Annotated in this window: 50 protein-coding genes, 5 tRNA genes and 1 riboswitch (2 of these 56 only partly in view); of the genes, 18 read left to right on the forward strand and 37 right to left on the reverse strand. The window is 39.0% G+C overall.

The genetic code is table 11. The features are described 5' to 3' along the window. Positions 1 to 1,222: the 5' portion of a histidine--tRNA ligase gene (hisS, locus tag AC1EK3_RS01705; protein WP_480033488.1), read on the reverse strand. The gene continues 179 nt to the left of window position 1, outside the view; only the first 1,222 of its 1,401 coding nucleotides appear in the window; its start codon is at positions 1,220 to 1,222; the stop codon falls past the left edge of the window. A gap of 96 nt (positions 1,223 to 1,318) precedes the next feature. On the opposite strand from hisS, the gene AC1EK3_RS01710 reads away from it, so the two are divergent. Next, on the forward strand, positions 1,319 to 2,689 hold the full coding sequence (locus tag AC1EK3_RS01710) for a DUF349 domain-containing protein (protein ID WP_480033450.1): 1,371 nt from the start codon (positions 1,319 to 1,321) through the stop codon (positions 2,687 to 2,689). 90 nt (positions 2,690 to 2,779) lie between these two features. On the opposite strand, the gene AC1EK3_RS01715 is transcribed toward AC1EK3_RS01710, so the two are convergent. The 21 genes from AC1EK3_RS01715 to AC1EK3_RS01815 all read right to left on the reverse strand — a co-directional run bounded on the left by AC1EK3_RS01715 (position 2,780) and on the right by AC1EK3_RS01815 (position 23,906). Then, on the reverse strand, positions 2,780 to 3,907 hold the full coding sequence (locus AC1EK3_RS01715; RefSeq protein ID WP_119526615.1) for an Mrp/NBP35 family ATP-binding protein: 1,128 nt from the start codon (positions 3,905 to 3,907) through the stop codon (positions 2,780 to 2,782). A gap of 3 nt (positions 3,908 to 3,910) precedes the next feature. Further along, the gene (ligA, locus tag AC1EK3_RS01720; RefSeq protein WP_480033449.1) at positions 3,911 to 6,679 is read right to left on the reverse strand and encodes an NAD-dependent DNA ligase LigA; all 2,769 of its coding nucleotides are present in this window, start codon (positions 6,677 to 6,679) and stop codon (positions 3,911 to 3,913) included. Between the two features lie 58 nt (positions 6,680 to 6,737). Then, positions 6,738 to 9,980: a tetratricopeptide repeat protein gene (locus AC1EK3_RS01725; protein ID WP_480033448.1), complete on the reverse strand. Its 3,243-nt coding sequence runs from the start codon at positions 9,978 to 9,980 to the stop codon at positions 6,738 to 6,740. A 174-nt stretch (positions 9,981 to 10,154) separates the two neighbouring features. After that, positions 10,155 to 10,230 (reverse strand) — tRNA-Gly (locus tag AC1EK3_RS01730). 143 nt (positions 10,231 to 10,373) lie between these two features. Continuing rightward, entirely contained in the window at positions 10,374 to 11,141 is a 768-nt protein-coding gene (locus AC1EK3_RS01735; protein WP_004108959.1) for a thiazole synthase, read from the reverse strand. Continuing rightward, positions 11,131 to 11,754, reverse strand: a complete 624-nt coding sequence (thiF, locus tag AC1EK3_RS01740) for a sulfur carrier protein ThiS adenylyltransferase ThiF (protein WP_480033447.1) — start codon at positions 11,752 to 11,754, stop codon at positions 11,131 to 11,133. The genes AC1EK3_RS01735 and thiF overlap by 11 nt, the downstream gene beginning before the upstream one ends. After that, a complete protein-coding gene (thiS, locus tag AC1EK3_RS01745; RefSeq protein WP_004106666.1) occupies positions 11,755 to 11,952 on the reverse strand; it encodes a sulfur carrier protein ThiS in 198 nt (65 codons plus the stop codon). A gap of 73 nt (positions 11,953 to 12,025) precedes the next feature. Beyond that, positions 12,026 to 13,402, reverse strand: coding sequence for an allantoinase AllB (gene allB, locus AC1EK3_RS01750; RefSeq protein WP_415685196.1), 1,377 nt, complete (start codon positions 13,400 to 13,402; stop codon positions 12,026 to 12,028). Position 13,403: 1 nt separating this feature from the next. Further along, positions 13,404 to 14,888 carry an allantoin permease gene (allW, locus tag AC1EK3_RS01755; protein WP_419399376.1) on the reverse strand — a complete coding sequence of 495 codons (1,485 nt, stop codon included), beginning with the start codon at positions 14,886 to 14,888 and terminating at the stop codon, positions 13,404 to 13,406. Positions 14,889 to 15,210: 322 nt separating this feature from the next. Further along, a complete protein-coding gene (locus AC1EK3_RS01760) occupies positions 15,211 to 16,452 on the reverse strand; it encodes a hydantoinase/carbamoylase family amidase (protein WP_119522786.1) in 1,242 nt (413 codons plus the stop codon). A 199-nt stretch (positions 16,453 to 16,651) separates the two neighbouring features. Next, positions 16,652 to 16,741, reverse strand: a riboswitch (TPP riboswitch). A 266-nt stretch (positions 16,742 to 17,007) separates the two neighbouring features. Continuing rightward, a tRNA-Val gene (locus tag AC1EK3_RS01765) sits at positions 17,008 to 17,080 on the reverse strand. A gap of 39 nt (positions 17,081 to 17,119) precedes the next feature. After that, positions 17,120 to 17,191 (reverse strand) — tRNA-Val (locus tag AC1EK3_RS01770). 30 nt (positions 17,192 to 17,221) lie between these two features. After that, positions 17,222 to 17,292 (reverse strand) — tRNA-Cys (locus AC1EK3_RS01775). A 28-nt stretch (positions 17,293 to 17,320) separates the two neighbouring features. After that, a tRNA-Gly gene (locus AC1EK3_RS01780) sits at positions 17,321 to 17,393 on the reverse strand. Between the two features lie 409 nt (positions 17,394 to 17,802). Further along, positions 17,803 to 18,090 carry a hypothetical protein gene (locus AC1EK3_RS01785; protein ID WP_480033446.1) on the reverse strand — a complete coding sequence of 96 codons (288 nt, stop codon included), beginning with the start codon at positions 18,088 to 18,090 and terminating at the stop codon, positions 17,803 to 17,805. Between the two features lie 387 nt (positions 18,091 to 18,477). Next, positions 18,478 to 19,251 (reverse strand): helix-turn-helix domain-containing protein, encoded by a 774-nt coding sequence (locus AC1EK3_RS01790; RefSeq protein ID WP_480033445.1) that lies wholly within the window; start codon positions 19,249 to 19,251, stop codon positions 18,478 to 18,480. Between the two features lie 64 nt (positions 19,252 to 19,315). Beyond that, on the reverse strand, positions 19,316 to 20,464 hold the full coding sequence (locus AC1EK3_RS01795) for an AAA family ATPase (protein WP_480033444.1): 1,149 nt from the start codon (positions 20,462 to 20,464) through the stop codon (positions 19,316 to 19,318). A 13-nt stretch (positions 20,465 to 20,477) separates the two neighbouring features. Then, positions 20,478 to 22,112 carry an ATP-dependent nuclease gene (locus tag AC1EK3_RS01800; RefSeq protein WP_480033443.1) on the reverse strand — a complete coding sequence of 545 codons (1,635 nt, stop codon included), beginning with the start codon at positions 22,110 to 22,112 and terminating at the stop codon, positions 20,478 to 20,480. A 64-nt stretch (positions 22,113 to 22,176) separates the two neighbouring features. After that, entirely contained in the window at positions 22,177 to 23,139 is a 963-nt protein-coding gene (locus tag AC1EK3_RS01805) for a hypothetical protein (RefSeq protein ID WP_415689742.1), read from the reverse strand. A gap of 25 nt (positions 23,140 to 23,164) precedes the next feature. Further along, complete coding sequence (locus tag AC1EK3_RS01810; protein WP_480033442.1) at positions 23,165 to 23,491, reverse strand: TIR domain-containing protein; 327 nt, start codon at positions 23,489 to 23,491, stop codon at positions 23,165 to 23,167. A 277-nt stretch (positions 23,492 to 23,768) separates the two neighbouring features. After that, positions 23,769 to 23,906, reverse strand: coding sequence for a hypothetical protein (locus AC1EK3_RS01815; RefSeq protein ID WP_162860811.1), 138 nt, complete (start codon positions 23,904 to 23,906; stop codon positions 23,769 to 23,771). A gap of 226 nt (positions 23,907 to 24,132) precedes the next feature. On the opposite strand from AC1EK3_RS01815, the gene AC1EK3_RS01820 reads away from it, so the two are divergent. Genes AC1EK3_RS01820 through AC1EK3_RS01845 form a run of 6 tightly spaced genes read left to right on the forward strand, consistent with a single transcriptional unit; the run spans position 24,133 to position 32,046 of the window. Beyond that, positions 24,133 to 25,278 carry an ABC-three component system protein gene (locus AC1EK3_RS01820; protein ID WP_480033441.1) on the forward strand — a complete coding sequence of 382 codons (1,146 nt, stop codon included), beginning with the start codon at positions 24,133 to 24,135 and terminating at the stop codon, positions 25,276 to 25,278. After that, positions 25,262 to 25,489 carry an ABC-three component system middle component 7 gene (locus tag AC1EK3_RS01825; protein ID WP_422113525.1) on the forward strand — a complete coding sequence of 76 codons (228 nt, stop codon included), beginning with the start codon at positions 25,262 to 25,264 and terminating at the stop codon, positions 25,487 to 25,489. Before AC1EK3_RS01820 ends, AC1EK3_RS01825 begins: the two co-directional genes overlap by 17 nt. Continuing rightward, on the forward strand, positions 25,479 to 27,200 hold the full coding sequence (locus AC1EK3_RS01830; protein WP_422113524.1) for a DUF2326 domain-containing protein: 1,722 nt from the start codon (positions 25,479 to 25,481) through the stop codon (positions 27,198 to 27,200). Before AC1EK3_RS01825 ends, AC1EK3_RS01830 begins: the two co-directional genes overlap by 11 nt. A gap of 35 nt (positions 27,201 to 27,235) precedes the next feature. Then, the gene (locus AC1EK3_RS01835) at positions 27,236 to 27,466 is read left to right on the forward strand and encodes a helix-turn-helix domain-containing protein (protein WP_422113523.1); all 231 of its coding nucleotides are present in this window, start codon (positions 27,236 to 27,238) and stop codon (positions 27,464 to 27,466) included. Further along, a complete protein-coding gene (locus AC1EK3_RS01840; protein ID WP_422113522.1) occupies positions 27,466 to 29,430 on the forward strand; it encodes a DNA methyltransferase in 1,965 nt (654 codons plus the stop codon). The genes AC1EK3_RS01835 and AC1EK3_RS01840 overlap by 1 nt, the downstream gene beginning before the upstream one ends. A 3-nt stretch (positions 29,431 to 29,433) precedes the next feature. Then, positions 29,434 to 32,046 (forward strand): DEAD/DEAH box helicase family protein, encoded by a 2,613-nt coding sequence (locus AC1EK3_RS01845; protein WP_480033440.1) that lies wholly within the window; start codon positions 29,434 to 29,436, stop codon positions 32,044 to 32,046. A 419-nt stretch (positions 32,047 to 32,465) separates the two neighbouring features. On the opposite strand, the gene AC1EK3_RS01850 is transcribed toward AC1EK3_RS01845, so the two are convergent. From AC1EK3_RS01850 to AC1EK3_RS01910, 13 genes are all read right to left on the reverse strand, one after another. Then, the gene (locus tag AC1EK3_RS01850; protein WP_480033439.1) at positions 32,466 to 32,762 is read right to left on the reverse strand and encodes a type II toxin-antitoxin system RelB/DinJ family antitoxin; all 297 of its coding nucleotides are present in this window, start codon (positions 32,760 to 32,762) and stop codon (positions 32,466 to 32,468) included. 196 nt (positions 32,763 to 32,958) lie between these two features. Then, the gene (locus AC1EK3_RS01855; protein WP_419399273.1) at positions 32,959 to 34,269 is read right to left on the reverse strand and encodes a hypothetical protein; all 1,311 of its coding nucleotides are present in this window, start codon (positions 34,267 to 34,269) and stop codon (positions 32,959 to 32,961) included. 289 nt (positions 34,270 to 34,558) lie between these two features. Beyond that, positions 34,559 to 34,771: a hypothetical protein gene (locus tag AC1EK3_RS01860; protein ID WP_016635898.1), complete on the reverse strand. Its 213-nt coding sequence runs from the start codon at positions 34,769 to 34,771 to the stop codon at positions 34,559 to 34,561. Next, positions 34,758 to 35,774: a hypothetical protein gene (locus AC1EK3_RS01865; RefSeq protein ID WP_419399274.1), complete on the reverse strand. Its 1,017-nt coding sequence runs from the start codon at positions 35,772 to 35,774 to the stop codon at positions 34,758 to 34,760. Before AC1EK3_RS01865 ends, AC1EK3_RS01860 begins: the two co-directional genes overlap by 14 nt. 257 nt (positions 35,775 to 36,031) lie before the next feature. Continuing rightward, entirely contained in the window at positions 36,032 to 36,898 is an 867-nt protein-coding gene (locus tag AC1EK3_RS01870) for a GIY-YIG nuclease family protein (protein WP_480033438.1), read from the reverse strand. Between the two features lie 126 nt (positions 36,899 to 37,024). Continuing rightward, a complete protein-coding gene (locus AC1EK3_RS01875; protein WP_016635901.1) occupies positions 37,025 to 37,156 on the reverse strand; it encodes a hypothetical protein in 132 nt (43 codons plus the stop codon). A gap of 44 nt (positions 37,157 to 37,200) precedes the next feature. Beyond that, complete coding sequence (locus tag AC1EK3_RS01880; protein WP_480033437.1) at positions 37,201 to 37,341, reverse strand: hypothetical protein; 141 nt, start codon at positions 37,339 to 37,341, stop codon at positions 37,201 to 37,203. Between the two features lie 511 nt (positions 37,342 to 37,852). Then, positions 37,853 to 40,489 (reverse strand): ATP-dependent Clp protease ATP-binding subunit, encoded by a 2,637-nt coding sequence (locus tag AC1EK3_RS01885; RefSeq protein ID WP_480033436.1) that lies wholly within the window; start codon positions 40,487 to 40,489, stop codon positions 37,853 to 37,855. Between the two features lie 151 nt (positions 40,490 to 40,640). Then, the gene (locus tag AC1EK3_RS01890) at positions 40,641 to 42,059 is read right to left on the reverse strand and encodes a DUF3027 domain-containing protein (RefSeq protein ID WP_480033435.1); all 1,419 of its coding nucleotides are present in this window, start codon (positions 42,057 to 42,059) and stop codon (positions 40,641 to 40,643) included. A 17-nt stretch (positions 42,060 to 42,076) separates the two neighbouring features. Further along, positions 42,077 to 42,466, reverse strand: coding sequence for a cold-shock protein (locus tag AC1EK3_RS01895; protein WP_004106732.1), 390 nt, complete (start codon positions 42,464 to 42,466; stop codon positions 42,077 to 42,079). Between the two features lie 191 nt (positions 42,467 to 42,657). Then, positions 42,658 to 44,619: a sensor histidine kinase gene (locus AC1EK3_RS01900; RefSeq protein WP_480033434.1), complete on the reverse strand. Its 1,962-nt coding sequence runs from the start codon at positions 44,617 to 44,619 to the stop codon at positions 42,658 to 42,660. A 2-nt stretch (positions 44,620 to 44,621) separates the two neighbouring features. Further along, positions 44,622 to 45,362: a response regulator transcription factor gene (locus tag AC1EK3_RS01905; protein WP_391495749.1), complete on the reverse strand. Its 741-nt coding sequence runs from the start codon at positions 45,360 to 45,362 to the stop codon at positions 44,622 to 44,624. Between the two features lie 75 nt (positions 45,363 to 45,437). Further along, positions 45,438 to 46,343, reverse strand: coding sequence for a hypothetical protein (locus AC1EK3_RS01910; RefSeq protein ID WP_480033433.1), 906 nt, complete (start codon positions 46,341 to 46,343; stop codon positions 45,438 to 45,440). Between the two features lie 51 nt (positions 46,344 to 46,394). Between AC1EK3_RS01910 and AC1EK3_RS01915 the strand changes: the two genes are divergently transcribed. Next, the gene (locus tag AC1EK3_RS01915) at positions 46,395 to 46,688 is read left to right on the forward strand and encodes a WXG100 family type VII secretion target (RefSeq protein WP_415687269.1); all 294 of its coding nucleotides are present in this window, start codon (positions 46,395 to 46,397) and stop codon (positions 46,686 to 46,688) included. 101 nt (positions 46,689 to 46,789) lie between these two features. Here the strand turns inward: AC1EK3_RS01915 and groL are convergent, their stop codons facing one another. Next, complete coding sequence (gene groL, locus AC1EK3_RS01920; protein WP_119526684.1) at positions 46,790 to 48,415, reverse strand: chaperonin GroEL; 1,626 nt, start codon at positions 48,413 to 48,415, stop codon at positions 46,790 to 46,792. Between the two features lie 199 nt (positions 48,416 to 48,614). Next, positions 48,615 to 49,289 (reverse strand): LytR C-terminal domain-containing protein, encoded by a 675-nt coding sequence (locus tag AC1EK3_RS01925; protein ID WP_480033432.1) that lies wholly within the window; start codon positions 49,287 to 49,289, stop codon positions 48,615 to 48,617. 134 nt (positions 49,290 to 49,423) lie between these two features. Here AC1EK3_RS01925 and AC1EK3_RS01930 point away from each other — a divergent pair, with 134 nt between their 5' ends. The 10 genes from AC1EK3_RS01930 to purB form a co-directional block, all read left to right on the forward strand. Further along, positions 49,424 to 50,140, forward strand: a complete 717-nt coding sequence (locus AC1EK3_RS01930) for a uracil-DNA glycosylase (RefSeq protein WP_119526688.1) — start codon at positions 49,424 to 49,426, stop codon at positions 50,138 to 50,140. Positions 50,141 to 50,230: 90 nt separating this feature from the next. Next, the gene (locus AC1EK3_RS01935) at positions 50,231 to 51,355 is read left to right on the forward strand and encodes an AAA family ATPase (protein WP_391495745.1); all 1,125 of its coding nucleotides are present in this window, start codon (positions 50,231 to 50,233) and stop codon (positions 51,353 to 51,355) included. Then, a complete protein-coding gene (locus AC1EK3_RS01940) occupies positions 51,352 to 52,293 on the forward strand; it encodes a DUF58 domain-containing protein (protein WP_480033431.1) in 942 nt (313 codons plus the stop codon). The genes AC1EK3_RS01935 and AC1EK3_RS01940 overlap by 4 nt, the downstream gene beginning before the upstream one ends. Continuing rightward, positions 52,294 to 52,821, forward strand: coding sequence for a hypothetical protein (locus AC1EK3_RS01945; RefSeq protein WP_119526692.1), 528 nt, complete (start codon positions 52,294 to 52,296; stop codon positions 52,819 to 52,821). It abuts the gene before it with no gap. After that, positions 52,821 to 53,957 (forward strand): vWA domain-containing protein, encoded by a 1,137-nt coding sequence (locus AC1EK3_RS01950; protein WP_480033430.1) that lies wholly within the window; start codon positions 52,821 to 52,823, stop codon positions 53,955 to 53,957. The genes AC1EK3_RS01945 and AC1EK3_RS01950 overlap by 1 nt, the downstream gene beginning before the upstream one ends. Next, a complete protein-coding gene (locus AC1EK3_RS01955) occupies positions 53,954 to 55,069 on the forward strand; it encodes a vWA domain-containing protein (protein ID WP_415687278.1) in 1,116 nt (371 codons plus the stop codon). Before AC1EK3_RS01950 ends, AC1EK3_RS01955 begins: the two co-directional genes overlap by 4 nt. Further along, positions 55,066 to 55,656, forward strand: coding sequence for a DUF6466 family protein (locus tag AC1EK3_RS01960; RefSeq protein ID WP_391495742.1), 591 nt, complete (start codon positions 55,066 to 55,068; stop codon positions 55,654 to 55,656). The genes AC1EK3_RS01955 and AC1EK3_RS01960 overlap by 4 nt, the downstream gene beginning before the upstream one ends. Positions 55,657 to 55,767: 111 nt before the next feature. Continuing rightward, positions 55,768 to 55,956, forward strand: coding sequence for a hypothetical protein (locus tag AC1EK3_RS01965; protein ID WP_119526700.1), 189 nt, complete (start codon positions 55,768 to 55,770; stop codon positions 55,954 to 55,956). Position 55,957: 1 nt separating this feature from the next. After that, a complete protein-coding gene (locus AC1EK3_RS01970) occupies positions 55,958 to 57,565 on the forward strand; it encodes an alpha/beta hydrolase (protein WP_480033429.1) in 1,608 nt (535 codons plus the stop codon). Between the two features lie 62 nt (positions 57,566 to 57,627). Then, on the forward strand, positions 57,628 to 57,671 hold the 5' end (the start) of the coding sequence (gene purB, locus AC1EK3_RS01975) for an adenylosuccinate lyase (RefSeq protein ID WP_480033428.1). The gene runs 1,399 nt beyond the window's last position; 44 of the gene's 1,443 nt are visible here — the first part of the coding sequence; the start codon lies at positions 57,628 to 57,630; its stop codon lies off the right edge, out of view.

The following is a 57,671-nucleotide window of genomic DNA, read 5'->3' on the forward strand; positions in this document are numbered from 1 at the left end:
TTTGCTTACCAAGCTTTGCTGCGCTAGGAGAAACATCTGCTGCAATGCCTCGATCTCGTAAAGTTTTAGCAATAGCATTGCATGCAGGACGATCTTCTTCATTCCACACTGCAACAAGTACTGCAGCAGGAGAAACTCGAGAAACAGTAGCTCCTGCAGTGTGAAGCATATAAGAAAGCAGTCGAGACATGCCGATTGAAAGTCCTACGCCTGGATACTTCTTCTTGCCTTGTGAAACTAAATTATCGTAACGACCGCCAGAGCAAATTGAACCAAGAGATTCTGCGTTGTCAAGGAAAGTTTCGTAAACAGAACCAGTATAGTAGTCAAGTCCACGAGCAATTTTCAAATCAGCAACAACAGCGCCTGGGCGAATACGTGCTGCTTCGTCTACAATCATCGCAAGAGTTTCAACACCTTGAGAAGCTAAAACGTAAGACTCGTTATCATCACTTCGAGAAATATTATGCTTATCGCATAATCCGTCGAAACGAGACTTCAACTCATCTCCTGTTTCGGCAGTAAGTTCAGCTAATTCTAAACATGCTGCAGCTTGAGAAGCCGTAGCGCCGCATTCTTTTACCAAAAGCTTAGATACTTCTTCAGCGCCAATTTTGTCTAGCTTATCGATTTCTCGAAGAACTCCCTCGATATCGCTTAATCCAATACCGCGATAAAAACCTTCAGAAAGCTTTCGATTGTTAGCATGAACAGTTGCCTTAGGAAGACCGAACTTACGTAAACGCTCAAGAGCTTCAACCATAACAAGTGGAAGTTCAACTTCGTAGTGTGAAGGTAATTCGCCATTTCCTACGACATCGATATCAGCTTGTACAAACTCACGGAAACGACCTTCTTGTGGACGCTCCCCTCGCCAAACTTTTTGCATTTGCCAGCGCTTAAATGGGAACGTTAAATCACCAGTATGCTCAACGACGTAACGGCTGAGCGGAACTGTTAAATCGAAATGTAAACCAATGCGTTCTTCTACAGGAGTGTCGGATTCGTGACCAACTTCTTGTAAACGCGATAATAAATAAATTTCTTTACTGGTTTCGCCTTTTTTTAATAAGCTTGAACCCTGTTCTACTGCACGCGTTTCAATTCCAATAAAACCGTTGAGTTCAAACACTTCTCTTAGTGTGTCAATTACTTGCTGTTCAACAGCGCGTTCACTAGGAAGCCATTCAGGGAAACCCGATATTGATGAGCCTTGTACCATGTCCACTATAATAGGTGGTGTTGCGGAAAAATCATGGCTTACCGTCATACTTATTCGTAACAATGTTACCGTGCATCTGCTGTAAGGAGTCGTCCCGTGACCGAACAGACTAAACCTGAAGAAACTACTAAAACTACTACCGCGCCAAAGCCAGTTGCTCCATCTCCAGCAAGCTTCGCGCATAAGACTCGTGTTGTTGCTCAAGCACCAACCATTTCTTATAGTGAAGAGGATATTAAAGCCGCAAAAACCTTTGGTCGTGTTGATGAAAATGGCACTGTTTACGTTACTGAAAACGGTGCTGAGCGTGAGGTTGGTCAATACTCCACTGGCACTCCTGAAGAAGCGTTGACTTTCTATATTCATCGTTATCTTGATTTGAAGATTAAGCTTGATCTTTTTGCTAAGCGCTTAGAAGCTTCCAATGTAAAAGCAAAAGAAATTGACGAAACGCTTAATACTTTGAAAGCTGAATTGGAAAATCCTGCTGCCGTAGGTGATATTGCTGCTTTACGTGCGCGACACGCCGAATTGACTGCAAAAGGTAATGAAAAGAAGGAAGCAATCGCTAAAGCTCGAAAAGAAGCTCTGGAAAAAGCTTTGAAAGAGCGTACAAATATTGTAGAACGTGCAGAATCTTTAGTAGCGCAAATGAATGAATCTACTAACTGGCGTGAATTAAACGATAAGCTACGTGCTTTATTCGACGAATGGCAGGAACATCAGCGTACTACTATTCACTTGAATAAGTCTGATGCCGATGCTTTGTGGCAGCGTTTTTCAAAGGCTCGTTCTGCGTTCTCTCAGGCTCGCAATTCTTGGGTTAAAGAACGTGAGCACGTGCGTAATAATGCTAAGCAGCTTAAGGAAGCTATTATTGCAGAAGCTGAAAGCTTAAAAGATTCAAAAGATTGGCGTGAAACTTCTATGAAGTTCAATGCTTTAATGGATCGTTGGAAGAAAGCTGGCAATGCTGGTCGCCAGCACGATGATGCTCTGTGGGCTAAGTTCCGCGAAGCTGCTGATGCTTTCTATCATGCTCGTCAAAATGACCGTGAAAAGGTTAATGCTGGAGAACACGAAAATCTTGCTAAGAAGGAAGCTTTGCTCGTAAAAGCAGAGGCTTTGTTGCCTGTAGAAAATGAAGAAGCTGCTAAGAAAGCTCGTAAGGCTTTGTCTCAGATTCAGGAAGAATGGGATGCTATTGGTTTCGTTCCTCGTGAAGATATGCGTCGTATTGAGTCTCGCTTAAACGACGTTGATAAAAAGATTAAGGCTGTTGAAGACGCTGCTTGGCGTGAGGCTGATCCTGAAGCTAACGCTCGTAAGTCCAGTTTTGCTTTACAGTTGGAAGCACAACTAGAAGAGCTTAACGCTGCTATTGCTAAGGAAACCGATAATAAGCGTAAAGCTAAGTTGGAAGCTGAAAAGGCTACTAAAGAGCAGTGGTTGAACGCTGTTAAATAATTAGTTTTATAACTAACTAAAAGTATGGGGTCGCTTGATTTTAAGCAACCCCATACTTATTTTTCGGCTGTATTTTAAGCTTTATTTGCTTTAAGAGTTTTTTATTAAAGATTTAGCTAAATGAATAAAAGTATTAGCTAAATTAGAATCTGCCAATTTTCCATCTTCGGTTAAAACAGCAGGTCGCCCTGCTTCACCAGTTTCTCTAAGCGCAGGATCTAAAGGAAGTTGAGCTAAAAGAGGCACATTAGTGTCAAGAGCGTTACAAAGCTGTTCGCTTACTCTCTTTCCTCCTCCTGAACCAAATAATTCTAAGCGCTCGCCGTTATTATCAAACCAGCTCATGTTCTCAACAACTCCGCGAACTTTTACAGGAATTTGCAAAGCCATAAGACCTGACCTAACTGCTACATCTGATGCGCTAGGCTGTGGAGTTGTTACTACAACAAGCTCTACGTTTGGTAAGGATTGCGCTACAGCTAATGCCATATCTCCTGTGCCTGGAGCTAAATCAAGAAGTAAAACATCAGGGTTGCCCCACCAAACATCTGAAAGAAACTGTTCTAAAGAACGTTGTAATCGTGGTCCTCTCCACAAAATAGCACGATCAGTTCCAGCAAACATTCCAATAGAAATAAGCTTTACTCCCCAAGCAACTACAGGCATAAGCATTCCGTTTAAATTTGTTGGTTGAGAATTAACTCCAAACATTCGCGGTAAAGAAAAGCCGTAAATATCGGCATCAATAGCTGCAGTATCGTAACCTAATGCTGCAAAAGTTGCAGCTAAATTAGCAGTTATAGAGGATTTTCCAACTCCGCCTTTCCCAGAAGCTATAGCAAAAATTCTCGTGCGAGTGCCAGCTTTATTAAATGGATTTTCTTTGCGTTCAGCTTTTAAATCTGCAACCAACTTTTCTAATTTAGTTTTACTCATTGCAGTAGCGTTAACGTGCGGTATGAGTATTGCTTGAGGATATTTAGATATAGCTTCTTGAACTCGTCCTGTAATTACTTCTGCAAGAGGGCAATTTGGCACAGTAAGTTCAAGATTTATCTCTACATCATAAGCAAACTTTGTTGCATCAATGGTTTCAGCTTTTTTTATCACATGCACTCCGGTTACCATATTTAATTCGGTAACAGAGCGACCTAATTCTGGATCAATAACGCTACCCAGCAAATCGTAAACTTGTTTTTCGAGTTCACTTGTATTCATGCGTTATGATTCCTCAGCAATGAGATTTGGAACAGTATTATTTGCAATTTGTAGTGTTTCTTCTAAGTTCCCAGTTTTTAAAAGAGTATTAAACTGTTGTTCGTTAAGCATAGGAATGCCAAGTTCTTGCGCTTTAGTTGCCTTGGATCCTGCATTTTCGCCTAGAATAACGCAATATGTGTTCTTGCTTACTGATCCTGATGCTTTGCCTCCTCTTGAGACTATAGCTTCTTTTGCGCTGTCTCTTGTAAATCCTTGCAAAGATCCTGTAACAACTATTGTTTTACCTACTAATGTTTGAGCGAAAGATGATGCTTCAACTTTCCCTACTACACCTGCTTCTTGCCACGATTTTAATACTTCAAATTGCCAATTAGCAGGGTCATTAGCTTGTTGGAACCAGTTGTATACTGCTTGCGCAATTTCAGGACCAACTCCATCAATTTGTGTAAGTTCTTCAATAGATGCTTTGGAAATATTATCTAAAGATCCAAAATTTGCCGCTATAAGACGTGCAGTTGGTGGACCTAGTCTACGAATAGATAAAGCAACCAAAACTCGCCACAGTGCTGCATTCTTGCCTTTTTGAGCTATTTCTTCAAGCATACTACGAGTAGTTTCAGAAGGTCTTGTATACCATGGCACATTTATTGTTTCTTTATCGTTTCCGCTAGTTTTAGCATTTCTAGTAATGCGCTTATTTTTCCAAAGTACTACTTTAGCGTCAATTGGAACTTGGAATTTAGGATATTGAGTATCCCATTGTTCGTTTGGTGAAGTAGTTTTTTCGGAAGTTTCTGCCGCTTCGTAATTTGTAGATAACTTTGCTTCGATTGTGCGAGTCCAAAATGCTCTAACTTGGTGCCAAAGACCAGATCCGCCTATTTTGCGTGTATGCTTTTTAAAGCTACCGTCTTTACTAACTTCTTTCCACTCTTCAACAAGAGGAATTTCTTTCCAAACCATTACATTTTGCAAATCGTCGGCAGTAATACTAAATAATCCAGCTTCATTTCTAAGTACTGGATTTTGTGGTTCAGGTAGCGTTAAATCTGGTGACGGTATATATGGTTGTTGAGTTGCGCCTCGCTGAATTATAATTTTATCCATATCTGGGCAGTAAACTTCTGCAGTTGTAGGTCTGCAATCCTCAGGATTTGTAAGAGCTAGCGCAGCGTTATCGCCCAAATTTTCAATATCAAAAGCTTGTCTGGAAGCCAAGTGAATTATTCGTTCTGTAAGTTGAGCTGGGCAGTTTTCTACATTTGGGCAACGAATGTCTTTATCTCCCTCTTTTGCAGGAGCTAGCTTAGTTCCACAAGATGGGCAGTATTCTGGCATAACAAACTTTCTAAGTTCATTTTCTCGCCCTTCCCTAGCTTTCAGTACCGGTCCGACTAATTCCGGAATAACATCCCCAGCTTTACGTACTACTACAGTATCGCCAATTAGCACACCTTTATGTTCAACTTCGTAAGCATTATGAAGAGTTGTGCGAGAAATTGTCGATCCTGCTACAGTAACAGGTTCAAGAACAGCTACAGGAGTTACTCTTCCAGTTCTTCCAACCTGGACAATAATATCCTTCAAATAAGTATTAACTTCTTCAGGAGGATACTTGTACGCAATAGCCCATCGTGGAGCTCTAGAAGTAGCTCCTAGTTGATGCTGTAATGCTCTGTCATCAACTTTTACAACTATGCCGTCTAAAGCGTGCAAAATATTTGCTCTATGCTCTCCGTAATAGTCAATCATTTCTTCTATTTCAGAAAAATTTGTGACTTTTCTTGTGTACGGAGAAACAGGTATTCCCCACTGTTGATAGAACTTATATGCGTCAGACTGATTAAATTTTGTTTCACTATTGTTATGGCTTGTATTTTCTTTCCAACGAAGCTCACCTAGTCCGTGTGCAAAAAAGCTTAATCGACGCGTAGCTGTAATTCGTGGATCTTTTTGGCGCAAAGAGCCAGCTGCAGCGTTACGAGGGTTTGCAAAAGCAACTCGTCCAGCATTTTCTTGTTCATCATTTAATTTTCTGAAGTCTTCCCATTTCATAAAAACTTCGCCACGAATTTCCACGAACTCAGGAATATCGTCAGGATTGTCAGAATGAAGCTGTGTTGGTATTGCTTCAATCGTTCTTACGTTTAATGTAATATCTTCGCCAGTTACGCCATCGCCTCTAGTAAGACCTTGTTCAAGAGTACCGTTGCGATAAATAAGATTTAAAGCAAGACCATCAATTTTTACTTCGCAAGTCATAGGAAGAGGTTTAGACTCATCCCATTGTAAATCGCGAATTACGCTGTTATACCAATCGTGTAATTCTTCAATTGAAAATACGTCATCCAAACTCATCATTCGAGACGGATGCTTTACAGAAGTAAAATCGTTAGAAAAAGTTCCACCTACGCGATGTGTTGGGGATTGAGGAGTATCTAAAGTTGGGAAGGCAGCTTCTAAAGCACTTAGCGCTCGCATTCTTGCATCATATGCTGCGTCTGAACTAGTCGGAGAATCTTCTACGTAATAAGCAATTTGATCAGATTGTGCCCAAGCTGCCAATTTTGCCCAAAGTTTCGCAGCTTGCTCTATAGTAAGCGTCGCTGGCTGCAAGTTTCCAAGAGCCAACGCATCAGTGTCTGTTGGTTGAAGTTGAGCAATCCATGTATCTGTTTTTTGCGTATTTTCATGAGTCTCATTTTGCTCGTCAAAATCGTCAAAAAGAGTCCATTGTACGTTTTTTGACTCGATATCATCGTGAGCCATACTCATGAAACCCCCTTCAAATCAGCTGTTGCTTTATATAGATTATGTCACTTACCAGTTACGCATTTAATGAACGTAAGAACTGTGATTGTACTGCACCTTCACAATCGTCATTCAGCGACATTCGAATATGCGCTACACACAAAGTTCTTGCAATTACAAACATTCCATCGTCAACAGTTAGCTTTGCAGCTTTTCCAATAATATGATTTGCTTCAATATTAGGCCAGACAGGAATATCGTCACTCATAAAGCAATGTCTAACATCATCCATACTAGTAGGAGCTTTATAACACTGCGAGCGCATTCGTGATAATAACTCTTCTAGTTCCATTTGTAGCGGTTCTATTCTTCCTGGAGCTAAATAGTCTGCCATTCGGTAAGCGCTTGCTGCCAGAGTGAACTTGTCTTGCATCCAAGCTGCATAAGCTAATCTATAGTATGCGAATGCTGCGTCGTCTTTGTCTAATGCTACTCGAAGTGCGTTTAGACATGCTGCTACTGTTGACGTCCAATCTTCTTGTTGCGATAACGCTGCTGCAAGTCGCAAATGCGATAATGCGTATGTTGGAGCGTATGAAACCATTGTGTTTAAATGTTTTAACGCCGCATCATATTGATGTAGTTGTGAGAGCAAATCTGCTAATTCCATGTGGGCGTAGAATAATCCGTCTGGAATAAGTAGTGTTTGCTCGTCTGGTGTTGCGAATAAGCGGTTGTACACTACTCGTTCTGCATATGAATTAAAGTAACGTGGCACAGCATTATCTATTGCGAACATGGTGTCAAATTTTGCAATATTGTTCTCATAAGATTCTAATGCTTGTTTAATGTCGCCCTCTATGAGTTGTTCTTGGGCGTGTATGCGCATATCTCTTATATTTTGAGATGCTTTGAAATGAAGTTCCGGTATTGTAGTTTCGTCAATAAGTGAACGAGTTACTATATCTGCTTGGTTGTTAAGCTCTGGGTCGCCAATTTGTTCGATGATATTCATTGCTTCACGAGCTTTTTCAGCTGTTGTTAGCAATGGTTGTGAAGCAATATGATGAAAATCGGCGACTGCTTGCTGTAGCAAGTCTTCTCGTTGTATAGAAAGACCTTTAGCATGTTCTGTTCCGAGTATTTCTTCTTGTTCTTCGTTAAATAGTGTGTCTGAAAATTCTGGCTCTTCCTGTGCACCGTTAGGCGAGAAGCAAGTGTCATGCAAATCGAATGATGGTTCTACAGTGTTAAGCTTGCAATTTTCGTTTAAGCTTATACGCGCGTTAGATTTTTTGTAGAATTCTATAGGATTTTGTAATCCGTGCGAGCGAATATGTTTTACGAAATTGTCACGTTCGAAAGTGACGGTTATTAAAGTCCGCACTTCTGGCGGTTCGCTAAATGCTGCTAAAGGATTTGTGTTATTTGCGTTGTTTTCATTGTTTCCGACTTCCATCGCGCTTGTTAAATCATCACTATGCTCATCTACTAATGATTGCGCAGCTTCTACAACATCAGCAAACGGTAGGTGTTGCAAATCTTGCAACTTAGAAGGGTCGCCATGAATGTCTCCATCTTTTGGCTCACCTTTTTCGTGCGTACTATTGTTATCAATTCTATTTAGTGCTCTTAGCGTACGATTTAGTAGATTGCTAATAGCGCTATCTTGTGCAGCAACCATTTCTTCTAAACCTATAGAGTCAAGTCTAATAGAAACTTGCTGTATTTTATCGCTAATACCAAAAGCGAGAGTTGCAAGCATAATTCCAATTCTCAAATTGTAATTTACTGAAATATTGGACTTTTCGCTATCGCTATACTCATGCCACTTATTTTTATTAGTATCGTAGATACTTCTTGGCATTAGTGATGATCCTGTTGCTGTAAAAGCTAATGCAACTTTCCCATCTCCTAAATTAGAGCGAAAATCTGCATCAAAACGGAACGGTAAATACAGGCTACGAATAAGTTCAGCTAAAGATTGGCGATACAACCACTCTCCTGCTTCAGTCTGTTTTAAATACGATGCAGACTGTTGGCACTTGCGAGCTTTGCGCCATAAATGCATTAATGGGCGAATGCAGTCATCTTGCGTAGGATCTCCGAAACTTTGCATTCCTAAATCTTCGCTAGCAATAAAAGCTGGATCTTCAATAAATGAGTTATCGATAGCACAAATGCGCTCGCAAGTAATATTATCTTCTAAACTTTTACCACCTTGCGATGCGTTTGCTTGAATGCATTGATAAATTGCTTGTAGTCTGTTTAATGCACCTTCAATGCGCAACACTTTCAAAGCTGCAGAAGGCTCTAATGAATCATCCCAAATCAAGTAATGTGCTGAAGTTTTCTGTGCAGGTTGTAAGTGTAATCTTTCCGCTGCATGAACTGCTTCTAGACTGTGAGTTTGCTCTAATGCTCCAACGTCGCGCATGACGCGTTCGTAGTATTCTTCCAAACCGGAAACTCTAAAACCTTCTTTGCGCGCAGTTTTAATATCGGAAACGCTTCTTCTTATTGCGCCAAGAGGAGCTTCTGTATGCAAGCGGTGTAATACGTGAAAATATCCAAAACCAACTAATGATTGGTGTAAATCTGGCACAAAAAAAGTCGCAAAAAATACTGTAGCAATAGCGTCTTCATATGAAAGATTGCATCTAAAATCGTCACTCAACGATAAGCGTGTGCCTTCGATAGTATATTTTTTATGCTTTCCATTGTTTAAGCAAATCCATGAAGCAACTTGATGCAAGCCATCATCTAAAGAAACTTGCATAACAACATCGCCATAGACAAAAGGCTTATCGTTAATGTTTTGTTTTGCGTATGAGCTTGAAGTATTCTTATTTACTTTCTTTTTTCGTAAATTTTTAAATACGTTTTGTAGTTGTTTTGTAAAGTTATGTGATGCTTGTATTTGCTTAGATCCATAGAATCTAGTTTTGTTATATAGATTAAAAGACCCTTGCTCAATAAATGACAACTGTGGTATGCGCTCAATTGCTTCTACAGGAGTTACTTTATCTCCTGTGTAAACTCTCCCATCTTTGTCTGCAATTGCAAGTTGACGAAAATGTTTTCCATCATCTTTGCATAAACCTAGCGCAATTCCAAATAGTTTCCCAGGGATTTTAAACCAAGCTAGTTGGGTATTTGCTGGAAGTCCTGGAAAATCACGAAAAATACGGTGCTTAGAAAAAGTAGGAATGGAAGTAATTTCGCCTTGTTGCCATAAGGAATCAATAGCGTCTGACATGATTGACATACGATCTTCTTTAGAGTGTGTCTGCTCGGTAGATTGCACGTCTTCAGCCATAATCCCCATTCTTTCAAGTCGTTGACATAATGCAAGTTGCGTTCGTAAGCATTCAGCATTTAATCTTATGTGCTGACTGCACTCGTCACATCATAGTTCAGTATATAAGTAGTATATAGGAAACGCATGTTCGATGTGTGAATGTTGCAGAATTGTGGATATTTTATTTTCAAATGGAGCGGACAACGGGACTCGAACCCGCGGTCTCAACCTTGGCAAGGTTGCGCTTTACCAACTAAGCTATGTCCGCAAACAAGTGAATACCTTATATCATTTTCATAAAAAGTGCAAATTAGGTATGTCGCAAGCCTTACAAGTACTGGCTGCACTTGTAAGGCTTACTTGTTTCAGATTTTTAGTGTTTTAAGTTGAATACTTATTTTATTTGTTTGCTTACTTGCTTTCGTCATCGCGCTTTGGAGAAGATGGTGTTGCACCCTTTTCAAGCACTCGACCAGGGCCTGCAAGATAAGCTGCGCGACCTGCTTCAATACCAAGCTTGAAAGCTTTAGCCATAAGCACAATATCGTTTGCAGTAGCAACTCCAGTATTTGCCATTACAGCTGCAGCACCCATTTCCATTGCTTCAGCAGCCTGGCTTGGAACGCCAATGCCAGCATCGACAATAACAGGAAGATCGATTTCGTCGATAATAAGCTGAATAAACTTCTTAGTTTCAAGACCCTTGTTAGAGCCAATCAAAGAGCCGAGAGGCATAATTGCAGCAGCGCCAGCGTCGCGCATTGCCTTAGCAAAGTACAAATCTGGATACATGTAAGGAAGAACAGTAAAGCCTTCGTCAGCCAAAATCTTTGTTGCTTGCAAAGTAGCTTCATTGTTTGGCAACAAATACTTGCGATCAGGAATAATCTCAAGCTTGATGAAGTTACCGCAACCCATTTCGCGAGCAATATGAGCAGTGTTAACTGCTTCCTCTACAGTTACGCATCCGCTAGTATTAGGCAAAATGGTAACGCCTTCTGGAATATGCTTTAAAATTCCTGCAGCTTTCTCACTATAGCGAATTGCTACAGTAATCATTTCAGCTTTAGCGCTATTTACTGCGGCATCAATAAGCTCCTCAGAATACTTTCCAGAACCCAAAATGTATCGAGAAGTAAACTTCTTACCACCTAATTCTAAATAATCTTCATTCTCCATAATTTCCTCCATTTTTTATCCATTTCAACGCTTCTAACGCTTCTAAACTTGCGATAATCGAAACATAAGGCAAATACAAGCCTTCTTCAGGAGAAGACTTAAAATCACCTACTAAGCACACGTTTGAAAGATGCTTAATTTTGACGTTCCTAATATCTCCAAGTCCAGATAAGCCAGAAGCAGTAATAACATATTTGTTAGGATGATTCATGAAATAGTCAAGAACCATTGCTTTTGATTCGCGATTGTCGAATGCTTCAATAAACAAGTCGGAGCGCTCAGCAATCTCATCTAACGATTCCGGCGTAACTTTTTGCACGAAAGCTTCTACTTCAACGTACGGCAAAGTTTCATTAAGTCGCGCTTTAGTAGCATGTACTTTATGTTGTCCAATTTCGTTAATCGTATAATTTTGACGGTTTAAATTCGAATACTCGATACTGTCAAAATCGTAAATGTACAACTTTTTTACGCCGGCTCGCGCAAGCATTAACGCAATATTTGATCCCAAACCGCCGCAGCCAAGTATTGAAACTGATTGTTGAGCAAACAAATCATTATCTTCCTTTAGCTGACGTTTAAGAACTTTTGCGCGAATATCGTCACTTTCCATTCATCCTCCTCCCATAATGCTAAATACTTCAATTTTTGCGTTATCTTTAACTATGAAAGTTTCAAAATCTTTGCGTTTTACTAATTCACCATCAACTTCTATTGCAACAAAAGTACTGTCGTAGCCTTCGCGCTTAAGTAGTTCAAGTAAATTCTCGTTCTCAACATAATCCACAGTATCGTGATTAAGTTTCAGCACACTTACCTCCTTTCTGTAGAATATGCTTTAAGTTTTGAATATTACGTTTGAATATTACGTTTAAATATTCTACCTAAGCCTTAGCAGGATGAAGAATAAACTTGCCCTTAAAGTCTTCGCAAACTCCGTTTTCTTTGCTGTAAATTTCTTCACCGCGAAGCAAAGTTCTTACCACCTGGCAGCCAATAGTGCGTCCAACGTACGGGCTGAACTTATTGCGATACTCAAGATCCTCAGCTTTAAGAACATAAGGAGCATTTGGTTTAATGAATGCAAGATCTGCGTCATAACCCAAACGTATGCTGCCTTTTCCTTTCAAATCGAAGCGTTTTGCAGAATTGCTAGAATTCAATGCCACAAATTGAGTTAATGACATTCCGCGCTTTTGCACAGCTTCATCAAAGAACACATCAACATCGTTTTGAACGCTACCAATACCACCCCAAGCTGTGAAAGCATCATCAGTTTGCTTCAAACTCAAAGGAGCTGGCGAATGGTCGGAAACAATGAAGTTAATAGAACCGTCAAAAACCTTTTCCCACAAGCCATTCTGGTTTTCCTTGTCACGAATTGGCGGAGTGCACTTAGCGATATTTCCAATCTCGTCAAGCTCAGAAGTGTCGAAATATAGGTAATGGTTGCAAGTTTCGCAGCTTACGTCAACGCCATTCTTACGAGCGTCAGCAACAGCTTGAGCGCCTTCTGGTGAAGAAACATGAACAATATGAATTCTGCATCCAGTTTCTTTAGCAAAAAGACAAGCGCGTTCAATCGCTTCAACTTCAGTGAAAACAGGTCTGGTTGCTACGAACTCAGAAAGTTTTCTAGCTCCCATTTGATGAGCTTTCTTTCCAAGCTGATCTGTGATAGGAGCGTTTTCGCAATGCATAATCAAAATTTTGCCGGTTTTTGCAATCTGCTGCATACCGGTGTAGAGGGAATAATCGTCGCAATTATACAAATCAACTTGCAAATCCTTGTCGCCAGTAGTGCCGAGGAATGCTTTGTAATTAACGACACCCTGCTTATCTTGCTCGCATATTCCGCCATTGAGGTTTTGTGGTTCCAAGCCACCAGTTTGACCAACATCAACCTTGAGCTTTCCGTCTGCTTCTTTAAGCACTGCTTCAAATGACTTTCCATCAGTAGTTGCAGGAATTTGATTGCAAGGCATTTGCAGCATTGTAGTAATACCGCCTTTTGCGCCGGCAGAAGTTGCTGTTACAAAACCTTCCCAATCGTCGCGAACGCCGCCGCCTGGAGCGTTAATATGAACGTGAGAATCAACTTTTCCAGGAACAACTATTAAATCAGTTGCGTCAATAGTTTTATCGGCTGTAAAGTTGCTTCCAAAAGCAGCAAACTTGCCGTCTTTAATTGCTATATCGGCTTTAGTTGCTTCATTATCGAATACAACCAAACCGTTTGTGATTACTACATCGTAGTTCATATTATTTCCTTTCTTTAGCCATTGTTGGCTGAAAAACTTTTGATAGTAATATTTGACACACGAATCCTACAGCGCATCCCACAATCCATGAGATTTGAGTAAGTGGTGAAAGTAGAGGAATTATCTGCCCGGAAAGAGCAAATAAAAGCCCAAGTATCGTAGAAGTATAAGATATCCAGTTAGTTCCAGAATAAGCAGATTTTGACGAGCTATTTGTATCGTAATAAATTTGATCAAGATCAATATGCGTGCGCTTTACTACGTAATAGTCGGCAAGTAGAACACCTGCAATAGGACCTAAAAGCATACCAATAAGATTCAAGAAGCCTGTAATATTAGCCATAAACTTCCACGGCATTAACACAGTGCTTACAAGAGCTGCAATAACTACGCCACGCTTATAATTTACAAATCGCGGAGCTAAAGCAGTTAGCTGGTATGCTGCAGGAACAATATTTCCAGTAGCATTTGTACAAACTGTAGTAAGTAGAAGCAACCCAGTAGCTATTGCAATTGCAGGAAGATTATCCCACTTGTTTATGATAACAAGAACATCTGTAATAGTTTCATGGTAAAAAAGCGATCCGCCCACTAAAATAATTACGCTTGTAAAAGCAAAAAGCGCGTAACTTAGCAAGAAGCTAGCAATTTGACCTTTTAGTTGAGCCATAGTTGACTTTGCGTTTTGCGTAAAATCAGCAATAGAAACGGCAGGAGCAGCCCAAACGCCCAGCACAGAATTTACAACCATCATCATGAAAAGCCCAAGACCGTAATTAGTTGGCGCTTGAACAGTAGCATGATATTGCATGATTGCAGATAATCCACCAGCACAGCTAATAGCCCATACGCTCATGCAACCAAAAACAACGTAAATAAGTGGGCTTAATACTACAGTTAGCTTATTAAGAGTCTTTCCTCCGCCTAAACCAATCGCCAAGTTAAGCAACCAAAATATTGCGAAGGAAATAATAATAGGTATGTGCGAACCTACAAATGGTATTTTGTTTCCAAAAGTAAGAAACTCAGGGCAAATTTTGCCAACTAGAATCTCTAAAGCTTTCGCACCTATATATGTTTGAATTCCATACCAGCATATTGCAGCAACTACTCCCCTGAGGAATCCTGGTAGTTGAGCGCCTGCTTTTCCGTATGTTGCGCGCAAATGCATAGAAAATGGTATGCCGTATTTGGAACCTACAACACCGTTAGCAACCATGACAATTGCTGTAAGAATTGCGCCAAGCATGATACCAATCATTACGTAAATTGGAGAGTATCCCATTAAAAGGAACGCGCCAACTGCAGCATAATTAGGAATATTGTGTACAGACTGCATCCACAAAGTGCAGAAATTAAGAGCGCTCATTGTGCGTTTTTCTTGCGGCTTTGGCAGTAAATCTTCGTTAGTGTAGCCGCGCTCGCGGTAACATTCCAAGTTTTTACTATCTACTGGCTCGTCTTGTAGCAGTTTACTAATTTGCATGCGCACCTCCTTACTTTTCTTGTTTGTAAATTTGATTCTTTTTGTGTTTTGTGTTTTGAGTTTTTTATTTTGAGTTTTTTTGAAAGTAATAATCGCAACTTTGCTCAAAAATAAAAAAAGATACGAAAGGATGTCGTACCCGTGGTGGTGCGCCCCTTCGTATCAGCCTCTTATTCGTGAATAAGCGTTGTACTCTCATTCGATATTCACTTTTCTTCGCTGCGATTAATTAAGCAGTGAAGTTTGCATCGTATATGCTTTTTGTGTCCTTCCTAGATTTCTATTTCTTTGTTTTTCGTTATCTTTTTAGTTGGTTTTTTAGTTAGTCCTCATAAGCCAAACTATGCAGAGCATCTCGTAAAAGCTTTACTCCGTGAACAGCGTCTTGTGGATCTGTGTACTCTTCTGGAGCGTGACTAATACCATCTTTTGAAGGAACGAAAATCATTCCGGATTTTACAAACGGAGCAAAAATTTGCGTATCTTGACCAGCACCTGAATGCATGACTCTGTATGCATAACCTTGCTTATTAGCTTGATCTTTCAAAAGATTAATAATATCGTCGCTAAGTGGTGTAGGATCGTCAGACATCCACTTATCAATCTGCGCTGTAATGCCATAAGACTTAGCAGTTTCGTGAATATCTTCGTCGAGTTCCTGCAAGAATTTATCAAGAAAAGCTTTATCTGTATGACGGCAGTTCATTGAAAAAGTAACTTCTCCAGGAACAATATTTACTTGATTTGGAACCACGCTGATTCTACCGAAAGTAAGTACCAGTGGGTCGCCTGCTTGCTTGGCTTTGTCAAGATTCTTGGCGATTATATGAGACATGCAATCTACTGCATCGTGCCTGTAGGACATCATTGTTGTGCCAGCGTGATTTTGTACGCCTTTAAGATGAATATCCCAACGATGCTGACCGGCAATGCTGGTGATAATACCTAAATCTTCGTGATTGCTGTAAAGCGTTGGTCCCTGCTCAATGTGTAGCTCAATCCAGGCTTCAAGATTTGCGAACTTAGGTTGAGTTGTTTGATAATTGAACCCAGCTTCACGCATTGCTGTTTCGAAAGGAACACCTTCACTGTCGCAAATATTTTCTACGTCCTCTTTTTTGGCTAGTCCGAAGAAATTCTTTGAACCCCAGAATACGTATGGGAAACGTGAGCCTTCCTCTTCTGCTAAGCAGATAATGCGAAGACTTTTCTTTGGCTTTCCATATCTAGTGAGTAAATTCTTAATTGCTAAATAGGCTGCAACTATTCCAAGTTGGCCGTCAAAACGACCTCCTCTTGAAACTGTGTCAATATGCGATCCACAAGCTATTATGCTTTCTGGCTTTTCGCATCCTTCAACAGTTGCAATTAGGTTTCCAACTTGGTCGAATTCTACAGTCATACCGAGTTTTTCAAATCGTTGACGAAGAGCAAAAAGAGCCTGTTTCCAAGATTTTGTGTAAAGAGGTCGAGTAACTCCTTGTTCTCCTGGTTTTTCTGTGAATCCTGCAAGCCAGCTTATGGCTGATTCTATAGTTTCAGCACTTATGCTGCTATCAATCATGTGCAGTATTCCTCCTCACTTGTGCAAGTTTTCCCAAAAGTGACATTCAGGCGGATATTTTTTTGGTTTTGGTGTTTGGTTTTTAGTTTTTTAGTTGTTTTTTTTTAATTTTTTTTTTTTAATTGTTTAGTTGATACTCGTGTAATTGCTACTACTTTGTGGCAATGCAAGATATCACGAAAATCGTGATAGAAAGAAATCACTTACTGTAATTGCTCCCTACGCATGTCTTAACAAAACAGGTTCAAAGGGTGTTTCTCAACTGTTTCCAGTACCCCTGCAATTTTCACTTGTACTCGGATGAGTATAGCACGATATTAAATGAACTCAAAATGAACATTAGCATGTGTGTTTCTGTGAAGAAATGATTGATTGCTTGCTTTGCTGGTTGGTTGGTTGACTGACTGACTGACTGGTTGGTTGACTGCTATGAGATATTGCTTCCATTTGTGGTTGTATGTATGTTCGGCTGCAAAAAATTTTCATATGTAAGTTAGGAAATAAAAAATAGCCGGATAACAAAAAACGCAGTGCTTCTACACTGCGAACATATTGTGGGTGATATAGGAATCGAACCTATGACCCCTTCCGTGTGAAGGAAGTGCGCTAGCCGCTGCGCCAATCACCCAAAATTTTTTAATTATGCGTGAAAGGCAATCCTTTCGAGTGGGCGATACAAGGTTCGAACTTGTGACCCCTTCCGTGTCAGGGAAGTGCGCTACCACTGCGCCAACCGCCCAGGTTGTTTATTAAGCTTGAAGCTTAATCGAGGTGGGTACGAGAGTCGAACTCATCTATACGGCTTTGCAGGCCGCTGCCTAACCGCTTGGCTAACCCACCGTAAGGTCGAATAACTCATCGGACCTAGAGCGGACAACGGGACTCGAACCCGCGGTCTCAACCTTGGCAAGGTTGCGCTTTACCAACTAAGCTATGTCCGCAATGCAACTTTACTGAACAATGTCAGCGCCGAAGCACGAGTAACTACTATACCCGAAATATTCTCAAATGCAAGCCCTCGCCTATTTTGGCGTGTCGTTTGGTGTGCTATTTGGCGTGTTTTTCAGTGTGTCTGTTGGTGTGTCATATATTCTATTCGGCGAAGGTGTGCCAAAATTGTTGCGTTAAGGAAACAGTTTTGATACGCGCTTATTGCGTATGATAAATCTATCTAAACAATAACAAGAATATGGGTGACCCTTTGCGTATAAGGAAGGTGCTCATATGATAGAATCAAGTTGAGAGCTGGGGCTCCCCTTACCCTTGACCCTTCACGGGGTAGGTTTGGGGGAATGACCAGCTCTTTGGGTTATATGCCAAAAAGTGTAGTTATAGGTAAAAATTTATTCTTTATTCATCTGGGGAATGGACTTTACGCGGTACACCTAAATCGTCTGCTATATCGTCATAGACATCTCCACATTCATAAGGATCTAGCAAATTATAGGCTTCGATTAACAATTCTTTAGGCGCGCTCTTGTGCATCCATGCTTCTACTAAATAAATATCAATTGCAACTGACGGTTCTCCTGCTCCAATAGCATCATTAGCAAATGCTTTTCCAACTTCACTCATATACGGCTCAGCATAGGAACGAAGTTTTTCAGCCATGTCATAACAAAGTTTCATCATATCCATTAGCTTTTCACTCCTCTCTTATCTTCCACATCATTATATGCAGTAACAACACGCTAAGCTCTTTCTTTTTGATAAACGCACTTCTAGGATAGCATCATCTTATGTGGGAAAGACTTATATGATAGAATCGAAGTGAAAGCTAGGGCTCCTCTTACCCTTTAATCTCATAATGAGTTGGTTTGAGGGTATGACTAGCTTTCGTATATTCCAACTGTTTTTACAGTCTTTAACAATCCATGTGTTATAAGACAAAATAAAGGAGCCCACACAACGCCTAAAGTGTTAAAGCGGTCAACGGCATGAAGTCGACTTTCAACGCAGGAAGACTCCTTCTCGCGATAGTATCAACTATCTCTTTATTACACAACTTTTTTGTCATATAACATTTTATTTTGAGAGATTGTATTCATTAAGGAGTTCCGAGAGCTTGTTTAATCCTGCTTGGTGCTCGCGAACGTCAAGAGATTCTGCCAAATCTGCAGCGCACACTGCGATCGGCATAAGGGATTTTGTCGATGATTCTTGTGTGCCTTCAGTAATGTGTGAAGACACATTTTGGCGAATAAAATCGAAAACATTAGAATCTTCGATAGCGCGGAGTCTAACATTAATTATTGAACTATCCGCGCCGTCTTCTTTATTTTTAAGATGAAATTTATTTACCAAATCTTCTAAATTATTACTGCTTATATATCCTTCTATTTTGTCACTTTGCGTAAGTTGGAATTGTGAGCGCATATTTCCGGTTGCTGCAGAAAGTATTAAGTACTTTGAAAGTTCTACTAAACGCGATTTTCTACACCAATACTCCATTGTTTTCGTGCGATTTTTAGATCGATTAACTAGATCCTGTGGTGTAATTGAACGCAAATATGCTTCTATACGATATTTCTGCTGTCTATTGATCCACGAAACTTCACAACCGCTAAGCATAAATAATGCAGCAAAAGCTAATGATGGAGCATATGCCCTACCGCTTTTAGAGTTTTGTTGCTTATAACGATTTACAGAATCTAGTGAAATTAAAATCTTCCTACTTCCAAATGCGTATGTTGTTAGTAAATGATTCGAGCATAATGCGCTAACTCTCTGAGTGCTAACTGCTAGCTTTGCTGCAGCTTCCTCACGCGTAAGAAGAGTATCATTCACAAAAATAGACATAATGTAAGTGTATCAAAATTGTTGCGTTAATGAAACAGTTTTGATACTTTTTTCAATTATCAGTTTAAAGATCAAACACACCTTGCTTCAATCTAGGTTTCCATTCCTTAATATTTAATGAAGGATCAATTGTAGGAAGTGAATTTACAATTAAAGCAACTGAATGTCTAGGACGAGTAACAGCTACATAAAACTCGCAAGCAGATTTCTGTGTCAAGACTTTATCTTTATTTTTAATAAAATTCAATATTGGACCAGTGGCTAATATTGCAACATGGTCAAACGATAATCCTTTTACTTTTCCAATAGTTTTAAAATCTAAATTCTCTAAATTTTTACCACACGCTTTGCTGTGACGTAAAAGTTTAGGATTATATTCATCAATATAATCCTGCAAATCTTTACGCATAACAATATAAACACCCTTATGCTCAATATTTTTTTCACAGTGTTGTTTTGATATTGTGTTAGGAAAAGAATTTTTATAAAAAATTTGATCTGAAAAATTTGCTATCTCTTGATTAAAACGATGCGTTACATTCTTGTACTCTATTTCTAATTTCCCATCTTCTTTTTTTGAAATTTCTTCAAACCAAGAAATAAGATTTGTCCTATCATATGATTTATTTTTACTTGATTGTAAATTGCTATCGATCAACGATTGTCGCACATCGCCAACCAAAAAGATTTTTAGTTTAGTTTGTTTAATAAGAAATTCCAGTACATCCAAGCCAGTGCGACTAATATCTTGAACTTCGTCTATTATAAGCTCGTCATATATATGAGATAGGCGATCTTCAACCAAACCAGACGCTTCGTTTAGCATAATTTCCACAGACAGCTCTTCAACAGTCTCTCTGATTAGTTTATTTTCTGATGTAAAATATCGACCGACTTCACCTTTTTTATGTCTTCTCCATACTTTATTTTCGTTATTTTTATCAAAATCAAATCCACTAATTTTGATATTTGAAAATTTCTTTGGCAGATAAGGACTTATAACATCGTGAATCAAAAATTCATACCAGCCTTTTACTTCAGGGTAGATATTTATTTTGCCCATATTTTCTTTTAGTCTTCTTCTTAATTCACTTTGGCCTGAAGACGTTAGTGTAATTATTATTCGTCTCTTGTTGGTAGGCATTTGTATGCAATGCTCAATTATTGCGTGCGTTTTTCCCCAACCAGCACATGCTTGTATAAATTTATGCATATAATATCCACATCTATTTATTATTGCTTTGATTAGCAATTTCCTTTAAACTTTCAATAGCATTTTTAATGTATGACGGTTGATTTAATTTTTCATCTGATTCTGCAATTAGTAGTGCAGAATCGGTTTTGTTATTTATCATAAAGTTAGCAATGTTATTGTTATCATCAGATTCACTGTAATTTAAAATTTCTTTCAGGTCTTCTTTGTTGTTACTGTTTGCATTAACTATTTGTGTTTCAAGCGTATTACCATCATTTACTTCTCCTATAAATATTTTATTTTTATAGTCGTTAAACATATTTTTACATAACTTCTCTTTCCATTCTTCAGGATTTTTATTATCGTTATCACGCAACACTACAATATCTTTAGATAATATGTCAGCTAGTTCTAGGCATCGCCTAAATGCAACTCCATTGATTGCTATTACATCAATTCCGCAATCAAGAGGCTCTTTATCATAAGTATCTTTAAAGAATTTATTAAATACAATTTCGTCAGAAGGGCCTTCCACGATAACTGCTTTTTTTGACAATAAAATACGCAATGTATTAAATCCAGATAATTTTTTGAAATATTCTACAGTGTCAGGATTCATATTACTAAATTTGCTTATTTTGCCATTGTTTATCAAAGATATTTTGTCTAATCCCATTCTATTTAATACATAAGAACTATGTGTAGATATAAATATCTGTTTTTCTGAATAATTGTCTTCAATGAAATATAATAACTTCCTTAACGTTGAATAGCTTAAATGGTTTTCAGGCTCTTCCATAAAAATGTAATTAGATTTATCTGATTTCTGTGAAAAAGTTAAAACAGTTTTCGAACATGCTTGATATCCCTGTCCTATGAAATTTAAAGGTATATTATCAACGCATGGAGTGAATATATTCCACCATGATGACGAATTGGATTGGTCAGGCTGAAGTCCAATGGTCCATTCTTTTTCTTCTTTGTAATATTCCTCAAGTTTTTCGTTAATTTCGCTAATTTGTTGTGCTGCTAGGTTACTACATCTGCTTCTATATTCAGAAGTAATTTTATTATTATCTTTCGCATCTATGTGCGAATTAATTATATTGCGCGTATTGTAATTAGCGTATTTATTTGAGATTATATTTGAAGAATCAATTAGCATTACACCCAAATCTTTTGGCTTTTTAAAAATAGATCTTCCAGAAAAATCAATCCAATCTACTCTGTAGTATTCCGTTGGGATTATATTCGGGCAATCATGTTGTTCGAAATAATCTTTAATTTCTTTTTCATAATCAAGATCAAAATAGGCATGTATACTTAATCCTACTGAATCTTCATGTAAACTATTGTTAGCACCACGTAATCGCTGTATATCCCCATCGCCAGCATTTAAATAAACTTCTATCAAGAATTCAGGTAAATTTTTTAGTTCTTTGTTTTTAAAAAAATTCTCTACATTATCTTTGTTAAACATATACGGATTAATAGCTTCAGACGCACGAACACCATCAATATGTCCAGTCAAAGCCATTATTATAGCTTCGAATAGAGTGGATTTCCCAGATTCATTGTCTCCAACTACAATATTCATTCCACCTTCAGGTTCAAATTTAAAATCTTTAAATTTTCTATAACCTTTTATAATTACTTTTTTAATCATGGAACAATGATCTCCAATCTAATTATCTAATAATTTAATAAATGATTTCAGCGCAAAATATGTTCTAGACCTTATTCAATTGTTTTGAATCTAGTATCTTCTTAATTGAGTAATAGTCAGTTACAAATGCTTTTACTACGATTAACCAATTAGCAAAGCTTTCATAATTTTTAACTGGTTGCACAACATGTCGCAGCGAATTTGAAAATGCAATAGGCAAATCATTAAATATTTCATCAAATATATTATTACACTCTAATGAACTTTGTGGGAGATTAATACTGTTAAAAGTTGACTCGATTATATTTTGTTCTGAAATGTATTTTAATTTATTTACAATATTTTCAATTTCACTTTTATTCACAGCAATATCATCAAATCCAATTACTTGTGTACTATCAATGGCTTCTGGTCGTATTACTAACGACAAAGTTCCAGGATCTTCATAATAATTTAAATAACGTGTAATATTATAAGGTTTGGGGCACATTTCATCTCTATCAAACTCTCCGACCATGCTTGCTGGTTCATATTTCCATCCAGGGTAAATTTTAGAATCTTTTCTCAATTTGACTCTATATAAGTAAAATTCATTTCCACAAAGATCTTCATATTCAATTCTTCTATACATATTAAAAACAGAAGCTTCATATGTTCCTAAGTGAAGCGCCTTGTTTTTCATGCGATTATTCCATTTTTGTGCCCTACGCAGACCACCCATACGTTTGATAGTATCCTCAGTTAATGAGTCTAAAGGATTGTAACTATTATTTGGCCAATCTTTTATATCTGTAGTGTGATACCAAAACATATTCACAAGAGAATTATCGTCAAGTGCTTTCTCAGAATTATAAATACATGGTATCACACTACTCTCTTGGTATAAGAAGTCTATGCCACAACGCTTGCATGTCTTTTTATGTTCATATGATTCTTCAAGCCAATTCCAGTCAACTGTAAATATGTGCTTACAATTAGTGCATTGGACTCTGCGCAATCTATTAAAGTCAACTTCTCTATCAATCATCTGAATAGTTCTATTTTTTAAAAAACTAATATCCTCTAATAGCGGAAATTATAGAATCAGTTCTCCACTTAACTATTACATCAGCAGCATTTTTTACAACACGTGATGTTTTTTCAGAGTCCCAAGGTTCAACAGCAATAATCTTTTTATCTAGCTCTTTCGCTAGTTCAATTTCAATGTTGATCCATTTACTGTATGTTGAATAAACTCCTGCCAATATAAGAACACAACTGGCATGTTGCATCTGGTTTCTAATTGCTTTCTTTAACTGATGATCATCTTCTGCATCATGAATAGGATCATCCTTAGGGGCAGAATAGTTTTTATAATCAAAATTTGGACTACTGTTCAATAAGTTTCACTAATCCTTCGTAAGCATATGAATAAGACCAAGTTGGGTCGATGAGAAGACGCATACAAAAATAGCTGGCACTTTGTGAAGTACCAGCTCTTAAGGCATGAAAATAGCCATAGGAAAATAGAGGTACTTCACATAGCACCCCACGGAATAAATCCGTGAAGCTCTATGCTGTATCTCATCGCCCTATAGCTAATCAGGCTTTGTGATATTTATGGGTGCGGCCTGATTAAATAATCAGACCTGCAATTACTTAGATTTTTTAGAGTGGTTACTTTCCACTTTTCTTTGTCTGTGCGAGAGCACTACCAGCTACAGACTTAGCTGTCTTGCTATAGCGTCCATCACGCAAAACTTTGCTAGCCTTGGAAGCTACTCGCTTCGAGGTCTGCTTAGTATTCTTTTGCATTTTCATCACCTCGCTTTCTGAATTCATGTCAACTCACAGCCTCCACTTTCGTAAAGTTTTTCTTTACTCGATGCAACCTCAGATGCTATAATTAACAAATCAGAGAATCTGAGTAGATAGGTTTCTGAACTGCACTTTTAGAATACAAAGTGACTGATTTCAATCCTTGAGAAATCCTGAGAGAAAAACATGAGAAAACCTGAGAAAAAAGAAAGGAGGATCCGCCTTGGAATTTAATGAATGGTGTAAAGCTATGAAACCGCTCGTTCCGGGCGGTCTCGGCGGACCTTCTTATATGAGAGAACTCATTTCCATGTTCACGACGGTATCGGAAGATGAGTGGACAACCAGAAAAGATCCGTCCGTTCTACCCAGCGATGCCACTTTAGAGTCGATGTTTTCAAGAGCATCATCCTTTACAATGAAATTTGCTAATGCGCTTTTATCACGTCTGAACCTAAAAAACTTGATGGGGTTGATTAAAGACCTGGATCTACCCGCAAAAAAGCTAATAGCAGATAATTTCGCCACCTATAATGTTGACGTTGAGGTTAAGGATCTTGTTAAGCAGGCAAGCTTAGAACTTGTCAGGATTTTGCAAAAGAAAGCAAAACAGACAAACCGAAATAAAGAATACGAAATACTAATCAATCAATGGGCAGCCTTAACCGACTACAAAGAAGAGTTGTTGCTTCAATCCAGAGGTTGTCTTAAGTGCGGTAGATCTTTACAAATTTCATCCAATGCCAAGACTGCTCCTGCCTATGACATCATTCAGATTGATGAGAGCAAAGAAAATCCAACCATTGAAGATTTTGCAGTTTTATGCCCGGAGTGCGCCGCTCAATACAACTTAAGCCATACGCCGGAACAACAAAAAAATCTGTATGAGAAAAAATCACTGCTTAAGCAACAAGAGAAACTTGAACAAGCGGCAGTTCCCATGCATTTAGACAAAGAAATTACGGCCTTACTGGTCGCTTTGAAAGATCTTCCTTCAGCTAAAAAACAAACGGATCCCAAATATAATGCCTATCCTTTAAAAACAAAAATCGCAGACGAGGAGCTGATGCTCCAAGCCCGCGATGCGATGGCTATTTACAAATCTTTTATTGACACACAACTGAAGAGCTTGGACTCATCCGGCGTTTTGGATTTTGAAAGAATGCGCAATCAAGTAAAAGGCATGTGGCTTGAACTAAAGCGGCTGCAGGTTGAGCAACGTTTAGCCTTCAAAAAGATAACAGAATGGATGAGTCACGAAACAGGATCAGGTGAATACACCTGCGCCATTGTAGTTTGTTATTTCATACAAATATGTGAGGTCTTTTCGCCTCGCAAGGAGGCTATTTCTGATGAGACTGCCGAATAAACTTTATACCTATGAAGAAAGCACATTATCTAATTTCCCCATCATCTTACGAGCTATTGGGAAAGATGGCATTTCTGTAGCGGATTTATACCAGAGAATTGCTGGTGAGGTCGGTGGCGTTCTTGAACTTATTGAAGAGCTTGCTTTGCTTCTTTCAATTCAAGAAATAACGATAGACAAAAAAAGCGAGGTGATCTTTCGTGCTCATTAGTATTTGGTCAGATAAATTTATCGAAGATGAAAAGCAGAGACCGCCCATTATTTTCCACGGTGGACTCAACATGATCGAAGGTGGTGCGAAAGCTGAAAATTCCATTGGAAAATCAACGGTGCTATATATCATTGATTTCGTTTTTGCCGGTAAGGATTTTTTGTCAACCGATACCATTATACTTCCGCAAGCTGTAGGGCACCATACGATTTACTTCACGCTCAAATTCGGCGAAGACTACTACTATCTTTCGCGTGATACGTTGCGCCATGGGTTTATCAGTATTTATACAGATGACACGTATCAGAAGAAGTCCGGAGAGTGGACGATCGATGACTATAAATTATTTTTAGCCGAGCAATATGGCCTGGATTTCAATGATTCCACATGGCGTGAATTAATCGGTCGCTTTGTACGCATCGGAGAAGAGCCTCTTGCCAATTTGACTAAACCTTTACTTGCAGCTCCTCGAGAACCTGATGAGGCGGGAGTAAAAGCACTTCAAAAGCTATTCGGAAAATACGATGAGCTTAAAGCCTTAGAAGACGAACTGGCAAAAGCCTCCAGTGAGTATTCCAGCTTGGAGACGATTGCAAAAAGCGGACTTAGTCCGTATATAAAGCTGCGTTCCCAACAAGAACGAAAACAAGCAGCCGAAGAGTTAAGCGAAACAAAAACGAAGCTCGCAAGCTTAAAGGTGACCGCCGATTTATCTTTATATGATAAGACCAGAGAAATTAAATCGCAGGCTTCAAAACTGCGCATGAGCTTAAGACCACTGGAAGAAAAAAGAACGGCTCTTCAAAGTAGACTAAAACTTGTCGAGGCTACGTTGGCTGGAGAACTCAGGATAAGCAGCGAGGAGTTAAATGCTTTTTATGAGTTCTTTCCTCAAGCGAACAAAGAAAAATTAGAGACAGTCGAATATTATCATCGCTCTCTCATCGGAATATTAAATGATCAGATTGATGAACAGGCAGAGCTTTACAAAAAAGAGCTTGGACTTGTCAATGAGGCGATCAAACAAATTAAGGAGAAAATTTACTCGCTCAATGAATCAATTGAACTGGACGATGAAACCTATGAGAAAAATGGTGAGACCGTCGCAAAGATAAAGCGTCTTGCGGAACAAATATCTATGTTTGACAAGACGCAGGAACTGAAGAAGCTCAAAAAAGAAACCGGAGAAGCACTGAAGGAAAGACGACCTGCCATTCTCAAAAGTCTAGCAAGCGACTTGAATGCCGCATTTCAAAGGGACAATGACTTTCTTTACCAGGATCAAGATCGCCTCGCACCATCTTTCTCTTTCAAAGAATCAAGAGAAGGAAAACTTGGCTATGGCTTTTCTTCCCAAGGCGATAACGGAGCCGGTGCAAAATCAAAGAATCTGATTTTGTTTGACATGGCGATTTTGGAATTGACAGCACTTCCTTTCGTTATCCATGATTCTACGGTCATCAAGCAGATTGCTTATTTGCCAGTTGTTAAAATGTTAGAGCTATACGAGAAGACAGCAAAATTACATGATCGTTGCGGAGATCCGAAACAAGTATTCTTTGCCTTTGATGCTTCCCCTGCCTATGGACAAGAAGCGGTTGAATTATCTGATGAGTTACGTGTCATTCATCTCGATGATGAGACCAAAGCCTTATATGGATACACATGGAATACCAAGAAAAACAAGAAGAATAGTGAAAAAACGCAATAGTGCCGTCAGCACACATCAACATACATGGGGGCAATATGAAACTCTCTTATAACAAATTATGGAAAAGGCTAATCGATCTTAACTGGACAAAAGAAGATCTGCGAGAAAAAACTAAGATTAGCTCCACGACACTTGCAAAACTCAATCGCGGCGACAACGTTACAACGGACATTTTACTGAGAATTTGTGAGGTTCTAAGCTGCGATTTAAACGACATCGTTGAAACCATTAGAGATAATAAAACGAATAAGAATGAGGTGAAGTAATGAAAAACATTTTTGACACTGTAGCAGACCTCCTGCTTTCAAATAGCAAATACAAAGCCGAAGATGGTAAGCTTCTTAAAGCTGTAGTATACAGTGATGTTATGGCAATGAGTGAAGATTTGCTCACCCTTCTCCTCTCAAACGAAGACGTAAAAGAAACATTCTTCAAAGACGTTCAAGGTACGCTCGTTTTCGATAAGCAAAAGTTCGCTTGGTTCATGGAATCAAAGGAATTCTTGCCAGACTCTTACACGGCTTATACAAACAAAATTGGGCTTACCCATAATGGCAGTTTCGTCTCGCAAACAAACGATGTTGTGCTCGACTTCCCTTACAAGGATTGCGTATTGGAAGGCGGTCAAGATAAAGATGATCAAAAACGCAGTGAGATTTTCTATAACGAAACAATAGCAAGTGATGAAATCTCGCGCATTCTTGCACCTAAAGTATTCACGAACACTAAACGTTACACCGCCGTTGGTGAGAAAGATTTAACTGGAGAACTAGACACTAATACTATTCATGTTGAAGAAGAAACAGGCATAACGCTTAACGATGATGATAATTTAATTATAAAAGGAAACAATCTTATTGCCTTAGCAAGCCTTCTTAAACGCTACGAAGGCAAAGTAAAGTGCATATATATCGATCCACCTTATTACTTCAACAAAACTATAGGTGAAGATAGTTTTAAATATAATTCTAATTTTAAGATGTCTACTTGGCTGACATTTATGAAAAATAGACTGGAACTTGCCAATAAGCTACTTTCATCGCATGGAAGCATCTGGATTCATATGGGTGAAGATGGTATGCATTATCTTAAAGTTTTGGCAGATGATGTATTTGGCAAAGAACATTTTGTAGGAACTATTCCTAGAAAAACTAGAGATGGAAAATCAGATGTGCCTTTTAATTTATCGCAAGATTTTGATTGGATATTAGTTTATACGAAAGCCAACGAATCAGATGCGGTTGTTGGTAGACAAGTTGAACGCAAATATTATGAAACAGATGATTTCCCCGGTAAACCTTGGCGAACAGCAGATTTAACAAGCCAGAGAACAGTTCAAGAACGTCCAAATTCTGATTTTACGATGATAAATCCAAAAACCGGTAAGGAATATCCTGTTAATCCTAAGCGTTCATGGGCAGTCACAAAAGATACGTTTGATGAGTGGTATGCTTCTGGCGGAATTGGTTTCCCAGACGACTATGAGTTTATGTCCGGTAATCGTCCATTCCGAAGAGTTTTTAAAGAAGATGATGATTGTAATGAAAAGCCAACATCCGTAAACAGTGATTTTTTGATTAAAGAATTTATAGCTACCCTGCTAACTAAGTCAAAAAATAAAGATGGGAATAATGAAATTACAAATCTTTTCTCTAGAGATGAATTTGATTACGCGAAACCTGAAGAGTTAATAAGATCTATTTTAGAAATAAGCAGTAACCCCACCGACCTCGTCCTTGACTTCCATCTTGGCTCCGGCACTACTGCCGCAGTTGCTCATAAAATGGGACGACGATACATTGGTGTTGAACAAATGGATTACATTCAAGACATAACTGTTGAGCGCTTGAAGAAAGTTCTTGAAGGCGAACAAGGCGGTATTTCTAAAGCTCAAAACTGGCATGGTGGTGGCTCTTTCGTTTATTGCGAGCTTAAAGAAGACGCTAACACGCTTATTACTGCTATTCAAAATGCGACTGAAGATACTATTGAAAGTGTAAAAGCTTCCATTTACGCAGATGAGCGTATTGTGCCTTATCTTACCAAGCAGGAACTCGCTGATGCTGATAAAGACTTTGAGAATCTAACATTAGAAGAAAAGAAGCAAGCACTCATGAAGCTTGTTGATAAGAACAAGCTGTACGTTAATGCTTCAGATATGGATGATGCAGCATATCAAATTAGTGATGCTGATAAAGCCTTTACGAAGTCTTTCTATGAGGAGGCTTGACCCATGGCTGAATCATTCTTATACGAAAAACTCGATACACTTAAAGAAATGAATGAGCTTGCACCTATGCCCGATATTATTGAGCATAGTTTATCTCAAAATATTGTTTTGCGAGAGTATCAAAAAGAGGCTTTCCAATATTTCGTTACCTATTTTGAAAAAGATGGTTTGCGTAAGAATAAGCAGATTCATACTCTTTTTCACATGGCAACAGGTTCCGGTAAAACGGTGATGATGGCAGGGCTTATCCTCTATCTTTACACAAAAGGTTATCGCAAGTTCCTCTTCTTTGTGAATCAAACGAATATTTTGAAAAAGACGGAAGAAAACTTTTTGAACGCGCTTTCATCAAAGTATCTTTTTGCTGATAATCTTTCCTATCTTGGTATGAAGATTAAAGTGAAAAAAGTAGACCGATTTAGCGACACGGTTCTAGATGATGATATTGAGCTGCTATTTACTACCACTCAAAAGTTACATACAGACATGTGGTTTGCTAAAGAAAACGCGCCAACATACACTGATTTTGAGAATGATAAAATCGTTTTTATTTCGGACGAAAGCCATCATATTAATTCTTATACGAAGAAAAAGACTAGTACTGAAGAAGATGCTGAGAAAAGCTGGGAATACACAGTTAATAATGCTTTTACTTCTAATAAAGACAATATACTACTGGAATTTACAGCTACGGCTGATCTTAAAGATAAAAACGTGCTTGCAAAATATGCTGATAAAATCGTATACAATTATCCACTGGAGCGATTCCGTGAAAGTGGTTACACTAAAGACTTCCAGAATTTTGCGACTGATACGAATCTCTGGGATCGTACGCTTATAGCTCTTATCTTGAGTGAATATCGTCGTTATCTTTTTGCGGACTTAAAACTGAATATTAAACCAGTTATTATGCTTAAGTCGCAAAAGATTAAAGAGTCTGAAGCTTTCCATGACGAGTTTTTCAAAAAGCTAAATCAGCTCACGAGCTATGAGATTATGGCTTTACAGAGTGCTAATATTCCGCTTCTTTCAAAAGCTATAGCTTATTTTGAGGAAAAAGACGACAGCCTTGAAAACCTAGAGCATAGTCTTAAGAACTCTTTTGCCGAAGAAAACACCATTATTATGAATGGTGGCAGCGATAACAATGATGTGAATCAAATAAAAGTAAACTCGCTGGAAGACAAGGATAATCACATCCGCCTTATTTTTGCTGTTGACATGCTCAACGAAGGATGGGATGTTCTAAATCTCTTCGATATTGTGCGCTTGTATGATAGTAGACAAGGCAGTGGTAAAGCAGGTCAGATTGGCTCCTATACGATTAAAGAGGCTCAACTGATTGGTCGTGGAGCACGCTACTGTCCATTCGTATATGAAGGCGACAAAGACCTTAAATATAAGCGTAAGTTTGATGGTGATCTTACGAACGATTATCGTATTCTGGAAACAATGCTTTTCCATAGTCTTAACGATTCACGTTATATTACCGAGTTAAAACAAGCGCTTGTTGCTACTGGTTTGCAAGCAGAAAACCCGATTACTCGTGAATATACGCTTAAAGAAGAATTTAAGACTTCTGAATTTTACCAAAGATCATACGTCTACTCTAATGAACGACTGCCTCGAGGTCGTGCGAATATTTCAACTATTGAAGATAGTTTGAAAACAAAAATATACCGTTACTCGCAAAAATCTGTATCTGGAAAAGTAGTAAACCTTTTTGGTGAAACTGAGAATGTTAATAATTTAACTGCAAAACCAGTATCGAAATCTTTTAAGGATATTGATTATAATATTTTATCTGGCGCAGCATCCTGCTACCCAGAACTCTGTTTTAATGTTATAAAAGATAAATATCCTAATGTTACTTCATTAAAAGAGTTTTTAACCTCGGATAGTTATCTTGGAAACTCTATTTTAGAGATTACGCAAACTCAAGATAGTATAAGCGGTAAAGATTTATTTGAAGCTTGTAAGAAAGCTTTTTCGCAAATCGCATCATATATTGCCACTATTAAACAAGAGTTTGTTGGAAGTACTGTGTTTAAGCCGCACATGCTTAAAAATGTTTTACATGACAAAAAGATATCGCTTAATTCAATTACTGCAGACGGTGGTCATGGTGACTCGCAAAACAACTGCGCTAACGCTGATTATCGCATGAATCTTGTTGACGAACCTTGGTACGTTTTTACGGACAATTATGGTACGAGCGAAGAAAAACTGTTAGTAAAATATTTTAAGTCAACTATTGAGCCGAAGCTTAAAGCAAAAGGACTTGAATACTATCTTATTAGGAATGAGAGAATCCCTGAGCTTGCCATTTATTCGTTTGATTCAGGTGAACGTTTTGAGCCTGATTTCTTGCTCTTTATTCGTGAGAAAGAGTATGAGGATGTTAAAACATATCAAGCATATGTTGAGCCTAAAGGTAGTCAACTTTTATTTGAAGATGAGTGGAAAGAAAAATTCTTAGGGCAGATTGAGAACAACTACAAGATTAACGATATTTTAGGAAGAGGATACAAGATTATAGGTCTTCCATTCTTTAATCAAGAAAACAAAATGTCTGAATTCGACAAAGCACTAAACGATTTAGTGTCTAAGCTGTAGATGAATTAGTAGATCAACTCTAAGGAAGAACTTTCAATCTTTCCAAGAGCAGCTATAAAGGTTTTAAGTTTAAACCTGCTATGTAAATATTAAGCGATCTCTCATTTTGAGAGGTCGCTTTTTAGCCTATACATCACTCAGCTTTTTCTATATGGCAAAGAATTTTTCTATGATTTTATTTCCCCACCTCGCAGGGTTGGTGCACTTTTTAACGATAGAAAAAGGTAATCGTTAAAAGGTTTAAGGCCTGCTTGATAGCGCGTTACGTTACAATTCTTCCAGTTGTCTAGCTTGATCTCTTCTAACGTAAATAACCGCGAGTATTTGAACTTCTTTTCTATTCTCATCAACCAAAAAGTAAATGTAATAGTTTTTTACGCGTATTTTTCTAAACCCAAGATTACCCCCATGGCTGCCAATCAGTGTTCGATCGCCTCGAAAACATCATCTATCGTATAACTATCACCTTGAACCGCCTGATCATAGCCTTTAGCCATCAAAGCATTAAACGTTTTCTCATCCATATCATCTTGTGCAGGAAGCGACTTTGGAATAGTAAGCGAAAACGGAATACCGTTATTAAGAATGATTTGACGGTAAAACATGTCAATAGCAGTAGCCCTAGGAACTCCAATCGTTTCCAAAATCTGCTCAGCCTTCTGCTTAATATTTTCTTGTATTCTCACATTCACATTCGCTGTTTTAGTAACTGCCATATCAACCAACCTCCATACACACATCATAAAATACTGTATCGCATATTGCAACACGATACATACACAACGTTGACTTCCGGCTACGAATTACCAAGCTTTTCCAATTCTTTACTCATGGGCAACTTCTCCTTTCTGATAATGGGCAAAACAAAAGCGACCAACTTTTACGGTTGATCGCCTTTGGCTTAGTTATTATTTAGTTTTCATATCGACTGTCTTTGAACTGGCTCTTGTCTACATACAAGTCGAACGCTAAAACCGTTAATTGAATATCTACATTCATATCTTGACGATGGTACTTGCATTTCCAAATGTTTGCTTGAGGCTGGGTGTAAGATACCGTATTGGAATCAGCCCAATTCTTTATTTTAGATATGATTGCGGGGAATGATTGATTTTCTTTGTTGAAAATAATCACTGATACTTTTATATCTCGCCATGTTGAATAGTTAATAACTTGTTGGATTGCTCCTTGGAACAAACGCTCACCGTGCCATATTTTGCATTCTCCGATGAAAGCAGCCTTGTTTTCAAACTCAATATGAATATCAGTTTTTCCAATCTTTCGGAAGGTTTCTCCCGTTGCTGATTCATAATGCGTATTCAATGTTGCTAATAGATGGTCTCTGAGTTCTTCTTCGGTATTGGCAAAATATGTTCTCGCTGTTTTTTCCATAGTTGTTCCACACATCAAAATGATATTATTGATATTTTCATAATCGCCATCACTGATGCACGGTTCAGGAATTGCAGTTTTAACTGTTGGTTTCGCAGGTGATTGACGGACTATCCGTTTCAACTGGATTGGCTTGGTATTAGGCGCGTTTTTGCTCGCAGTCAATGGAATCTGTAATGCGTTGCTAATAGCGGAGAAAGAGTCTGCTTTCTTTTTTCGTTTCTCCAACAAACTCATGGCATAAACTGTAAGTCCGCTATTGAACGAAGTAACCTCGGCGTTCACATTGTCAATCATTGTCTTATAGCTACTAAATTCGTTTTCGAACTGTTTTTGCACATACTCAGCCATTGCATCACCCTTGTCTTGAAGCTCCTGCTTTGTATATTCAAAATCCAGAGTGAAACTTCCGCGGTCCTCATCATGAGGACTTACAAAACTTTGCGTTGCAAATCTTGATAGAATACGTCTACTGGGTCGTAACTTGAACAGGCTTGGATCTCCGTCAAACGGGATTTTGAATCTCACTTGAACTCCGTCTATCTCAAAAAAGTCTCTTTCACCAGGATACCTTCGGAAAGTATTCGCCTTTTTGACTTTTGTTTCAGAAAGCGTTTTCTCAATATTTGTTTCAAAAATCGAAATGGGCGCAACAGAATACTTTGTTGCAAGATAATCTGCCCACTCTTCAAAATTATAAGAGACAATTTCCTCATCACTCATTTGCTCTACTTCTGTTTTCATTTTGCTGTAAAATGAAGCAAAATAGTTTTGAGAATCAATCCCATTGAAGAACTCTTTGTCGCATACCAATCCAGTTTTATAATGCATTTTCCTCACATCTCTTTCTTCAAACTAAGGCAACCAACTTTTACGGTTGGTCGCCTTTGGCTTAGTTATTATTTAGTTTTCATATCGACTGTCTTTGAACTGGCTCTTGTCTACATACAAGTCGAACGCTAAAACCGTTAATTGAATATCTACATTCATATCTTGACGATGGTACTTGCATTTCCAAATGTTTGCTTGAGGTTGGGTGTAAGATACCGTATTGGAATCAGTCCAACTCTTTATTTTATATATGATTGCGTGGAATGATTGATTTTCGGACTATAGGCCTTTATTTGTTCTTTGGCTTAATCATTCCAGCAGTTAATGCAAGTACTGCGCCAGAAATAGCTGTTCCGAAAACTGCTTTTAAGGTTTTCTTTGTGGTTTCTGCATGTTTATTTCTGCATGCCTCGCAATATTTATGTTTGTATCCTACCGGAAAGACTTTTTTACAATTCTTACTTTTACAATATTTCACTTCATCCGTTTTATTCTTCATCATCAGAACCTCCTATTAGAATCGGATTCCCAGCGCACGGAAGCGCATTAATCTTTTCTTTTATATTTGGTAGTGTCTGTGACCAGTAATTCTTAGAAGATGGGTCTATTAAATCAAGTCGTTCAACTAATCCCGGAACGGCAAGATATGTATCATTTACGAAGTCAGCAAAATAAGTCAAACTTTGGTGAGCAGCTTCATCTTCATTCATTTCTTGATAAGCCATAGCCTCGGTAAAAGAAACCATATTTACCGCACATAAGCTCTCTCTAATTTCGTTCATTCTCAAATTAATCTTTTCAGGTGAATCCCCATTAAATATCTTACCAAGTAAATCTTCTGGCTGTTCTGAAATAAACTTAACATTTGACTTCTGGCTCAACATCAATAGATTTCTGCTATCCTCAGCAGAAGCTGCAAGCTGCATTAAAGCCATAGAACGTAGTTCAGGATTCTTAATTGCCATTGCTTGTAATAATTTTTGCTGACAGCTATATGCTATTGCTAAACGGTCATATTCTTGGCCTCGTCTTACTTCTTCTACAGCAATCTGCACTACTTGTATCTGCTCTGCGATTTGTGCCATTTGCATCTGTGTTGAAAAGCTAGTCATCGCTTGTGTCATTTCAGGTGCCATCTGAACGCTTTTCAATGGAATAGTGGATACAATTTTATTAGTTTCCGGATTCACAAGGTTTGCTATAAGATAACCATCTTTCTTTGTCATCAATTTAAGCGCGCCTTTTGCAAGCTGACTCTTCTGGTCATCCGTAAGAACAGCTTGAAGTGTAACATCTGGAATTGCAGCTTTTACAGCATTTATGAAAGCTGGCGCTGAATACAGCATCTGCTCAATTCTATGAAAAGTCTGTTTTGCCTCACTCATCAATGGTCTAGCAACATCAGGCATCTGATGGAAGTGCTCAGCAATTTCTCCTCTATAATCTTCTATGTCAATTGTCTCAATTTCGTCTGCAGGTATTTCGATTACTTCTTGTTTATCCATTTGCGCATCCTCCTCTTTTCTATAATAGGCGTTGTGATTTGTGAACATGCGAAGCGGTCTTTGCTGTAAAATCCTCTTCAATGTTCGCTTTTTTATTTTCAATGTTCGCTTTTTCAGAGTCAATGTTCACAAAGGTGCATTTTAGGCTGCTTGATTGAGCATAGAGCAGGTAAGTTCGTACCCCTTAGAGGCCTGCGTTAAATTGTATAGCTGTTCGTTAAATTGTTCAGGGCTGTGCGTTACGAGATTTACTAGCCTCACAGTTGGCCAAGCGACGTTCCATCCTCCGTTTTCCAGAGTGCATTTCCATTCAGGCTTGCTCCGCCTACAAAGGACGCTGATGCCGAGGGGCTGGAGAAGAGCAAATCAGCAAGCAAGGTTCCATGCTGATCAATTTTCTCGGCATAACGCTCTCGATGTTTTTCTACCGCCTTGCCTGCACTCTTCGTCAATTGAGGTGAAATACGACTGCCTGCAAATACAACAAAACCCTCAGCTGTGCGCTGACCGGTAGCTTGTGCTTGACCGTACCTGAGATAGAGAACGGGTTCATTGCTTGCGGACTCTGGCTCCGATTCTTGCGCCTGAGTCATTTCTCTAAGTGACTCAAAGAGCTTATAGCCAAGTGCTCCCATAACAATTTTGGCGTAGTCGATGTATTCTTCAAGTTCGCTTTCTTTTTCCTCGGTTATGTTGCCAGGACTAGGATCGTTGCCATTTTTTGTTTCGTAGCGTCCAACTTCTGCCGCCATGTTATAGAAGCGGTTTTCTAGGTAGCTAATCTCTGTAGGACCGAAGCTGTTATTTGATGTGGTGAATGCAATAGCTGCTGTCCACCATCCTTCTTTTGGCCGGTTATGCTCATCGAGACGACAATGAATGCCCTTTCCATTCTTGCGAACACCAGCTTGACCTACGTAACATTGTGGATTACCGGTTTGTTCATCCTCACCAAACAGAAAATAAACACCTGTCTGGTTGAGAAAGTCAATGTGCTTGGCTTGAGCAAGAAGAGTGCGTGGAATCTTGTATGCAAGTCCTGTCCAGTTAGCTAGGGTGCACTTGATAAGACCACTTGGAGTGCCGCCAATTAGGTATAAATTTAGACTTTTACCTCGTGACATAATTAGTCCCTCATACCATCTTCTTCACAATCAGGCAAAATATACGGATTTCCTTCTTTACTGTAAGTCAGATTAAAGACCAGATCCGAGAGTCATTTTTTGAACGACACATTGTCTTGGAATTGCTTAAACAGCTCCATATTGTCGGACATGATATGAGAAAATAACCTGTTGAAGTGCGCACTCACTTTCAGTCCGCGCTTCCTGCTCATCAGAATTCTTCATAGCGTTCTGGTACTGCTTATCCTTAGATGCCATTACGGGAATTTGAAGAATCTGCCTTCTGATATTGTCTTAATGCTTTAACGCCTCCAACAATATTCCCTCATAAACGAAGCAATCACATGCAAATCTTCACCCTCATAATACTCAACAAGTAACTTCTTAAACTCAGGAACCTTATTTTCTGGAATAACCAACAAGCCTTTACCGTGAGAAATCAAATAATGTAGGGAACTTTTTTATGATTATTCCACCATTTTGTTCCCCAAAACATAAACAACTAGAGCACACAACTAGTCGGCTGAAAGGTAACAAAAATCACGCTCAAAAATCACGAGAACCCAGCTTAAAGCCGCCACGCATTAAACCTTTTAACGATAGCCCTCGCTAAGCCCTGCTACACAAGGGCAAACTTGCACCCACCTAATCAGCCTTTGACATCAAGACAACACTCTCGCGTGATGAGTGTTGGTATATATAACACAGAAAGAAAACAGTTTCAGAGTTTAGAAGTAACAGTTTCATTGTATCCAAGAGTTAAGAAACTAGACCGAACATACATGCCTCAAGATTTGCGCAAAGCTCACGAGGAGCTCGCGACGAGTTAGATATGACTAAAATTGAGATATAAAAATACAGTAGAAAAATACAGTAGAAAAACCAATAGAAAAAGCCCGGCGAGATTTACGCGCCGGGCTTTTAGTGTATTCAGTTAGTTATTGCGTAGATTACTTATTCTTTGCTGCTATCTTCTTTAGCAGTAATATCTTCTTTATCTGCGCTATCTTCCTTTTCGCTATCTTCAGATTTATTTCCTTCAGATTTATTTCTTTCGGATTTATTTCCTTCAGACTTATTATCTTCAGTAGCAACAACAGCAGTTGTGTCTATTGTCTCAAACTTTTCGCCTTTAATTGTGAACTCCCCCAGCAATCCTTCGCCTTCAGCATCCACCTTAATGTGTTCGCCGTCAGAAAGTTCGCCAAGCAAAATCTTTTCAGAAATAGTATCCTCAATATCTCGCTGAATTACGCGACGCAACGGGCGCGCACCAAGCAAAGGATCGAAGCCCTTCTGTGCAAGCAAATTCTTAGCGGCATCCGTAATTTCTAGAGACATGTGACGGTCAAACAGCCTGTCGTTAAGCAACTTCACGTCCATGTCAACAATTTTACGAACTTCTGGCTCTGTAAGCTGACGGAACACAATAGTGTCGTCCAAACGGTTTAAGAACTCTGGACGGAAATGACGCTTAAGCTCAGAATTAACCTGATCTTTCATACGCTGATACGTGGAATCAGCGTTATTTCCAAGTGTAAAGCCAGTGTTTGCAGCCTTCGCAATATCGCGAGTACCAAGATTTGTGGTAAGAATAATAATCGTATTCTTAAAGTCCACTTTTCTACCCTGACCGTCTGTTAAGTGACCGTCATCGAGTACTTGCAAAAGCGTGTTGAAAATATCTGGATGAGCTTTTTCAATCTCGTCGAAAAGTACCACGGAGAATGGCTTTCTGCGAACTTTTTCAGTAAGCTCGCCGCCTTCTTCATATCCAACATATCCAGGAGGAGCGCCGAAAAGCCTAGACGCAGCATACTTTTCTGCAAACTCTGACATGTCAACTCTAATTAAGGCATTATCGTCATCAAACAAGAAGTTTGCGAGTGCCTTGGCAAGCTCAGTTTTACCAACTCCAGTAGGACCGGCAAAAATAAACGAGCCAGAAGGACGTTTAGGATCCTTCAAACCAACTCGAGCACGACGAATCGAGCGGGCTAAAGCAGACACAGCTTCATCTTGACCAACAATACGCTTGTGAAGTTCAGATTCCATTTGAAGAAGCTTTTGCGATTCCGCTTGAGTAAGCTTTACTACAGGAATGCCTGTAGTGCTTGAAACAACGGAAGCGATCATATCTTCGTCAACAACCATCTTGACGTTAGACTCGCCTTCGCGCCAAGCCTTTTCCTTCTCTGCAGCTTCATTCTCAAGCTTTTCTTGATCGTCGCGAAGATTTGCAGCTTCTTCAAAATCTTGCTGCTTGATTGCTTCATCTTTCTTTTCGGAAATCTTAGCAATCTTATGGTTTAATTCTTTGAGCTCAGGTGGCTGAGTCAAGCGCTTAATACGCAAGCGCGCACCAGCTTCATCAATAAGATCAATAGCCTTATCTGGAAGGTGACGATCTTGAATGTAACGATCAGAAAGCTCAGCAGAAGACTGTAAAGCTCCATCGGTAATAGTTACATGATGGTGATTTTCGTAGCGAGAACGCAATCCCTTAAGAATCTCAATAGTTTCAGCAATTGTAGGTTCTGGAACTTGAATCGGCTGGAAACGACGTTCCAAAGCAGCATCTTTTTCAATATACTTGCGATACTCGTCAGTAGTAGTAGCACCAATTGTCTGTAGCTCTCCACGCGCAAGCATCGGTTTAAGCATATCGGATGCGCCAAGAGCTCCATCAGCAGAACCTGCTCCAACAATAGTGTGAATTTCATCAATAAAAAGCACAATATCGCCGCGTGTTTTAATTTCTTTAAGCACTTTCTTCAAGCGCTCTTCGAAATCGCCACGATAGCGAGATCCTGCAATCATTGAACCTAAGTCTAGCGAATAAACTTGCTTATTTTTTAACGTTTCAGGTACATCGCCTTCAACGATTTTCTGTGCGAGACCTTCTACAACTGCAGTCTTACCAACTCCAGGCTCGCCAATAAGCACAGGATTATTCTTCGTGCGTCGGCTAAGTACAACCATAACGCGTTCAATTTCTTCAGAACGACCTATAACAGGATCAAGCTTTCCTTCTTGAGCTTCAAATGTTAAATTGCGTCCAAATTGATCAAGAAGAGCAGAGCCGGATTGATTTCGCTTATCTTGTACACTTCCAGCATTAGCTAACTCGCCCTTCTCGCTACCGTTAGGAGCATTATCTCCACGAATTAAATCAACAGTAGTGCTTCGCAAGTCTCCAAGATCAACTTCCATCTTTATAAGTACTTGCGTGCCCACTCCTTCGCCTTCGCGAATAAGCCCGAGCAAAATATGCTCAGTACCAATATAACTGTGACCAAGCTGAAGAGCTTCGCGCAAACTCAGTTCAAGCACTTGCTTAGCGTGAGGCGTAAAAGGAATATGACCAGCAGGCGAAACAGTGCCTTTCCCGATCATTTCTTCAACCTGCTTGCGAGTGCCTTCTAGGTCTACGCCTTTTGAGCTTAACGCTTTCGCGGCAATGCCCTCACCTTCGCGAATAAGCCCGAGCAAAATATGCTCAGTACCAATATAATTGTGCTGAAGTGAGCGAGCCTCTTCCTGAGCTAGCACAATCACGCGTCGTGCGCGATCAGTGAACCGTTCAAACATAACTGCCTTCCGTTCTTTTCTTTCATTCCATGGTAACGAGTCGCCATGACGCGAAGCGTCGTATATATTTACTCATTCGTACAGCATTCCATAGCATCACAATAGTCATGCATGATGAACCTAAATATTCATATTCTCGTTTCTTGCATAATTACTTATGTTGTCTGCGAGATTTTCTTTTATATAATCGCATTGGTGCTGATGCTGTAGTTTTTGAAGTGTCTTCAGATTCTCGTGGCTCTTCAACTTTTTCTGTTAACGGTATTTCTTCTGTAACAGAATTTTCGTCTAGCAAGTTTACTTCTGAAGAATCAGGATAATCTGCATCGTTTTGGGATTTTTCAGATTTTTCAGATTCATTAGCTACAGTCTCTTCAATTTTTTCAGTTTGATTTTCAACTTCAATTTCACTATTTTTGTCATCATTATTTTCATATGATTTTTCGTCAATAGTTGAATTGTCAATTAAATCAGGTTCAGATAAATTATTTTGTTCATCTTTATCTGTTGAGGCTTCTTTTTTGTTGCGCAATTTTGAATCTAATTTTCTGCGCTTACGACGATGCGTCTTACTGTCTTCAATTGCTTCCTCAATAAGCTCAACGTCTGCTCGCTCATCTCGTGGAGCTTGTTGCAAAATGTCAATATGATAATCGTCGTATGCAGGCTCAGATTGAATCCAAAGCTGCGATGGCTCAGGTGGTTCAATGTCAGAATGCTCACCACAAGCATGATCAAGCGAGACAACTCGCCCATCATCTGGGCTCCACATGTTTGCGCATACGCCAAACATAGAGCCTAAACTTCCAGCTAGAGGAATGAGGAATCCACAAGATGAACATGCTTTGCCATCGGCAATTTTTGTAGATAACGACTTTGGGCCATGTTGACCTGCGTACCAGCGTTTAGCTGTTTGCGAAATTGCTTCCGCAGTCATTACTCGTCTGCGAGACAGTCTTAGCGTTGAAACAGCTTCTTCAAGATCTTCGTCAAAATCATTATTTGCATCGCAAGATTCTTGATTTTGATTAATATCTTTTTCTGCATTTGCGTTTGTGTCTGCATCTTCTTCGCTAGTATCAGCTTCAGTATTATCTTCAGCCTCAGTATTAGCTTTAGCGTCATCTTCAGTTTTAGACTCAGAATTATCATCTGAATTTGCTGATTCTATATTCTTTTCAGAATTACTATCATCAACATTATTTACTTGACGGAAACCATCTTCTAGCCGAGAATCGTCTTCAGATGTGCCAATAGAATCCATTACAGAAAGATCACTTGGTTTCAATCGGTCCTTCCATGGAATCCATGGTGGTGGAAGCAAAGAATCTTCAGTAGGAACAAGCGTTGATTCATTCACAGTCCAACGTTGAGTTTCCTCATCATGATACAACGTAACTGACCACTGCCAGCCTTCATACCCAACTAAATTGCTTACGAAACGAAAGTCTGTAACTCCGTCACCAAGCTCTGTAGAAGATACAAAATCACCTACTGCATCAGTACGTTCTGAAGTTTCCACAGCTATACTTCTAGCTAGTTCTTGTGGATCCATCACTTCATCAGTCATAAATAATATTCCAGACACTATTCCTGAACGTCAAAATTATCTGCCACTGCACGCAACAATGTAGCAAGTTTTTTGCTTTCAGCAGTTGATGGATAATGACGTCGACGCAAACCATTACCAGCAGAATCAAGAAGTTTAATGAGATCTTCTACGATAGCTGCCATATCTTCGGCTTTAGGACGAGTAGCCTTAACAAGCGACGGCGCTGTTGCAATAACATTCAAACCCATCGCCTGTGGTCCTTTGCGACCTTCAATTACAGAAAACTCAACTCGTGTACCCTTGTGTAAAGTTTTTACAGTAACTGGCAATGCTGCTGCTGGCAGGAAAACATCCTTACCATCATCTCCAACAATAAAGCCGTACCCCTTCTGCGTATCGTACCAACGCACGCGCCCATTGGGCATAACACACCTCACTCCAAATAATTCTCATTTCGCACGCTGAAGTGCACAAGGCATAAAGCATCAGCATATGCGATAGGTCTATAGATAGTGTACCAAATATTATTATTACTTGTTTCCTTATTACATTGTAGCGCATACACGCGGGCAATAAAATTTTTTTAACCTACGCAGGTGTTACTAATGCAAATATTTTATTCGCTAACAAGTTTAGAAGGATCTTCAATTTCATTAATTGGCAGCACTACGGTAAGAGTTAAGCCATGAGGTTTAACATCTATCGGCTCAGATCCATCCATAGTGTCATCAAGATTAGTTTTAGAATTGGTCGATGCTTCTGATGGAGAAGATATAGTTGCGCAGATAAAACCATGATGTGCTTTTACTACAGATTGCGCAATTGCCATACCTAAGCCAGTTCCACCTTTTTCTCTAGCTCTTGATGGGTCAGCAATATAGAAACGCTCGAAAATTCTAGACAAAGATTCTTCTGGAACTCCAGGACCATGGTCAACAACTCGAACTACTGCATACTTATGACCTGTATCAGTAGATTGGCTGACTTCCGCTGCTTCCAAAAACTCCTTAAGTGATTCTCTTACGGAAGGTAATTTAGATAATTCAGCTGGAGTTATAGACGCTTTCATAACTCCTACAGCAATTTCTACAGGAGAGTCAACGGGAGTGTATCTATGAATATTTCCTACAATATTTGTCATTACTTGTCGTAATCTAGCTCCATCTCCAAGTAACATAACACTTGGAAGTTTTCCAGCATGGAATTGGAGCTTGCGCTCAAAATTGCAATTTGTGCAATTCATAAGCTTCCACTCATCCGAGATAGTCAAATAGCCTTGCTGAACGGATCTAGCAGGATCAAGTGCATGTAAATCATTAGCTGCGTCAGAAAGTATTGGAGACAAGCTGACTTGCTGCGAAATATTAATTCCACGACCTTCATCAAAACGCGCCAAAGAAAGCAAATCTTCTACTAGCTCAGTCATTCTTTCGCTAGAAGCTTTAATGTGAGCAATAGAGTCATCTGCTCTCTCCTGCTCCCCTGGCATGCTGCGCCACATTGTATACAATTCAGCGTATCCATGAATTGCAGCCAATGGAGTACGTAATTCATGACTTGCATCTGAGACGAATCGCTTCATTTTTTCTGTCATATTTTCTTGCTCATTAAATCCTCTTTCAATACGAGCAAGCATAGAGTTAAGAGAAGCTGCTAAAGATCCAACTTCAGTATTTTCAGGAGCAGATGGAACTCGTTTGCTTAAATCTCCAGAAGCAATTTTTGAAGCTGTTTTTTCAATTCTTTTTAACGGTCTTAAAGCTGATTGAATAATAATTGCTGCAAATACTGCTCCAAACAAAATAACTGCAATACTCACCATTATGCAGTAACGAGTAAGTGTGCTAACTGTGTCAATTTGATCGCTAAGAGATAAAGCAATATAGACATAACCGCTAAACTTTAACTCTGAGTTATAGTCGTTGCCTCTACCCCACGTTAATACTAAAACTCTCCACGGCGATTTTGCAGCTTTTTTAGTGTTTGCATCTACTTTATTTGCGTTTCCTTTAACGATTGCAGGTGCTGTATAAGGTTTGCGTGTAACAATTTTTTTACTATCAAAACCGTCTGGTGGAAGTTTAGGAAGCGAAACAAGCGATCCTTTAATTTTTGGTATTAATGGAGTGGAAATAACTTTATTATGCGTATCCCTAACTTGCAAAAAGTAATTATTCGGACCTATTGAAGATTGATTTGAGTTTTTCATGCGCAATGAGTCAACATTGTCATAAACAAATTGTGCTTGACCAGATAATTGCGCATCAGTTTTTTCTAGCAAATAATTTCCTACGAGCTGCTGAATTGACAGCGATATGCAAAAAGCGGCAACAGTTAAAATAGCAAGAGTGCATGCGACTAAACGCGTACTCAGTGGTATTGCATTTATGCGACGACGCAGCCAGAAGGTTTTACGAGGCTTTTTGTCTTTTTTGTCGCTTTTGCTTTGTTTTATTGCAACGCTTTTTTCAGCAGTGCTAACATCTGAATCATCTCTAGAGCTATTATTAGAGCTATTATTCGTACTGCTACTAATAGTTGATTCAGTATTATCGTTGTTATTATTACTAGATTGCATGATTAGGCTTGACCTGCCTTAGGTTCTCGAATCATATAACCGATTCCACGCTTAGTTTCAATAAGAGGAACTACTTTTTGCGGCTTTCCTGAATCGTCAGTAATTTCAATGCCATCAATCTTCTTTCTTAAATAAGAAATATAAGATTCAACAATTGCTGCGTCTCCGCCCCAGTCGTACTGCCATACGTGATTCAAAATCTGGCTCTTTGACAGAACTCGACCTTCATTGTCCATAAGATAATGAAGTAGTTTGTATTCAGTTGGGCTAAGTTCGATTGGCACGCCGCATCGAGTTACATCATGAGAATCTTCGTTAATCTCAAGATCTGCAACTTTTATAATATGAGTTTCTTCATCAGGTTCTTGTGTTCTGCGAAGAATTGCTCGTATTCTTGCCACTACTTCTTCCAAGCTGAATGGCTTTGTAACGTAGTCATCTCCACCAACGGTTAGACCCATAATTTTATCTTGTGTATCGTCTCTTGCAGTTAGGAACAATACAGGAACTTTAATTCCATTTTGACGAATACGTCTCGTAACAGTAAAACCATCAATATCTGGGAGCATAACATCCATAACGATAAGATTTGGATTTACTCGTTCAATTACTTCAACAGCTTCTGAGCCGGATGCAGCAGTTTCTACTTCAAACCCAGCAAAATGCAAAGAGGCTACCAAAAGTTCACGGATTGATGGCTCGTCATCGACCACAACAATAGATGCTTCAACGTTCTTACTCATATTGATTAGCATCACTTATCAAGCTGAATGTTTCCTGAATAATTGCTGAAAATAAAACAAGTTATAGGATATTTTTTATCTGTGACGAGCGTGCCTTCTGCGAGCTTTTCTAACACCAGCAAGTATTTGACGTTGTATACGATTCTTTCTCAACAGAACAATTGCAACTATCGAGAATAATGCCAACAAGATTACTAGCATAATAATTGTAGAAATAAGACTTGCAGAGGAAGTTGTTGACGTACGTTTTGCGCGCATTATTTGTTTCATCATCATTAATGCAGATTGATCCCAATGCGTTCCAGTTGTGCTAACTAAAGGCTTATAAGCTGCATCGGATAACGAGTCTACAGTATTTTTATTTTTGAGCCATTCGTCGGAATTAGGCGAAACAGCTACAACTAATCTTCCATCATGAGTTGCTACTGCAAGCAGCACAGTATTTTTAGCTGGAAGCGTACTAATTAACAAATCACTAGCCCATTTTGATGGATCTTTTGTATTTCCAAAAGTAGACAAATATAAGAGCCTAACATTTACTCCTGTACGCTTTTTTGTTGTATCAATCATGTCAGCAACTTTACTGACAGAATCCCCAAGCAAATTTTCTGTGTCTGTTATTGAGTCTGTTGCAACTATTCCAGAATTTTGCTCATTACTTTCAGCATATGCATTAATTGTATTTGTTTTATTTAAAGGTGAAAATATGAGCGAATATATTGGAAGAGTTGGAAGAATAAAAGAAAAACTAAATAAAAATGCCATTAATAAAAGCAATACGCGTTTAGCTAAAAATAGTTTTGAGTGAGAATGCTGGTAGTTAAAATTTGCAATGCGCGTGCAATCTAAGCTTTTAACCACATTGGTGCATAAATCTTTTTCGTACTTTTTTGATGGCATATATTCATAATAGCGTGACATCACACAAGTAAAAGTAGCATTATAAAAATCTTTGCTTAATTTATTTGGAATGTTTCGCAAAATAATTTATAAAAAGCGTTTATTTAGACGCAAAACAAATGGAGGGGAAATATGGCACAATTTCGAGTTGATTCAGAGCAAATTCAGCAGGCTGCGGCAGCCGTTGGAACCTCGGTTAGTGCAATTAGAGATGCAGTCAACGGGATGTATGCCAATTTACAGCAATTGCAGAGCGTGTGGACTGGATCTGCGGCTACACAATTTGCGTCGACCGCTCAGCAATGGCGAGCGGCGCAACAACAAATGGAACAATCACTAGAAGCAATTCAGCAAGCTATGCAACATGCGTCGGGAGTGTATCTTGATGCTGAAACTCAAGCTGCTTCGCTATTCGGACTTGGCTGATTAAAAGATGAAAAAGTAAATGGCGACACGCTTTATTTGAGCATGCCGCCATTTACTTAAACTATTTAGTTTTAGATTTTTAAGCTACTTTTATTTTTTATTTAGTAGCCCATTTCGGCACCAGCTTGTGGTGCAGCAGCTGCCTTCTCAGGCTTGTTGGCAACAACAGCTTCAGTAGTTAAGAACAAGCCAGCAATAGAAGCTGCATTCTGTAGAGCAGAACGAGTTACCTTAACTGGGTCAGTAACGCCTGCAGCCATCAAATCTTCATAAGTGTTGGTTGCAGCATTGAAGCCTTCGCCTTCTGGAAGTTCGCGTACCTTGTTGAGAACAACGTCTCCAGAAACACCAGAGTTTTGAGCAATCTGCTTGATTGGAGCTTCTACAGCGCGGAACACAATTGCAGCACCTGTAGCTTCTTCACCCTTAAGCTCTGTGATAGCTGGTGTCTTTTCAATCTTTGCAGCAGCTTGAACCAAAGCTACGCCACCGCCTGGAAGCAAACCTTCTTCGATAGCAGCCTTAGCGTTACGAACTGCATCTTCAATGCGATGCTTGCGTTCCTTAGCTTCGACTTCAGTAGCAGCGCCAACCTTAATAACAGCAACGCCGCCAGCGAGCTTAGCAAGACGCTCTTGCAACTTTTCGCGATCGTAATCAGAATCAGTGTTCTCAATTTCGGCACGAATCTGAGCTACGCGAGCATCAACATCTTCCTTTGAGCCAGCACCGGAAACGATAGTTGTTTCATCCTTAGAAACAATCACCTTAGCTGCATGACCGAAAACAGAAGCGTCGATTGAATCAAGCTTCAAACCAAGATCGTCAGAAACAACCTGTGCGCCGGTCAAAATAGCCATATCTTGGAGCATAGCCTTGCGACGATCGCCGAATCCTGGAGCCTTAACAGCAACGGTGTTGAAAGTGCCACGAATCTTGTTCAAAACAAGTGTTGGCAATGCTTCACCATCAACATCTTCAGCAATAATAAGCAATGGCTTGCCGGACTTCATAACAAGCTCAGCGATGTGGACGATATCCTGCTGGCTTGAAACCTTGCCAGAAGTGAGCAAAATGTATGGATCTTCAAGAACAGCAGTTTGATCGTCAGCGTTAGTGACGAAGTAAGGGGAAATATAGCCCTTATCAAAGCGCATACCTTCAGTGAAGTCCAAGTCAAGACCAAACTTGTTGTTGTCTTCAACTGTGACAACACCATCCTGACCGACCTTATCCAAAGCTTCAGCGATCTTTTCGCCAACTTCAGGATCAGCTGCAGAAATCGTAGCAGTAGCAGCAATCTGTTCCTTGGTCTCAACATCCTTTGCAGAAGCAAGCAATTCCTTGACAATTGCTTCAGCAGCCTTTTCAATGCCGCGACGAAGAGCGATTGGGTTGCTTCCTGCAACAACGTTCTTCAAACCTTCATGCACCAAAGACTGTGCCAAAACAGTAGCGGTTGTGGTGCCGTCGCCTGCAACGTCATCAGTCTTCTTAGCTACTTCTTTAACAAGTTCGGCGCCAATACGCTCGTATGGATCTTCAAGATCAATTTCCTTAGCAATAGAAACACCATCGTTAGTAATGGTTGGAGCGCCGTAGGCTTTGTCAAGCACAACGTTTCGACCCTTTGGACCAAGTGTAACCTTAACAGTGTCTGCAAGCTTATCAAGACCTGCGAGCATACCCTGACGGGCGTCCTCTTCATAGGCAATAATCTTTGCCATTATTCCTCCACATACGTTATTTATGGACTTTTCACTGCAATCTTGAGTAATAAGCCGTCAGCTGCTTATTATCACTCTCAAGGCTTGAGTGCTAATTTGAAGATTAGCACTCTATGTACCCGAGTGCCAACTTTTTTGGCGTTTATACACAAAAACCGGTTAGAAATAATTCTAACCGGTTATTTTTATGCGAAAAATATTACTTGCAAAGCACAACTACAATCGGAGAAACGATTTCTTTTTCGTTTTCGACAGCGCTAATACCTAAAGTTTTTGCAATATCTTCAGCTGCAGCTTTTTGGGAATCGTCTTTATACCAAACAACAGATTCGTTTGGGACTTTACCAGTTGGATTTCCAGCTGTCACATTTGCGTATCCTGCTTGCTTTAACTTATCTGCGCTAGCAGCAGCATGACCGCTTATCTTGGTTGCGTTAAGAACTTTCACAGCAACTGATTTGTCTAGCGAAGTTTGTGCTTTAGAATCATTTTCTGAATTATCTTTAGAGTCATCAGCATCTTTTTTATCTGATTTATTTTCTTTAGATTTATTATCGTCGTCATCATCATCTTCGTCTTCAGAAGATTTATCTTCGTCGCTTTTAGCAGACTTTTTGTTTTCAGAAGTCTTAGCAGGAGATGCTGATTGAGATGATTGTTGTTGATGGTTCCAAGGCAATGGAAGATGTGAAATTTCTCCAGAAGCAATAGCCCAAACCAAAACTCCAACTACCGCTGCAACAATTAATGTAACAAAATAAGGAAGTATTACGGCATACCACGCAGGATTTCCACGATGAACTCCAACTGGTCCCTCTGGTGGCTCATCAAAAGCATCAGGCGTATACGACACGTTCTGATTATCTCGCGCCATAATTGCACTCCTTATAAAAAATTATTTAACCAAAACAATAATGAATCTATACTATCTAATGCTTGGCACAAAGCACAAATTTAGAAAATTTGATTGATTCCCTTTTATACTATGCCTTGACATACAGTAGCAATATGAATCCTCAAAATATTAAACCTTTAGATGAACTAATGGATCCTGATTGGGCTGAAGCATTAAAGCCAGTTGAGCCGCAAATACGCGCAATGGGAGTGTTTTTGAGAGAGCAAATAGAAAGCGGACACCATATTCTTCCCGCTAGTCACAACATTTTGCGTGCTTTTTCTATTCCGCTAAAAAGCATTAAAGTTTTAATTGTTGGCCAGGATCCATATCCAACACCTGGTCATCCAGTGGGCTTAAGTTTTTGCACAGCTGCAAAAGTACGCCCACTGCCAAAAAGTCTCATAAATATTTATAAAGAATTAGTAAACGATTTAGGCGTAGAAACTCCAAAGAGCGGAGATCTGACACCCTGGACCAAGCAAGGTGTAATGCTTCTTAACAGATGTTTAACTGTTGAGGCTGGCAAAGCAAATAGTCATCAAGGAAAAGGTTGGGAGCCTGTAACCGATGCAGCTATTCGAGCATTAAACAATAGAACTGATTGCAATGGTAATCCGTTGCCGCTTGTAGCTATTTTATGGGGACGTAATGCGCAAAGTTTGGCTCCTTTGCTAACGAATGCAACTCTTATTACTTCAGCGCACCCAAGCCCTCTTTCTGCAATGCGAGGATTCTTTGGATCGCATCCATTTTCAAGAGCTAACCAAGCCTTAGTTAATATGGGAGTTTCGCCAATTAATTGGTCCCTAGATTCTCAAGAAATCTAATTGTCTTAAATATTGCAAATTATCTTATAAAGACAATAAAAATGCCATTTTTGAACATGTCAGTACTGCATATCGGTTAAAATGTCTGTTATGGCATTATTTCCACCGCAACCACAGAAGAAACCGTTAACCGATAAAACTTCAATTGCTTCTAAGCTTGGCATTGGATCAGCTGTACCCCAACCGTCTGCTGTTTCTAATGCAAGTGCGCAAGTTAATGCAGTTATTTCAAGTGATGACATACGTCGTTGTCAGCAAATTGCAAATATTTTGCGCGCGCGTTTTGCGCAAACTTTAGTCGGTCAAGACGCTTTACGAGAGTCTCTTATTCTTACTCTTATTGCAGGCGGACATATTCTTATTGAATCAGTACCAGGTCTTGCAAAAACTACTGCTGCTCAAACCCTTGCAACAGCTATGTCAGGTAGTTTCCGTCGTGTGCAGTGTACTCCTGATTTAATGCCAGCAGATTTAGTTGGTACTCAAGTTTTTGATTTTGCTTCCCAACGTTTTACTACGCAAATTGGTCCTATCCATGCAAATGTTATTTTGTTGGATGAGATTAATCGTTCAAATGCAAAAACTCAATCTGCAATGCTTGAAGCTATGGCAGAAGGAGCAACAACTATTGGAGGCGAAAGAATTCCTCTGCCTCAACCATTTATGGTTATTGCTACGCAAAATCCAATTGAAGAAGAAGGAACATTTAATCTTCCAGAAGCACAAATGGATCGTTTTATGGTAAAAGCAGTTATGACTTACCCTAATCCTGACGAGGAAGTTCGCATGCTGCAATTACTTACTCAACGCGGATCGGATGTCGTTGATCCTTCAAAGCTGAATACTCAACGCATAAGTTTGCAAGATGTTGTTTTTATGCGTACTGCAGCGCGTCGCATACACGTTTCTGAAGCAGTTATGAAATATGTAGTTGATCTTGTTGCAACTTCTCGCGGTGAAGGTACGCATCCACTTCCTACAATTAATTCATTGGTTCGTATGGGAGCTAGCCCGCGTGCATCAATTGCACTTATTCGTATTGCTCAAGCTCACGCTTTACTTTCTGGACGCGATTATGTGATACCAGAAGATATTAAATTGTTTGCGCATGAAGTGTTAAGGCATCGCATACTTTTAACTTTTGAAGCTTTAGCTGATTCTATTACTACAGATCAAGTAATTGATGCATTAGTTAAGACGGTTCCTGTGCCATGATGCGTACGAAGCGGTTAGTATTATCTGAACCTGCTAAAGCCGTGCGTCGCAAAATTGAGCTTTTGGATCAGCGAATTGATTTGCCTATTGCGCGTAAAGCTTTAGGCTTATTAGAGGGAGACCATCCTTCGCACAGACGCTTTGGCACAGGTGATGTTATTGACATACATGCATGGCAGCCAGGAGATGAAGCTCGCATGATGAACTGGTCTGCGAGCGCTCGAACTGGACAGCCTATGGTGTCTTCTAGAGAGCGTACTTCGTCTTCTCATACTTGGATTGCTTTAGATACAAGCATAAATATGAATGGAGCTTGTGCTTCTGGAGAATCTCTGTATGAAGTTGCGTCTAATTCTGCATGCTTTTTTGCGTCTTTGAGTTTAAAACGTCATGATGCTGTTTCTTTGTTGTGTGCAGATGGAAAAAATGTTATCAACGTTCATGCTGCTAGCAATTTTTCTGATTTTGAGCGAAATCTAGATTATACGTTGCTTAATACTCGTAAAAATACCAGAGATATTGATGCGTTGCTTACTTCGCTACTAAAAAATATTGACAATAATGGTCTGGTAGTTTTAATAACTGATGAGTATGCATTACAAGCTCATAACGCTGAATCTTTGCGCAAAATTACGCAAAACCATAAGCTTGTTGTTATTGTTATTTCTCCTATTAATCCTTTTGATTCTGCAATTGATTTGCAAATATTTGATGGAATTACTTTACGTAAAGTACCGGCGTTTTTGAAAAAAGAATCAAATAAAAATGAAGTTGAAGCTCGTAGAAATATTAGAATAAACGCTTTATACGATATGCTGCTTGGTGTTCAATCTTCAATAATTCATGGTTCTTCAAGTGAAGAAGTTTTCCATATTTCTGCGCAAAAAGTGAGCCGTACAAATTATCTTGCTGACTCATTTAGCAAGGAGGTTGAATAGATGAGCCTGGAAGATATTCAAAAGCCTTTACATGATGAAACGCTTTTTTTAATACTACTTTCTGCATCGCTTGTTGTTATCTTTATTGCTTTTGCGGTTTTATATTTTTCTTTTAAAAAGCCAAAGAAATTAGCTGAAAGTAGCAATTCTACAGAAGCAGTTCACGTTCATAATGTAAACAAACAAGCTTGGCGTAAAGATATTGATGAGATTGTTGAGAAGTATCATAACAATGAACTTACTAAAGATCAGGCTTGTGCAAAATTGGCGTCTATTGCTAGATCTTATGTTTCGAAGATAAGTGGTGAAGATATTCAAACTCACACTTTGGGAGAATTGGCTTCTTTGCGTTTGAAATGGCGCAATAAAAAAGGTGCTGATATGTTACGCCAAACAATATCTGCTTTGTATCCTCCAGAATTTGCTGATCGCAAAGCAAATGAGCAAGCACGAAATACTACTGTTGAGCAGGCTGCTGAATGGGTTTTAGTATTGCTTGAGGGCTGGCAAACGAAGGACAAACGTTGATGAGTAATAATGTTTGGGAATACATATGGCCATGGAGATGGCAATGGCCGCTGCTTTTTGTTGCAGGCGTTGTTATTTCTGCATCAATTTTTGCTATCTTACTGATTTTAGATTCCATTCGTAGCAATATTTTAAAAAAGAAGTATAAGAGTCAAACTAGTAATATTACGCAAAAATTCTATACTTTTACTTTTGACAATGATCTACAAGGAACTACTACTAGTCATTCATGGTATATGTGGCGAATGTTTAGAAGGTTTGCTACGGCTGCATTGGTAGTATCTTTGTGCAGTTCGCTTGCTGTTGCTTCTAGGCCGGCACGAGTGTTTAATGCGAACGAGCAAGTTAGTTCTAGAGACATTGTTTTATGCTTAGACGTTTCAGGTTCTGCTTTGCCATATGATCGCGAAGTAATTCAAGCGTATCTTAATTTTATTGAGCATTTTCAGGGTGAACGCATTGGATTGAGCATTTTTAACTCCACATCTAGAACAGTTTTTCCGCTGACTGACGATTATCGACTGGCGAAAAAACAATTGCAATATGCTGCAAATTTGCTTGGCGGAGTTCAATCACAAAGTCGTATTAATCGTTTACAACAACGCCAATATCAGGAAATTTCTGACTGGCTTGAAGGAACTCAAAATCGCAAAAACGCAACATCTCTTATTGGAGACGGTTTAGTTAGTTGCGCAGCAATGCTTCCAGGTTTTATTTATGGTTCTGCTCATAATAACCATAAAATACAAAGCCGTTTTAATAGAAGTTCTTCAATTGTTCTTGCTACAGATAATGTTGTTTCTGGAAAACAAACTTACTCATTAAAGCAAGCTTTAGATTTAACAAAGCAAGCTAAAATTACTGTCGATGGCTTATATTCTGGCGCAAAACAGAATGAGAATGATGACACTACGTTAGAAATGAAACAGCTTATTGAATCTCATGGTGGAATTTTCCTTTCTCAACGCAATTCTGATTCTGTTATTAATTTAGTAAAAGAAATTGAAAAAAGACATACTGCAATTCCTCAAGGCGCTGCTCAGTCTGCATTTAGCGACGATCCTGGTCTTTGGGTTTTGTTTACTGTGTTTAGCGTTGTGATTTGGCTAGCTATTGCAAAGAGGATGAAGCGATGACAACAACACTATTTTCTGCTACTACCCTACTGTTTGCACACGCTAAAACTGAAGCTTCTGACACTTCTCAAGCAGGTCAGTTGGTTTTTTCTCCATCATATGGTTGGGTTATTGCGATTATTGCAATATTGGTTTTGTTTGCAGCAATGTTTTTTGAAATTGTGCCTATACGTAGGAAACCTGGATCAAGTGATGAAACTTTTTGCATGAGATTAAGACGTATTGGCATATGTATAATGCTAATAATTTGCGTGCTATCTCCAAGTATTATGCGTTCAACTTTACAAAGAGCAGTAAATGCAACAAACGTGATTATTGCTCTAGATATAACAGGTTCAATGAGAGCAAAAGACGCTGATTATGCAAAAAATAGTAAGATTGAGCGTATTGAAGCAGCAAGGAATATTATTCATCAAATAACAAAATCCTATGCTAACTCAAGTTTTGCTGCTATTTCTTTTGGTGCTTCTACGTCTGTTGATGTCCCATTGACGCCTGATGCTAGAGCGGTTGACAATTGGATAAATACTCTACGAACTGAGCCAACTAGCGTAGCTACTGGAACTAGTCTTGACGCTCCTATAGATCAAACTTTGCTTACTGCAAAAGCTATACATGATGCTCATCCAGATGATACAACAGTTTTGTATATTTTAAGCGACGGTGAGGAAACTACTCAACGAAAGCGCCGCACATTTTCATCGCTCAGAGCTTATATTACTAACGCATTTGTTATTGGAATAGGTTCATCTAAAGGAGCTAAAATACCTTTGGAAAAAACACAGCTGCAACTTGACGACTACAGCGAAGACAATACCTCTAATCAATGGGTTATTGATCCTGCTACAGGAAATCCTGGCATTTCAAAGCTTGATGAAAAGAACTTGCGAAATATTGCCGATGAGCTTAGCGGCAAGTATATGCACTCATCTTTAAACGTAACATTTGGAGACGAAGCAAAACCAATTCTTTCACACCAATGGAGAATGAACGAGACAGCAAAACCTCGTTTGAGACCTGAACCAATTATTTGGCCGTTTGCAATATTTGCGTCGATACTTTTAATTTGGGAATTAATGTCGTGGTTTATAACTTCAAGGAAATTAGTATGAAGCACATGTCTAGTCGCACAATTATTCGCATTGTTGCATTCTTGTTCTTGATTATTGCGATATTAGTAGCGTATTTTGCTATCGTAAATTGGAGAGCACAATACGCATATAATGCTGCTACTGATAGCCTTATTTCTAATATAAAATCTTCCAAGAGTATCGATAGCGACAAGAATGTGCTTTTAACTCAGCAACAGCAAACTGATGCACAATTTGATGATGCTAAATCTCAAGAAATGATACTGCTTCCTCAACTTCGAAATAGTATTGACAAAAATGCTGAATTATCACGAAAGTTAACAGAAAAATTAAAGCAGAATCAAAACAATACTAATAAGCAACAGAAACCGAAAAATCATAACAATCATTTTAAAAACGATAATTCTGACAATTCTTCTAAAGATAAAAAGCAGTCAGATTCGTCTAAGCCTCAGTTGGACAATACTCAGCGCAACAAAGTTGAAAACTTGCTGAAACAGAACGATCATGTGGATTCTAAATATTCACAGGATCAAGAAGACCAGCAAGGTTCAGAAAAAACAGAAAAACGTACTAAAACTGATGAAAGCAGCAATAAGCCTTGGTAATTAAATCTTCAACGATTATCTATAAGCTAAGCAATAAGCATTTAATAACCTTTTAACCACATTGGATATTTTTTAGTGACTTTTCATTAATGAACGTGTGTAATAACGATTATGCACACATATTACGAATGGCAATGGCTTATACAGCGCACTCAAGAGTGCGCTCGCTGCGTTATAGCCGAATCCGCAGCGACTGAATTAGAAGATTGGCAAGGGCTTGCAGCCGAACATTTTCGTCATAGTATGAAAGATATTTCCGCACAAGCGTATGCGTTATATAACATTCGCGGAGGAATATAATATGTCTTGGAAAGTTAAGTCCTCTGTTGTAGGTGGAATAAAGCTCAGCGTTTCTGATAGAGAAGCGTATATTAGTTTTTCCAGAAAACTAAACGATACTGCTAAAGAATTGCTTACGCTAAAAAATTTATGGCTTAATGCGGCGATGGTTATTGCCAGTCAAAATAATAGTTTACAAAAAGAATCAGAAGCATATATTAATGATTATTCGCAATCATTTTTAACTGAAAGCATGTGCAATGAATATGCTAATAAATGTTGTTTAATGTCTCAAAATTTAGAAAATCTTGCTTTTCTTATTGCAAGAGCAAATAATTTGTATGAAGATGCAGAATTTCGTGCAAAAAACGATTTAGACAATAAAATTTCTTACTCAGTTCTTGCATGCCCTATTCTTGCTTTGCCTGTTTTATTGTCCGCAGGTCTAGCCGTTAATCAAGATAATAAAAATCATTTAGGTTTCCAAAATCTTGCTAGATGGTCCTATGCAACTAATAGTTTGCAACAAGGAATTATTCGTGGTTTGTCTCAGCACCTTATTTTAAATCCTATTACAGGCTCGCCAATATTTATTGCTGGAAACGCTAAAGACCGTATGAGTAAGGGAGAGCGTGAAACCTCATTAAACTTTTTATATAATACTAAAAAATATTTATTAGAAGCTGTCCCATTTATCTCTAGTGCTATTAGCTTTGTAAGCGCGCCTATTAATAATATAAAGCAAGGTAATAATTTACTTCTCACTAAAGTAAATGAGACGTGGAGAAAACCTGGATTTGTTCTTGCTAGACCTGGACGAAATCTGCTTGAAACTTTAGAAAATTTAACAGAACTTGGAAGCGGAAATTTGGGTGTTAGACCCCCGCTTGTTAATCCAGATGCTGCTACTATTGCAATTCAACAGTTTAAGCGCAACGATGGCAGTTCGTCATGGTTAGTGATAATTCCAGGAACTGACGGTAAAGCACACTCTCCTTTTGGTTGGGAACAAAACGCAGAAGTAATGAGTCATAGTTCTTTAGTTAGAAAACAAGCTGATAGCACTCGAATGGTTGTAGAAGCTATGAAACGTTCTGGAATTAAACCTAACGAGCCTGTTGCTTTAGTAGGACATTCTCAAGGAGGTATTGTTGCAGCAAGCATTGCAAGTGATTACTCTAAGCAATACAACATACAGCATGTTGTTACTGCTGGATCTCCTATTGCAAATCATCCAATTCCTAAGAAAACTTGGGTTACTAGTATTGAGATGGACGATGAGATTGTGCCTTCTTTAGATGGCAAAGAGAATCCTCGCAGAAATAATTGGGTGACTATTCATGGTCATGTAATTCATGTTAAAGAATCTAAGCGTTCTTTACCTCCTGGAGTCACGCGTTTTTCTGGAAAACAATATTCGACTAAAAAATTCGACAATGGCGGAATATTTGTTAATGACGTTCCAGAAGAAGGAACTTTAACTCATGATTTGCATTACCACACTGCAGCTTATGAAGATGCTCTTCAACTCGGATCTAAAAGTGTGCGCGAGCAAGATCGGCATTTTCAGAATATTATTAATGGCAAATTGCAAAGTACTACATTGTGGCAAGGAGTAATGAAAAAATAAAATAATTAAATTCTTTTTGAGCAAAATTAAGCTAATTCGCAGCATGATGTAACCTTAAAACTATGAAGCTTACCGATATTTCTCCTGCAATAGCTCTGACTCCTCT

Source organism: Gardnerella sp. C0026F2 (assembly GCF_056590715.1).

Excerpts from the sequence above, each read along its gene's own strand:
- AC1EK3_RS01715 (WP_119526615.1), bottom strand. The coding sequence starts at position 3,907 with ATGAATACAAGTGAACTCGAAAAACAAGTTTACGATTTGCTGGGTAGC.
- ligA (WP_480033449.1), bottom strand. The coding sequence starts at position 6,679 with ATGGCTCACGATGATATCGAGTCAAAAAACGTACAATGGACTCTTTTT.
- AC1EK3_RS01725 (WP_480033448.1), bottom strand. The coding sequence starts at position 9,980 with ATGGCTGAAGACGTGCAATCTACCGAGCAGACACACTCTAAAGAAGAT.
- AC1EK3_RS01735 (WP_004108959.1), bottom strand. The coding sequence starts at position 11,141 with ATGGAGAATGAAGATTATTTAGAATTAGGTGGTAAGAAGTTTACTTCT.
- thiF (WP_480033447.1), bottom strand. The coding sequence starts at position 11,754 with ATGGAAAGTGACGATATTCGCGCAAAAGTTCTTAAACGTCAGCTAAAG.
- allB (WP_415685196.1), bottom strand. The coding sequence starts at position 13,402 with ATGAACTACGATGTAGTAATCACAAACGGTTTGGTTGTATTCGATAAT.
- allW (WP_419399376.1), bottom strand. The coding sequence starts at position 14,888 with ATGCAAATTAGTAAACTGCTACAAGACGAGCCAGTAGATAGTAAAAAC.
- AC1EK3_RS01760 (WP_119522786.1), bottom strand. The coding sequence starts at position 16,452 with ATGATTGATAGCAGCATAAGTGCTGAAACTATAGAATCAGCCATAAGC.
- AC1EK3_RS01785 (WP_480033446.1), bottom strand. The coding sequence starts at position 18,090 with ATGGATATGATGAAACTTTGTTATGACATGGCTGAAAAACTTCGTTCC.
- AC1EK3_RS01790 (WP_480033445.1), bottom strand. The coding sequence starts at position 19,251 with ATGTCTATTTTTGTGAATGATACTCTTCTTACGCGTGAGGAAGCTGCA.
- AC1EK3_RS01795 (WP_480033444.1), bottom strand. The coding sequence starts at position 20,464 with ATGCATAAATTTATACAAGCATGTGCTGGTTGGGGAAAAACGCACGCA.
- AC1EK3_RS01800 (WP_480033443.1), bottom strand. The coding sequence starts at position 22,112 with ATGATTAAAAAAGTAATTATAAAAGGTTATAGAAAATTTAAAGATTTT.
- AC1EK3_RS01805 (WP_415689742.1), bottom strand. The coding sequence starts at position 23,139 with ATGATTGATAGAGAAGTTGACTTTAATAGATTGCGCAGAGTCCAATGC.
- AC1EK3_RS01815 (WP_162860811.1), bottom strand. The coding sequence starts at position 23,906 with ATGCAAAAGAATACTAAGCAGACCTCGAAGCGAGTAGCTTCCAAGGCT.
- AC1EK3_RS01825 (WP_422113525.1), top strand. The coding sequence starts at position 25,262 with ATGAGACTGCCGAATAAACTTTATACCTATGAAGAAAGCACATTATCT.
- AC1EK3_RS01835 (WP_422113523.1), top strand. The coding sequence starts at position 27,236 with ATGAAACTCTCTTATAACAAATTATGGAAAAGGCTAATCGATCTTAAC.
- AC1EK3_RS01840 (WP_422113522.1), top strand. The coding sequence starts at position 27,466 with ATGAAAAACATTTTTGACACTGTAGCAGACCTCCTGCTTTCAAATAGC.
- AC1EK3_RS01845 (WP_480033440.1), top strand. The coding sequence starts at position 29,434 with ATGGCTGAATCATTCTTATACGAAAAACTCGATACACTTAAAGAAATG.
- AC1EK3_RS01850 (WP_480033439.1), bottom strand. The coding sequence starts at position 32,762 with ATGGCAGTTACTAAAACAGCGAATGTGAATGTGAGAATACAAGAAAAT.
- AC1EK3_RS01855 (WP_419399273.1), bottom strand. The coding sequence starts at position 34,269 with ATGCATTATAAAACTGGATTGGTATGCGACAAAGAGTTCTTCAATGGG.
- AC1EK3_RS01860 (WP_016635898.1), bottom strand. The coding sequence starts at position 34,771 with ATGATGAAGAATAAAACGGATGAAGTGAAATATTGTAAAAGTAAGAAT.
- AC1EK3_RS01865 (WP_419399274.1), bottom strand. The coding sequence starts at position 35,774 with ATGGATAAACAAGAAGTAATCGAAATACCTGCAGACGAAATTGAGACA.
- AC1EK3_RS01870 (WP_480033438.1), bottom strand. The coding sequence starts at position 36,898 with ATGTCACGAGGTAAAAGTCTAAATTTATACCTAATTGGCGGCACTCCA.
- AC1EK3_RS01875 (WP_016635901.1), bottom strand. The coding sequence starts at position 37,156 with ATGGCATCTAAGGATAAGCAGTACCAGAACGCTATGAAGAATTCTGAT.
- AC1EK3_RS01885 (WP_480033436.1), bottom strand. The coding sequence starts at position 40,489 with ATGTTTGAACGGTTCACTGATCGCGCACGACGCGTGATTGTGCTAGCT.
- AC1EK3_RS01890 (WP_480033435.1), bottom strand. The coding sequence starts at position 42,059 with ATGACTGATGAAGTGATGGATCCACAAGAACTAGCTAGAAGTATAGCT.
- AC1EK3_RS01895 (WP_004106732.1), bottom strand. The coding sequence starts at position 42,466 with ATGCCCAATGGGCGCGTGCGTTGGTACGATACGCAGAAGGGGTACGGC.
- AC1EK3_RS01900 (WP_480033434.1), bottom strand. The coding sequence starts at position 44,619 with ATGCAATCTAGTAATAATAACAACGATAATACTGAATCAACTATTAGT.
- AC1EK3_RS01905 (WP_391495749.1), bottom strand. The coding sequence starts at position 45,362 with ATGAGTAAGAACGTTGAAGCATCTATTGTTGTGGTCGATGACGAGCCA.
- AC1EK3_RS01915 (WP_415687269.1), top strand. The coding sequence starts at position 46,395 with ATGGCACAATTTCGAGTTGATTCAGAGCAAATTCAGCAGGCTGCGGCA.
- groL (WP_119526684.1), bottom strand. The coding sequence starts at position 48,415 with ATGGCAAAGATTATTGCCTATGAAGAGGACGCCCGTCAGGGTATGCTC.
- AC1EK3_RS01925 (WP_480033432.1), bottom strand. The coding sequence starts at position 49,289 with ATGGCGCGAGATAATCAGAACGTGTCGTATACGCCTGATGCTTTTGAT.
- AC1EK3_RS01930 (WP_119526688.1), top strand. The coding sequence starts at position 49,424 with ATGAATCCTCAAAATATTAAACCTTTAGATGAACTAATGGATCCTGAT.
- AC1EK3_RS01935 (WP_391495745.1), top strand. The coding sequence starts at position 50,231 with ATGGCATTATTTCCACCGCAACCACAGAAGAAACCGTTAACCGATAAA.
- AC1EK3_RS01940 (WP_480033431.1), top strand. The coding sequence starts at position 51,352 with ATGATGCGTACGAAGCGGTTAGTATTATCTGAACCTGCTAAAGCCGTG.
- AC1EK3_RS01945 (WP_119526692.1), top strand. The coding sequence starts at position 52,294 with ATGAGCCTGGAAGATATTCAAAAGCCTTTACATGATGAAACGCTTTTT.
- AC1EK3_RS01950 (WP_480033430.1), top strand. The coding sequence starts at position 52,821 with ATGAGTAATAATGTTTGGGAATACATATGGCCATGGAGATGGCAATGG.
- AC1EK3_RS01955 (WP_415687278.1), top strand. The coding sequence starts at position 53,954 with ATGACAACAACACTATTTTCTGCTACTACCCTACTGTTTGCACACGCT.
- AC1EK3_RS01960 (WP_391495742.1), top strand. The coding sequence starts at position 55,066 with ATGAAGCACATGTCTAGTCGCACAATTATTCGCATTGTTGCATTCTTG.
- AC1EK3_RS01965 (WP_119526700.1), top strand. The coding sequence starts at position 55,768 with ATGCACACATATTACGAATGGCAATGGCTTATACAGCGCACTCAAGAG.
- AC1EK3_RS01970 (WP_480033429.1), top strand. The coding sequence starts at position 55,958 with ATGTCTTGGAAAGTTAAGTCCTCTGTTGTAGGTGGAATAAAGCTCAGC.